The sequence below is a fragment of the Synechococcus sp. N32 genome, from assembly GCF_900473895.1.
Lineage (GTDB): Bacteria > Cyanobacteriota > Cyanobacteriia > PCC-6307 > Cyanobiaceae > Parasynechococcus.
The window spans coordinates 1-53,514 of sequence record NZ_UCND01000011.1 but is presented as its reverse complement, the minus strand read 5'-3'; the positions used below and the strand labels follow the sequence as shown (position 1 = coordinate 53,514).

Annotated in this window: 60 protein-coding genes, 1 tRNA gene and 1 pseudogene (1 of these 62 only partly in view); 31 read left to right on the top strand and 31 right to left on the bottom strand. The window is 64.0% G+C overall.

The genetic code is table 11. From position 1 onward, the window contains the following. Together menC and DXY35_RS03915 are read left to right on the top strand one after the other, a co-directional pair. A protein-coding gene (gene menC / locus DXY35_RS03920; RefSeq protein WP_115081209.1) for an o-succinylbenzoate synthase crosses the window boundary here: on the top strand, nt 1-583 show its 3' portion. 386 nt of this gene lie to the left of the window's left edge; 583 of the gene's 969 nt are visible here — the last part of the coding sequence; its start codon lies beyond the left edge, outside the window; its stop codon occupies nt 581-583. After that, nucleotides 580-1,746, top strand: coding sequence for an AMP-binding protein (locus DXY35_RS03915; protein WP_115081208.1), 1,167 nt, complete (start codon nt 580-582; stop codon nt 1,744-1,746). The genes menC and DXY35_RS03915 overlap by 4 nt, the downstream gene beginning before the upstream one ends. On the opposite strand, the gene DXY35_RS03910 is transcribed toward DXY35_RS03915, so the two are convergent. Next, on the bottom strand, nt 1,717-2,166 hold the full coding sequence (locus DXY35_RS03910; protein ID WP_115081207.1) for a thioesterase family protein: 450 nt from the start codon (nt 2,164-2,166) through the stop codon (nt 1,717-1,719). The two genes, DXY35_RS03915 and DXY35_RS03910, sit on opposite strands and share 30 nt — an antisense overlap. 59 nt (nt 2,167-2,225) lie before the next feature. On the opposite strand from DXY35_RS03910, the gene DXY35_RS03905 reads away from it, so the two are divergent. After that, entirely contained in the window at nt 2,226-2,903 is a 678-nt protein-coding gene (locus tag DXY35_RS03905; RefSeq protein ID WP_115081206.1) for a hypothetical protein, read from the top strand. Between the two features lie 4 nt (nt 2,904-2,907). Here the strand turns inward: DXY35_RS03905 and DXY35_RS03900 are convergent, their stop codons facing one another. Both DXY35_RS03900 and DXY35_RS03895 read right to left on the bottom strand, forming a co-directional pair. Beyond that, complete coding sequence (locus DXY35_RS03900) at nt 2,908-3,270, bottom strand: DUF2752 domain-containing protein (RefSeq protein ID WP_115081205.1); 363 nt, start codon at nt 3,268-3,270, stop codon at nt 2,908-2,910. 24 nt (nt 3,271-3,294) lie between these two features. Further along, complete coding sequence (locus tag DXY35_RS03895; protein ID WP_115081204.1) at nt 3,295-4,479, bottom strand: NAD(P)H-quinone oxidoreductase subunit H; 1,185 nt, start codon at nt 4,477-4,479, stop codon at nt 3,295-3,297. A gap of 54 nt (nt 4,480-4,533) precedes the next feature. On the opposite strand from DXY35_RS03895, the gene rsmH reads away from it, so the two are divergent. Then, a complete protein-coding gene (rsmH, locus tag DXY35_RS03890; RefSeq protein WP_115081203.1) occupies nt 4,534-5,418 on the top strand; it encodes a 16S rRNA (cytosine(1402)-N(4))-methyltransferase RsmH in 885 nt (294 codons plus the stop codon). On the opposite strand, the gene DXY35_RS03885 is transcribed toward rsmH, so the two are convergent. Then, nucleotides 5,415-6,587: a cysteine desulfurase family protein gene (locus DXY35_RS03885; protein WP_115081202.1), complete on the bottom strand. Its 1,173-nt coding sequence runs from the start codon at nt 6,585-6,587 to the stop codon at nt 5,415-5,417. The genes rsmH and DXY35_RS03885 overlap by 4 nt on opposite strands. Nucleotides 6,588-6,613: 26 nt before the next feature. On the opposite strand from DXY35_RS03885, the gene DXY35_RS03880 reads away from it, so the two are divergent. From DXY35_RS03880 to DXY35_RS03870, 3 genes are read left to right on the top strand one after another with little or no spacing between them, the layout of a single operon-like run. Next, on the top strand, nt 6,614-7,126 hold the full coding sequence (locus DXY35_RS03880; protein ID WP_115081201.1) for a hypothetical protein: 513 nt from the start codon (nt 6,614-6,616) through the stop codon (nt 7,124-7,126). Nucleotides 7,127-7,165: 39 nt separating this feature from the next. Next, the gene (locus tag DXY35_RS03875; RefSeq protein ID WP_115081200.1) at nt 7,166-7,903 is read left to right on the top strand and encodes a response regulator transcription factor; all 738 of its coding nucleotides are present in this window, start codon (nt 7,166-7,168) and stop codon (nt 7,901-7,903) included. Then, nucleotides 7,900-8,859, top strand: a complete 960-nt coding sequence (locus tag DXY35_RS03870; RefSeq protein WP_115081199.1) for an RNA pseudouridine synthase — start codon at nt 7,900-7,902, stop codon at nt 8,857-8,859. The genes DXY35_RS03875 and DXY35_RS03870 overlap by 4 nt, the downstream gene beginning before the upstream one ends. On the opposite strand, the gene bchM is transcribed toward DXY35_RS03870, so the two are convergent. After that, nucleotides 8,823-9,536, bottom strand: coding sequence for a magnesium protoporphyrin IX methyltransferase (bchM, locus tag DXY35_RS03865; RefSeq protein ID WP_115081198.1), 714 nt, complete (start codon nt 9,534-9,536; stop codon nt 8,823-8,825). The two genes, DXY35_RS03870 and bchM, sit on opposite strands and share 37 nt — an antisense overlap. A gap of 27 nt (nt 9,537-9,563) precedes the next feature. Beyond that, the gene (locus DXY35_RS03860; protein WP_115081197.1) at nt 9,564-10,751 is read right to left on the bottom strand and encodes an N-acetylglucosamine-6-phosphate deacetylase; all 1,188 of its coding nucleotides are present in this window, start codon (nt 10,749-10,751) and stop codon (nt 9,564-9,566) included. 11 nt (nt 10,752-10,762) lie between these two features. Between DXY35_RS03860 and purE the strand changes: the two genes are divergently transcribed. Genes purE through DXY35_RS03845 form a run of 3 tightly spaced genes read left to right on the top strand, consistent with a single transcriptional unit; the run spans nt 10,763 to nt 13,050 of the window. Then, on the top strand, nt 10,763-11,317 hold the full coding sequence (purE, locus tag DXY35_RS03855) for a 5-(carboxyamino)imidazole ribonucleotide mutase (RefSeq protein ID WP_115081196.1): 555 nt from the start codon (nt 10,763-10,765) through the stop codon (nt 11,315-11,317). Continuing rightward, a complete protein-coding gene (locus tag DXY35_RS03850; protein ID WP_115081195.1) occupies nt 11,314-11,943 on the top strand; it encodes an oxidoreductase in 630 nt (209 codons plus the stop codon). Before purE ends, DXY35_RS03850 begins: the two co-directional genes overlap by 4 nt. Nucleotides 11,944-11,964: 21 nt before the next feature. Next, on the top strand, nt 11,965-13,050 hold the full coding sequence (locus DXY35_RS03845) for an AI-2E family transporter (RefSeq protein WP_115081194.1): 1,086 nt from the start codon (nt 11,965-11,967) through the stop codon (nt 13,048-13,050). On the opposite strand, the gene cysC is transcribed toward DXY35_RS03845, so the two are convergent. Both cysC and DXY35_RS03835 read right to left on the bottom strand, forming a co-directional pair. Continuing rightward, entirely contained in the window at nt 13,010-13,654 is a 645-nt protein-coding gene (gene cysC, locus DXY35_RS03840) for an adenylyl-sulfate kinase (protein WP_115081193.1), read from the bottom strand. The genes DXY35_RS03845 and cysC overlap by 41 nt on opposite strands. A 31-nt stretch (nt 13,655-13,685) precedes the next feature. Then, entirely contained in the window at nt 13,686-14,012 is a 327-nt protein-coding gene (locus tag DXY35_RS03835; RefSeq protein WP_115081594.1) for a translation initiation factor, read from the bottom strand. Nucleotides 14,013-14,111: 99 nt separating this feature from the next. Between DXY35_RS03835 and trpB the strand changes: the two genes are divergently transcribed. After that, the gene (trpB, locus tag DXY35_RS03830; RefSeq protein ID WP_115081192.1) at nt 14,112-15,368 is read left to right on the top strand and encodes a tryptophan synthase subunit beta; all 1,257 of its coding nucleotides are present in this window, start codon (nt 14,112-14,114) and stop codon (nt 15,366-15,368) included. Between the two features lie 10 nt (nt 15,369-15,378). Here the strand turns inward: trpB and DXY35_RS03825 are convergent, their stop codons facing one another. Continuing rightward, nucleotides 15,379-16,353, bottom strand: a complete 975-nt coding sequence (locus tag DXY35_RS03825) for a heat-inducible transcriptional repressor HrcA (protein WP_115081191.1) — start codon at nt 16,351-16,353, stop codon at nt 15,379-15,381. After that, nucleotides 16,353-16,709: a rhodanese-like domain-containing protein gene (locus tag DXY35_RS03820; protein WP_115081190.1), complete on the bottom strand. Its 357-nt coding sequence runs from the start codon at nt 16,707-16,709 to the stop codon at nt 16,353-16,355. The genes DXY35_RS03825 and DXY35_RS03820 overlap by 1 nt, the downstream gene beginning before the upstream one ends. Nucleotides 16,710-16,762: 53 nt before the next feature. Here DXY35_RS03820 and DXY35_RS03815 point away from each other — a divergent pair, with 53 nt between their 5' ends. From DXY35_RS03815 to DXY35_RS03775, 9 genes are read left to right on the top strand one after another with little or no spacing between them, the layout of a single operon-like run. Then, entirely contained in the window at nt 16,763-18,343 is a 1,581-nt protein-coding gene (locus DXY35_RS03815; protein ID WP_244272906.1) for a DUF3352 domain-containing protein, read from the top strand. After that, nucleotides 18,321-18,809 (top strand): phosphohistidine phosphatase SixA, encoded by a 489-nt coding sequence (gene sixA, locus DXY35_RS03810; protein ID WP_115081188.1) that lies wholly within the window; start codon nt 18,321-18,323, stop codon nt 18,807-18,809. The genes DXY35_RS03815 and sixA overlap by 23 nt, the downstream gene beginning before the upstream one ends. A 13-nt stretch (nt 18,810-18,822) precedes the next feature. Continuing rightward, nucleotides 18,823-20,013 carry a citrate synthase gene (locus DXY35_RS03805; protein ID WP_114987754.1) on the top strand — a complete coding sequence of 397 codons (1,191 nt, stop codon included), beginning with the start codon at nt 18,823-18,825 and terminating at the stop codon, nt 20,011-20,013. 27 nt (nt 20,014-20,040) lie between these two features. Further along, on the top strand, nt 20,041-21,159 hold the full coding sequence (nuoH, locus tag DXY35_RS03800; protein ID WP_170950528.1) for an NADH-quinone oxidoreductase subunit NuoH: 1,119 nt from the start codon (nt 20,041-20,043) through the stop codon (nt 21,157-21,159). Nucleotides 21,160-21,218: 59 nt separating this feature from the next. Next, the gene (ndhI, locus tag DXY35_RS03795) at nt 21,219-21,866 is read left to right on the top strand and encodes an NAD(P)H-quinone oxidoreductase subunit I (protein ID WP_115009924.1); all 648 of its coding nucleotides are present in this window, start codon (nt 21,219-21,221) and stop codon (nt 21,864-21,866) included. After that, a complete protein-coding gene (locus tag DXY35_RS03790; protein ID WP_115081187.1) occupies nt 21,863-22,462 on the top strand; it encodes an NADH-quinone oxidoreductase subunit J in 600 nt (199 codons plus the stop codon). The genes ndhI and DXY35_RS03790 overlap by 4 nt, the downstream gene beginning before the upstream one ends. After that, nucleotides 22,462-22,791 carry an NADH-quinone oxidoreductase subunit NuoK gene (gene nuoK / locus DXY35_RS03785; RefSeq protein WP_038552705.1) on the top strand — a complete coding sequence of 110 codons (330 nt, stop codon included), beginning with the start codon at nt 22,462-22,464 and terminating at the stop codon, nt 22,789-22,791. The genes DXY35_RS03790 and nuoK overlap by 1 nt, the downstream gene beginning before the upstream one ends. Nucleotides 22,792-22,809: 18 nt before the next feature. Beyond that, nucleotides 22,810-23,760, top strand: a complete 951-nt coding sequence (locus tag DXY35_RS03780) for an NAD(+) kinase (RefSeq protein WP_115081186.1) — start codon at nt 22,810-22,812, stop codon at nt 23,758-23,760. 3 nt (nt 23,761-23,763) lie between these two features. After that, the gene (locus tag DXY35_RS03775) at nt 23,764-24,270 is read left to right on the top strand and encodes a CYTH domain-containing protein (RefSeq protein WP_115081185.1); all 507 of its coding nucleotides are present in this window, start codon (nt 23,764-23,766) and stop codon (nt 24,268-24,270) included. A gap of 208 nt (nt 24,271-24,478) precedes the next feature. Here the strand turns inward: DXY35_RS03775 and DXY35_RS03765 are convergent, their stop codons facing one another. Continuing rightward, nucleotides 24,479-24,757 (bottom strand): helix-turn-helix transcriptional regulator, encoded by a 279-nt coding sequence (locus DXY35_RS03765; RefSeq protein ID WP_115081183.1) that lies wholly within the window; start codon nt 24,755-24,757, stop codon nt 24,479-24,481. Nucleotides 24,758-24,824: 67 nt separating this feature from the next. Between DXY35_RS03765 and DXY35_RS03760 the strand changes: the two genes are divergently transcribed. Next, the gene (locus tag DXY35_RS03760; protein WP_115081182.1) at nt 24,825-25,730 is read left to right on the top strand and encodes a methylenetetrahydrofolate reductase; all 906 of its coding nucleotides are present in this window, start codon (nt 24,825-24,827) and stop codon (nt 25,728-25,730) included. Here DXY35_RS03760 and DXY35_RS03755 read toward each other — a convergent pair. The 6 genes from DXY35_RS03755 to DXY35_RS03730 form a co-directional block, all read right to left on the bottom strand. Further along, entirely contained in the window at nt 25,711-26,889 is a 1,179-nt protein-coding gene (locus DXY35_RS03755; RefSeq protein ID WP_115009929.1) for an NDP-sugar synthase, read from the bottom strand. The two genes, DXY35_RS03760 and DXY35_RS03755, sit on opposite strands and share 20 nt — an antisense overlap. Before the next feature lie 46 nt (nt 26,890-26,935). After that, the gene (locus DXY35_RS03750) at nt 26,936-27,838 is read right to left on the bottom strand and encodes a segregation/condensation protein A (protein ID WP_115081181.1); all 903 of its coding nucleotides are present in this window, start codon (nt 27,836-27,838) and stop codon (nt 26,936-26,938) included. A 58-nt stretch (nt 27,839-27,896) separates the two neighbouring features. Then, nucleotides 27,897-28,298: a lipopolysaccharide assembly protein LapA domain-containing protein gene (locus DXY35_RS03745; RefSeq protein WP_115009931.1), complete on the bottom strand. Its 402-nt coding sequence runs from the start codon at nt 28,296-28,298 to the stop codon at nt 27,897-27,899. Nucleotides 28,299-28,365: 67 nt separating this feature from the next. Then, nucleotides 28,366-30,003, bottom strand: coding sequence for an NAD(P)H-quinone oxidoreductase subunit 4 (locus tag DXY35_RS03740; protein ID WP_115081180.1), 1,638 nt, complete (start codon nt 30,001-30,003; stop codon nt 28,366-28,368). A gap of 89 nt (nt 30,004-30,092) precedes the next feature. Continuing rightward, a complete protein-coding gene (locus DXY35_RS03735; RefSeq protein WP_115081179.1) occupies nt 30,093-32,102 on the bottom strand; it encodes an NAD(P)H-quinone oxidoreductase subunit 5 in 2,010 nt (669 codons plus the stop codon). A gap of 34 nt (nt 32,103-32,136) precedes the next feature. Beyond that, a complete protein-coding gene (locus DXY35_RS03730; protein ID WP_115081178.1) occupies nt 32,137-32,868 on the bottom strand; it encodes an NnrU family protein in 732 nt (243 codons plus the stop codon). 81 nt (nt 32,869-32,949) lie between these two features. On the opposite strand from DXY35_RS03730, the gene DXY35_RS03725 reads away from it, so the two are divergent. Continuing rightward, the gene (locus DXY35_RS03725; RefSeq protein ID WP_114987555.1) at nt 32,950-33,939 is read left to right on the top strand and encodes a LysR family transcriptional regulator; all 990 of its coding nucleotides are present in this window, start codon (nt 32,950-32,952) and stop codon (nt 33,937-33,939) included. Here DXY35_RS03725 and DXY35_RS03720 read toward each other — a convergent pair. Together DXY35_RS03720 and DXY35_RS03715 are read right to left on the bottom strand one after the other, a co-directional pair. Further along, the gene (locus DXY35_RS03720) at nt 33,930-34,565 is read right to left on the bottom strand and encodes a DUF3172 domain-containing protein (RefSeq protein WP_115081177.1); all 636 of its coding nucleotides are present in this window, start codon (nt 34,563-34,565) and stop codon (nt 33,930-33,932) included. The two genes, DXY35_RS03725 and DXY35_RS03720, sit on opposite strands and share 10 nt — an antisense overlap. After that, nucleotides 34,562-34,909 carry an NAD(P)H-quinone oxidoreductase subunit M gene (locus DXY35_RS03715; protein WP_170950506.1) on the bottom strand — a complete coding sequence of 116 codons (348 nt, stop codon included), beginning with the start codon at nt 34,907-34,909 and terminating at the stop codon, nt 34,562-34,564. Before DXY35_RS03715 ends, DXY35_RS03720 begins: the two co-directional genes overlap by 4 nt. Nucleotides 34,910-34,997: 88 nt before the next feature. On the opposite strand from DXY35_RS03715, the gene pds reads away from it, so the two are divergent. Both pds and DXY35_RS03705 read left to right on the top strand, forming a co-directional pair. Then, entirely contained in the window at nt 34,998-36,416 is a 1,419-nt protein-coding gene (pds, locus tag DXY35_RS03710) for a 15-cis-phytoene desaturase (RefSeq protein ID WP_115081175.1), read from the top strand. 3 nt (nt 36,417-36,419) lie between these two features. Then, nucleotides 36,420-37,328, top strand: a complete 909-nt coding sequence (locus tag DXY35_RS03705) for a phytoene synthase (protein ID WP_115081174.1) — start codon at nt 36,420-36,422, stop codon at nt 37,326-37,328. A gap of 70 nt (nt 37,329-37,398) precedes the next feature. Here the strand turns inward: DXY35_RS03705 and DXY35_RS03700 are convergent. Continuing rightward, nucleotides 37,399-37,829, bottom strand: a pseudogene (locus DXY35_RS03700) (RNA recognition motif domain-containing protein). 61 nt (nt 37,830-37,890) lie between these two features. After that, nucleotides 37,891-39,084: a CCA tRNA nucleotidyltransferase gene (locus DXY35_RS03695; RefSeq protein ID WP_115081173.1), complete on the bottom strand. Its 1,194-nt coding sequence runs from the start codon at nt 39,082-39,084 to the stop codon at nt 37,891-37,893. 32 nt (nt 39,085-39,116) lie between these two features. On the opposite strand from DXY35_RS03695, the gene DXY35_RS03690 reads away from it, so the two are divergent. From DXY35_RS03690 to DXY35_RS03680, 3 genes are read left to right on the top strand one after another with little or no spacing between them, the layout of a single operon-like run. After that, nucleotides 39,117-39,368, top strand: a complete 252-nt coding sequence (locus DXY35_RS03690; protein WP_011365320.1) for a Ycf34 family protein — start codon at nt 39,117-39,119, stop codon at nt 39,366-39,368. Next, a complete protein-coding gene (gene tsaB, locus DXY35_RS03685; RefSeq protein ID WP_115081172.1) occupies nt 39,365-39,988 on the top strand; it encodes a tRNA (adenosine(37)-N6)-threonylcarbamoyltransferase complex dimerization subunit type 1 TsaB in 624 nt (207 codons plus the stop codon). The genes DXY35_RS03690 and tsaB overlap by 4 nt, the downstream gene beginning before the upstream one ends. After that, entirely contained in the window at nt 39,988-40,563 is a 576-nt protein-coding gene (locus DXY35_RS03680) for a YdcF family protein (RefSeq protein ID WP_115081171.1), read from the top strand. Before tsaB ends, DXY35_RS03680 begins: the two co-directional genes overlap by 1 nt. Here the strand turns inward: DXY35_RS03680 and DXY35_RS03675 are convergent. Genes DXY35_RS03675 through rpaB form a run of 5 tightly spaced genes read right to left on the bottom strand, consistent with a single transcriptional unit; the run spans nt 40,526 to nt 45,194 of the window. Then, nucleotides 40,526-41,179, bottom strand: a complete 654-nt coding sequence (locus tag DXY35_RS03675) for a 1-acyl-sn-glycerol-3-phosphate acyltransferase (RefSeq protein WP_115081170.1) — start codon at nt 41,177-41,179, stop codon at nt 40,526-40,528. The two genes, DXY35_RS03680 and DXY35_RS03675, sit on opposite strands and share 38 nt — an antisense overlap. Further along, a complete protein-coding gene (gene fabD / locus DXY35_RS03670; RefSeq protein ID WP_115081169.1) occupies nt 41,176-42,072 on the bottom strand; it encodes an ACP S-malonyltransferase in 897 nt (298 codons plus the stop codon). Before fabD ends, DXY35_RS03675 begins: the two co-directional genes overlap by 4 nt. 28 nt (nt 42,073-42,100) lie before the next feature. Beyond that, entirely contained in the window at nt 42,101-43,090 is a 990-nt protein-coding gene (locus DXY35_RS03665) for a beta-ketoacyl-ACP synthase III (RefSeq protein WP_244272956.1), read from the bottom strand. 57 nt (nt 43,091-43,147) lie between these two features. Further along, on the bottom strand, nt 43,148-44,467 hold the full coding sequence (gene plsX / locus DXY35_RS03660) for a phosphate acyltransferase PlsX (protein WP_115081166.1): 1,320 nt from the start codon (nt 44,465-44,467) through the stop codon (nt 43,148-43,150). Then, complete coding sequence (gene rpaB / locus DXY35_RS03655) at nt 44,448-45,194, bottom strand: response regulator transcription factor RpaB (protein WP_025362545.1); 747 nt, start codon at nt 45,192-45,194, stop codon at nt 44,448-44,450. The genes plsX and rpaB overlap by 20 nt, the downstream gene beginning before the upstream one ends. A gap of 90 nt (nt 45,195-45,284) precedes the next feature. Here rpaB and radA point away from each other — a divergent pair, with 90 nt between their 5' ends. After that, nucleotides 45,285-46,682 carry a DNA repair protein RadA gene (radA, locus tag DXY35_RS03650; RefSeq protein WP_115081164.1) on the top strand — a complete coding sequence of 466 codons (1,398 nt, stop codon included), beginning with the start codon at nt 45,285-45,287 and terminating at the stop codon, nt 46,680-46,682. Between the two features lies 1 nt (nt 46,683). Here the strand turns inward: radA and DXY35_RS03645 are convergent, their stop codons facing one another. Then, the gene (locus tag DXY35_RS03645) at nt 46,684-47,205 is read right to left on the bottom strand and encodes a photosystem I assembly protein Ycf3 (protein WP_006849793.1); all 522 of its coding nucleotides are present in this window, start codon (nt 47,203-47,205) and stop codon (nt 46,684-46,686) included. Between the two features lie 85 nt (nt 47,206-47,290). Here DXY35_RS03645 and DXY35_RS03640 point away from each other — a divergent pair, with 85 nt between their 5' ends. The 3 genes from DXY35_RS03640 to DXY35_RS03630 are packed head-to-tail and all read left to right on the top strand — an operon-like array spanning nt 47,291 to nt 51,185. Continuing rightward, nucleotides 47,291-49,618, top strand: a complete 2,328-nt coding sequence (locus DXY35_RS03640) for a cation-translocating P-type ATPase (protein WP_115081162.1) — start codon at nt 47,291-47,293, stop codon at nt 49,616-49,618. Further along, nucleotides 49,615-50,244, top strand: a complete 630-nt coding sequence (gene tmk / locus DXY35_RS03635) for a dTMP kinase (RefSeq protein WP_115081160.1) — start codon at nt 49,615-49,617, stop codon at nt 50,242-50,244. Before DXY35_RS03640 ends, tmk begins: the two co-directional genes overlap by 4 nt. After that, entirely contained in the window at nt 50,241-51,185 is a 945-nt protein-coding gene (locus tag DXY35_RS03630) for a DNA polymerase III subunit delta' (protein ID WP_115081158.1), read from the top strand. The genes tmk and DXY35_RS03630 overlap by 4 nt, the downstream gene beginning before the upstream one ends. Before the next feature lie 14 nt (nt 51,186-51,199). Here DXY35_RS03630 and DXY35_RS03625 read toward each other — a convergent pair whose 3' ends face one another. The 4 genes from DXY35_RS03625 to DXY35_RS03610 all read right to left on the bottom strand — a co-directional run bounded on the left by DXY35_RS03625 (nt 51,200) and on the right by DXY35_RS03610 (nt 53,302). Next, a complete protein-coding gene (locus DXY35_RS03625) occupies nt 51,200-51,988 on the bottom strand; it encodes a response regulator transcription factor (RefSeq protein ID WP_115081156.1) in 789 nt (262 codons plus the stop codon). Between the two features lie 283 nt (nt 51,989-52,271). Next, nucleotides 52,272-52,343 (bottom strand) — tRNA-Asn (locus DXY35_RS03620). A 16-nt stretch (nt 52,344-52,359) separates the two neighbouring features. After that, nucleotides 52,360-53,097: an ABC transporter ATP-binding protein gene (locus tag DXY35_RS03615; RefSeq protein WP_371681729.1), complete on the bottom strand. Its 738-nt coding sequence runs from the start codon at nt 53,095-53,097 to the stop codon at nt 52,360-52,362. Continuing rightward, entirely contained in the window at nt 53,039-53,302 is a 264-nt protein-coding gene (locus DXY35_RS03610) for a hypothetical protein (RefSeq protein WP_115081151.1), read from the bottom strand. The genes DXY35_RS03615 and DXY35_RS03610 overlap by 59 nt, the downstream gene beginning before the upstream one ends. Between the last annotated feature and the right edge of the window lie 212 nt (nt 53,303-53,514).

Here is a 53,514-nt window from a genome sequence, read left to right as displayed (position 1 = left end):
GGCTGCTGCGGCATCGATGGGTGGCCTGGAGAGCTGCACCTTCAAGTGGAAGGTGGCAACGGCGCCGGATGGCCTGGAGCGTCAGTTGCTCGAGCAGCTGCTCCAGCGGTTGCCACCCACGGCCCGGCTGCGTCTGGATGCCAACGGCGGCTGGGATCGCAGCACGGCTGAGGCCTGGATGCAGCGGTTGCGCGATGACCCGCGCCTGGACTGGTTGGAGCAGCCGCTAGCGGTGGAGGATCAAGCCGGCCTGGAGCAGTTGGCGGCGCTGGGGCCGGTGGCCCTCGATGAATCGCTTCACCAGCACCCGGAGCTGCGTCGCAGCTGGAGCGGCTGGCAGGTGAGGCGGCCTGCGCTGGAGGGCGATCCCCTCCTGCTGTTGCAGGAGCTCCAGGCGGGGCTGCCCCAACGGATGCTGAGCACGGCGTTTGAAACCGGCATCGGTCGGCGCTGGCTGGAGCATCTCGCCGGGCTTCAGGCCCAGGGGCCCACGCCGGCGGCACCGGGCCTGGCCCCCGGCTGGACGCCAGCGGGGCTGATGTTCTCCAACGATCCGGAGCAGGTCTGGGCTGCGGCGGCATGAGCAAGCTTGAGCGGCTGGAGCAGGGGCTGGCGGCGGGGCAGTGGGTGCCCCTCTCGCCTGAGGCGGAAGCGGCCCCCATCGCTCAATTGCCGCCGGGGCCAGGGGTGGTGGTGCGCAGTGGTGGCAGCAGTGGCGGCAGCCGTTGCTGCGCCCAGCCGTCGCTGCATCTGGACCGTTCGGCCGCCGCCACCGCCCATTGGTTGACGGGCATCGGCGTTGACCCCGCCTCCACCCTGCTGCTCAATCCTCTGCCGCTAGCCCATGTGAGTGGTCTGATGCCCTGGTGGCGCAGCCGCTGCTGGGGCGCGGGGCACCAGCCACTGGTGCCGGGGTTGATGAAAACCCCCAGCGAATTGCTCGTGTTCTGTCAGGGCCTGCCCGCTTGGGGCAAGAACCCTGCCGTGCTGTCGTTGGTGCCCACGCAGCTGGCGCGCCTGCTGGCCCATCCCGATGGGGTGGCCTTTCTTCAGCAGCTGCAGTTGATCTGGATCGGTGGCGCTGCTCTCCCGACTGTGTTGGCGGAGCAGGCGCGGGCCTTGCAGCTGCCGCTGGCGCCCTGTTACGGGTCGACGGAGACGGCGGCGATGGTGGCGGCGCTGCCTCCGGACCGCTTTTTGGCCGGCGAGCCCGGGTGTGGGGACCCGCTGGTGGATGTGGAGCTTCAGCTGGCCGTTGATGGGGCGCTTCAGGTGCGCGCCGATCGCTTGGCGCTGGGTTGTTGGCGGGCGGATCAGCCGGATCGGTGGGAACCGCTCAGGGATGGCGATGGCTGGTGGCGCTCCGGGGATCAGGCCGTCTTGACCCCAGGCCTTCAGATTGCGGGGCGCATCGATGGTGCAATCCACTCCGGTGGGGAAACCGTGTTCCCTGAACAGCTTGAGCAGCGCTTGATGGCGGCGCTGCAGGCGGCATCGCTCCCGGTGAACGCCGTGCTGCTTCTTGCTGTGGACGATTCGGAGTGGGGGCAGCGGCTGGTGGCGCTGGTGGGCAGTTCTGACGCTGCCGTGCTGCAGCGGCTTGAGGCCCTCACTCGGCCCTGGCCTGTGGCGGAGACGCCACGGCGTTGGGTGTTGTGCCCTGACCTGGTCCCCTCCGCGCTGGGGAAATGGCAGCGCCAGCGCTGGCGGGAGTGGTTAAAGCGGTTGGATGCGGCCGAGGCTTGATGCTTCCAGCCAACGGTCCACGCCATCGGGCAGGGCACAGCGGCGCCGGGTTTGCACGTCGATGGCCACATGACGCAGGCAGCCTTTGGCCACCAGCTGCTCCTCCAGCAGCACCTGGCTGTTCACCGCAAAACTGCTCGGATCGAGCCGTTCCGGCTCCAGGCGAATTAGCAGTTGGTCGCCCAGCTGCACCGGGGCGCGGAAATCGGCATGGCAGTGCACGATCGGCAAGGCCACGCTCGGTTGCTCTCCGCGGCCGCCAGGGAAGACTGAACCCGCCGGCAGGCCAAAGCGTTCCAGGCTTTCCTCCCAGGCCTGGTGGCACCAGCCCAGCAGCTGCTGAAAGTGCATCACGCCGGCGGCGTCGGTGTCGCTGAAGCGCACGGTTCGGCTCAGCTCCAGCCAGGGGGCAGAGGTCATGGCGATGTGTTGTTCAAGCCGGTGCCGACTGTCACCCTGACAGAAATCCCGCCTGAACCATGGCCGCGCCGATTGCCTTCGAGTCTCCGTCCATTCAGAAGGCCTGGCAGGCCTTTCTGCAGCACATCCCTGTGGTGCTGGTGAGCTGGGTGGGCTCGATCGTGCTGTCGCTGCTGGCTGTTCTGGCCTATGGCCTGATAATCGTTGCTGTGTCGTCAATCATCGGCAGCAGCGATGCGGCATTGGGGCTCGGAGCGGTGCTCGCCCAATTGGTTCAGTTGCCTTTCTCCATCCTCGCCAGCCTGTTGTCGGTGCTGTTGGTGGCCGTTCCTGCCCTCTATTACGAGCGCGGTGAGGTGGTGACGATTTCAACGGCCGCTCAGCTGCTCACCGGCCGTTGGTGGCGTTATGTGCTGGCGGGGCTGTTCTTTTCGCTGGTCACCACCATCGGCTTTCTGCTTTGCATCCTTCCCGGGATTGCCGTGGCGTTGGTGACGCCGGTGTTCGTGAATCGCATCTTCGTCACCGACATGGGCATCGGTGAAGCCTTCTCCCAGTCGTTTCAGGTGGTGTATCGCTCGGAAAACGGCTTGAGCTTCGTTGGGCTTGAGGTGTTGACGGGCATCGTTGTGGGGCTGCTGGCCCTGGCGACCTGCGGTCTGGGGGGCTTTGTGGTGATTCCCATGGCCAGCTTCTTCCTTCAGAACGTCGCCTATCAGCGCGGACTGTTGCGCTGATCGCTCAGCCGCTGGGCCAGCTGTTGGTGCTCAGGCGCAGCAGCCAGTAGCTGATCAACCCTCCAGCCACCAACGGCAGGGGCCAGAGGGGAAGACCTCTGGGGATGAGACGCCGTTGCTGGAGCGCCAGCACACTCCAGAACACCAGCCCCAGGGCGGCAACTGGGCCAAACAGATGCCATTGAAGTGATCCGCCCAGATCACCGGTGAGTGCTGCGCTTGTTGCTCGGGTCAGAAAGCAGGTGGGGCAGGGCACGCCGGTGAGGGCGCGAAGTGGGCAGCCTAGGCCGGGAAGGCCTGGATGCAGCCCCTTGAGCCATAACGCACTAGTGAGGGTGGCGGGCAGCAGGTAGCCCGCGCGTTGCAACCGCCGCAGAAACCGGTTCAGAGATCAGCGATCCACCGATCCCATGATCACGTCGATGGAACCGAGGATGGCCATGATGTCGGCCACCTTGTGTCCCTTGAGGATGTGGGGAAGGATCTGCAAGTTGTTGCTGTCGGCAGCGCGGATCTTGAAGCGCCAGGGGGTGACGTCGTTGTTGCCCTGGATGAACACGCCGATCTCGCCCTTGCCTGACTCCAGCCGGGTGTAGAGCTCGCCGTTGGGGATCTTGAAGGTGGGTGCCACCTTCTTGGCCACGTACTGGAAGTCGAAACTAGCGGCGTCGCTGCCCTTGCCTTCGTTGAGGCGCTTGGCCTCGAGGTTTTCGGTGGGGCCGCCCGGGATCATGTCGCAGGCCTGGCGAAGGATCTTGAGCGACTGGCGCATTTCTTCAATGCGCACGCGATAGCGGGCGTAGCAGTCGCCTTCCTTCTCCCAGGCCACCTGCCAGTCGAAGTCGTCGTAGCACTCGTAGTGATCCACCTTGCGGAGATCCCAGGGCACGCCGGAAGCGCGCAGCATCGGGCCGGAGAGGCTCCAGTTGATGGCGTCTTCCTTCTCGATTGTTCCCAACCCTTCTATCCGGCGCCGGAAAATCGGGTTGTTGGTGATCAGCTTTTCGTACTCATCGATCTTGGGGCCGAACCAGTCGCAGAAATCACGGCATTTCTCCAGCCAGCCCCAGGGCAGGTCTGCGGCAACGCCGCCGATGCGGAAATAGTTGTTGTTGATCAGCCGCTGGCCGGTGGCGGCTTCCCACAGGTCGTAGATCATCTCCCGCTCTCGGAAGATGTAGAAGAACGGCGTCTGAGCTCCCACGTCCGCCAGGAAGGGTCCAAGCCAAAGCAGGTGGTTGGCGATGCGGTTGAGTTCCAGCATCAGCACCCGGATGTAGCTCGCCCGCTTGGGCACCGGGATGTTCGCCAGTTTTTCCGGGGCGTTCACCACGATCGCCTCGTAGAACATCCCCGCCGCATAGTCCATGCGGCTCACGTAGGGCACGAACATCACGTTCGTGCGGTTCTCGGCGATCTTCTCCATGCCGCGATGGAGGTAACCGATCACCGGTTCGCAGTCGACCACATCCTCACCATCAAGGGTGACCACGAGCCGCAGCACCCCGTGCATGGAGGGGTGGTGGGGCCCGAAGTTCACCACCATGGGCTCCGTGCGCGTTTCCAGCTGCGTCATGGGAGCGGTGGTCCGATCGATGAGTAGATCTTAAGGAGTCTTCGCCTGTGGCTTGTGCCCCCCTTCAGCCATGTGCCCGTGCTGGCCGATGCGGTGCTGGATGCGGCCCGGCAGATCCCCCGTCCGGATGGCCTGTTGATCGACGCCACCCTTGGGGGCGGCGGCCACAGCGCCCTGTTGCTGGAACAGCATCCCGGCCTGCGCCTGATCGGACTGGACCAGGACGCCACGGCCCGGGCCGCGGCGGCGGAGCGTCTGGCCGCCTTTGGTGATCGCGTCTCGATCGTGGCCACCAACTTTGCCGACTATGTGCCGCCCGAGCCCGCCGTGATGGTGCTGGCGGATCTGGGGGTGAGCAGCCCGCAGCTGGATGTGGCGGAGCGGGGCTTCAGTTTTCGCCTGGATGGTCCCCTGGACATGCGGATGGATGCCGGCGGCGAGGGGGAGACCGCGGCTGAGCTGATTGATCGCCTGGAGGAGAACGAGCTTGCGGATCTGATCTATGGCTATGGGGAGGAGCGGCTCTCCCGTCGTATCGCCCGGCGCATCAAAGCGGACCTCAAGGACAAGGGCTCCTATGAGGGCACCGCGGCTTTGGCCTACGCCGTGGCCGGTTGTTATCCCCCCAAGGCGCGGCGGGGACGGATTCATCCCGCCACCCGCACCTTCCAGGCCCTGCGGATTGCGGTCAACGATGAGCTGGGGGTGCTCGATCGCCTGCTGCAGCAAGCTCCCGACTGGCTCGAGCCCGAGGGGCTTGTGGGAATCATCAGCTTCCATTCTCTGGAAGACCGCCGCGTCAAGACCGCCTTCCTGCGCGATGAGCGCTTGCAACGGATCACCCGCAAGCCTGTGGTGGCCACCGAGCAGGAGGAGGAGGCCAACCCCCGCAGCCGCAGTGCCAAATGGCGTGTGGCCCAGCGTGTGGCCCCTGTTTAGCGACCGCTGAGGAACCCGGTGGCAGTTGCGGCGTCGGTGATCGCTGTGATGGCTTGATCCACGTCGCCGGCTGTGGTCTCACGCCCCAGGCTGAGCCGAAGGGAGGCTTCGGCTTCAGCCCGCGAGCGACCGATCGCCTTGAGCACGTGGGACGGGGCACCGTTGCTGCAGGCGGAGCCACTGCTGCAGGCCAGGTGCGGGCGCAGGGCCCGGTGCAGGCGGCTGCCGTTCACCCCGGGAAGGCTGATGTTGAGGTTGTGGGGCAGGCGCTGCTGCAGGGCCCCATTGAGCAGCACGCCTGGGAGGCGCTGCTGCAGGCCCTCCCATAGCTGATCGCGCAGGTGCTGAAGATGGCTGTTGCGCTGCTCCTGCTCCTGCAGCGCAAGGCGGGCGGCGGCGGCAAAGCCCACGATCAAGGCGGTGGGCAGGGTGCCGGCCCGGAGCCCCGCCTCCTGGCCGCCTCCCCATTGCAGCGGTTCGATGGCGATGCCCTCCCGGAGCACCAGGGCGCCGATGCCCTTGGGTCCGTAGAGCTTGTGGGCACTGAGGCTGAGCAGATCAACCCCCAGGGCATCAGGCTTCAGCGGCAGCGTTCCGAAGGCCTGGGCTCCATCGCTGTGCAGGGTGATGCGATGGCGGCGACAAACTGCTCCCAGTTGCTCGAGCGGCTGGAGCACGCCGATTTCGTTGTTGGCTGCCATCACGCTCACCAGTCGCGTTTCGGGGGTGATTGCTTCCTCCAACTGCTCGGGGCTGATCAGTCCGTCGGGGCCTGGGGTCAGCAGGGTGACGCTGAAGCCTTCCCGTTGCAGTTGGTTGAGCGGATCGAGCACGGCGTGGTGTTCAGTGGCCACGCTGATCAGATGCGCCTTGCCCAGTGCGCGGGCATGGCCCAGCAGGGCCAGGTTGTTGGCTTCGGTGGCGCCACTGGTGAACACCAGTCGTTCCGGCTTCACCCCCATCGCCTCAGCCAGCCTCTGCCGCGCCACGTTCACCGCGGCAGAGGCGCTGAGTCCGAGCCGATGCTGGCGGCTGGAGGGATTGCCCCAGTCCGCACTCCAGAAGGGCGCCATCGCCTCCACCACCTCGGCCGCACAGGGGGTGGTGGCCTGGAAATCAAAGGCGAGAGCTGAGCCGCTCAGGACGATGCAGGCAGATGTTGCGATCATGGTGCTGCATTGCGAACAGCACAGGCATGGGTCTGCGATTGCCGATGACTCTGCTGGGCCTGGGCGGGCTGGTGTGCCTGCAACCCGCCAGTGGCTTCGACCGTGAGCAGGTGCTGGAGCAGATGCGGCGATCGCGGCCAGCCGATCTCAAGGTGCTGATCGAACGCCCGGCCCCCGTCGGCACCCTGTCGATCGGGATCTACGCAGTGAAACCAGCCTCGTCCAATCCCGACACCCGCAGCTACAGCCTCTGGGAGGAGTCGGCATCAGATCTGAACGTCTACGTCGAGAGCGTTAATTGCTCCATCGAGACGCCCTTGCGGGTGAAACGCACGCCGTCGATGGTCTACGTGCGCACCCTCAATCCCGGCGGTCCGATCACTGACGTGAACCGCGAAGATCACCTGGTGTGGTGGGCGGCCTGTGTGCCGGAGGTGGCGGGAACCGACCCAGCCACGTTGCGTCAGAAGGCCCTGGATCTGGGCTTTTCCACCCTGATTCCCGAACAGCAGGAGCAGTTACCCGCACTGGCCCGTTGAGCTCGCTCTCCATACATTGCGGCCAGAGCGATTCCAGCCATGAGCGACGCGCCCACCCCCACCGCTGAATCCGAAGAGGCCGCGGCGCCAGCCCCGCGCCTGTTGCTGGTGGACGACGAGCCCGGTCTGCGAACGGCGGTGCAGGCCTACTTGGAAGACGAAGGCTTTGAGGTGACCACCGCGGTGGACGGGGAGGAAGGCTTTGCCAAGGCCCAGCAGATGCTGCCGGATGTGGTGATCAGCGACGTGATGATGCCGCGGCTGGATGGCTATGGCCTGCTGCAGAAGCTGCGCGCTGATGAACGGCTCGGCGGCACCCCGGTGATTTTCCTCACCGCCAAGGGCATGACGGCGGACCGCACCCAGGGCTATCTGGCCGGGGTGGATGACTACATCCCCAAGCCGTTCGATCCCGATGAGCTGGTGGCACGGGTGCGCAACGTGGCCCAGCGCCAGCAACGGCTGCTGCAGGAGGCGGCGCGCTTTGCGGATACCGATATGGGCCAGATGGCCAAGCAGATCACCGAGATTCGTTCGTTGCTGGCCCAGGCCGAAGCGTTGCCCTCCACCGAGCCGGTGGTGCACAGCTTCACGCCTCGGGAGGCGAGTGTGCTGCAGCTGGTGGCGGAAGGATTGATGAACAAGGAGATTGCGCGGCAGCTGGAGACGTCGATCCGCAATGTGGAGAAGTACGTGAGCCGGTTGTTCAACAAGACGGGCACCTCCAGCCGCACGGAACTGGTGCGCTATGCCCTGGAGCACCGTCTGGTGACTTGAAGGCTGGCTGGCGCGAGGCGGCGTTCAACAACGGTTGGACCTACCGCGACCGAGTGCCGCGGGCCGCTGCCGGCCTGCTGGTGAGCGATTGGCTGGCGGCTTGCTACCGCCACTCTGATCCTGCGTTGTGGCAGCAGCGGATCGCCGCCGGTGAGCTGGATTGGAACGGAGCGCTGCTGACTGGTGATCGAGCCTTGCAGGGCGGTGAGACCCTCTGTTGGCGGCGTCCGCCCTGGTTGGAGCAGGCGATCCCTGATCAATGGGAGACGATCCACGACGACGGCGACTTGTTGGTGATCAACAAGCCCTCGGGCTTGCCGGTGATGCCCGGTGGCGGCTTCCTGCGCCACACGCTCACGGCCTTGCTTGAACCCACCGGTGCCCGTCCGGTGCACCGCCTGGGGCGCTTCACCTCCGGTTTGCAGGTGTGTGCCCGCCAATCGCAGACCCGTGCCCTTTGGTCGAAGCAGTTCCGGCCCGACGGCGGTTGCCGCAAGGTGTATCAGGCCTGGAGTGAGCGGGTGCCCGGGTTGGAGTTGGGGCAGCGTTTGACGGTGAGCAGTGACGTGGTGGAACGACCGCATCCACTCTTGGGCTGGATCTGGGGGCCGGAACCGCTGAACGATGCGCCGATCCGCAAACGGCTCTCAGCCCACTCCGAGCTGGAGCTGTTGGAGCGCACGGCCGAGGGCGATCGCTTGCAGGTGACGATCACCACAGGCCGGCCGCATCAGATCCGCATTCATCTGGCGCAGATGGGCAGTCCGCTGCTGGGGGATCCGCTTTATCTGATGAATCGCGAGATTTCAGCCACCTCAACGCCCGGTGATGGGGGCTATCGGTTGCATGCTTGGCGGCTTTCGGGTCTCCCTCACTTGAGGGAGATCAACCTCCAGGTGGATCCCCCAAGTGAGGGAGATCAGGCCTTGCGGAACTCGATCAACCGTGAGAAGTAGAAGGGGGCCTTGTTGAGGCTGCGGCGCACCAGCTTGAAGCCGCAGGCTTCCGCTGCTTTGACAATGCCGTCTTCCTTGAGGGTGTATGCCCGAGTGGTTTTGCTGGGGCCGGGGAACAGCTGCCCGATGCTCTTCAACAGTGCCAGCAGTGGTGTGTAGGGCGCAAAGCTCACGATCAGCCGCTCTTCAGTGAGGCTGCAGAGGTGTTTCACCATCTCCTCAGCCGGTTGCTGGGGGTAGTGAATGAATACATCCAGGCAGCACACCGTGTGGAAGGAGCCACTCAGGCTTTCCAGGTCGCTGGCGAAGAAGTTCAGCTTGGCCATGTCGAGGCCGGCCTCGCGGGCCCGGCGCTCCGCCTCCTGGGCCATGGCTTCGGAAATGTCGCTGGCGCTGATCGAACCGGCTCCCATCGCCGCCAGTGGCAGGCTCAGGCTGCCCACCCCGCAACCCGCGTCGCAGAAGCTCGTCTGGCTGAGTTCACCGCTTTCCTTGATCCAGGCCAGCACCTCATCCACAGTCTTCTGGTGACCGATGCGGATGTTGCGCTGCACCTTGTTCACGTCGTCGCTGTCGCTGTAAATGCGGTTCCAGCGGTCGAAACCCGTGGTTTCGAAGTAGCCCTTCACCTCCTTTTTCTCGGCCTGTTTCTGCTCCAGCAGCTGATCGGGGGCCATGGCGGAAGGGTTTGCGTGGGCGGGATCCTAAGCAGCGCAGGCCCAGTGCAGAACACCCTCCTTCTGGTGCCAGCGCAGCAGCTGCGTCAGTGGCCGTCCCACCAGGGCGTCCATGCACCCCGTTGCATCGCCGATCACCCGCCGCGGTGCCACCGTGGCGCTCCAGATCGCAGCACTGGGGGCGTGACTCCAGCGGGCCAGCCGTTTGACCCCCTCCAGTTGCGGCAGGGTCACCCCCGCCAGGGTGCCGTCCTCGAGGCGGCAGGTGCCGTTCTCCACCAGCAGCACCCGCTCGTCCCAGCGGTGCTCTCCGTCGGCCAGGCCGTAGGGGGCCAGTGCATCGCTCACTAGCACCGTTTGCTCCGGCGCCAGCCGTTGCAACAGCACCGCCATCGTGGGGTGAACGTGCACGCCATCGGCGATCAGCCCCAGGGCAATCCCCCCGCGCCGGCAGGCTTCACCGAGAGGGCCCGGGGCCCGGTGGTGCAAGCCCGGCATGGCATTGAGGGCATGGGTGAGCATGGCCACCCCCTGATCGAAACCGGCGCTTGCCTGTTCGGCAGTGGCGGTGCTGTGGCCCAGGGCCACGCTGATGCCCAGCTCCTGCAGGCGCCCGATCACCGCAGCGGCCCCCTCCAGTTCGGGAGCCAGGGTGACCAGGGCAACCTCCGTCTCGAATCCCCCGATACGTTCGTCCAGCGTTTCCAGGCTGGGGCGCGCCAGGTGTTCCCGGGGATGGGCACCGCGGCGGGCCTCCGCCAGAAAGGGGCCCTCCAGATGGGCGCCCAGCAGCCGGCAACGACCGGGGCGGTGCAGTTCCCGCGCCTGCCGCAGCACGGCCAGGGCCTGGCGTAGCGGCGCGATGCCGCAGGTCACCAGGGTCGGGGCGATCGCCTCGACCCCATCGCGCCACAACAGCTCGAGGAGCTCCTCCAACCGGGGCAGATCCCTTTCGCTCAGCTCCGGGAAGGCCAGTCCCAGCCCGCCGTTGATCTGCAGGTCAACACCCCGGGGGCTGAGCCAGTCGCCGTTCCAGTCCGCATCAGTTTGTTGCGCCTCTTGTTGCGCTTCGGTGCCCATCGCCTCGATGCGGCAGATCAGCCCCTGCTCGTCCAGGTTGATGGCATAGCGCTGGTCTCCGTCCCCAGGCAGGGGACCCGGCAGTCGAATGTTGGTGATCCTGTGCATCAACGCAACACTGGCTTCTGCAGCCATGGGGGGAGACGATGGCAGTCTTGCCCCTCTGCGTTGTGCCGCCAGTGCTTCCCCGTGTTGCCGTTGTGATGGGCAGTGACTCTGACCTGCCCACCATGGAACCCGCCGCCGCCATCCTCCGCGAGTTGGGGGTGGAGGTGGAGGTTCGGGTGCTCTCGGCCCATCGCACCCCCTTGGAGATGGTGAACTTCGCTCAAGCGGCCCGGGGTCAGGGGTTTGGGGTGATCGTCGCCGGCGCCGGCGGGGCGGCCCATCTGCCCGGCATGGTGGCTGCCCTCACCACGCTGCCTGTGATCGGCGTTCCGGTGAAAAGCCGGGCCCTGTCCGGGGTTGATTCCCTCCACTCGATCGTGCAGATGCCGGGGGGGATTCCTGTGGCCACCGTCGCCATCGGTGGGGGCCTCAATGCCGGCTTGCTGGCGGCGCAGATCCTTTCGGTGGCCGATGCTGGCTTGGCCCAGAAACTTGAGGATTACCGCAGCAGCCTTCACGATGCTGTGGTCGCCAAGGATGCGCGCCTGGTTGATCTAGGCAGCACGGATTACCTCTCCCAGATGACTTCATGAGTGTTCCCGTTCGTTCCACCCTGCGATCCACGCTGCTTTGGGCGGTGGTGCCGGCGGCCATCGTCTATGCGGTTGCCCTGGTCTGGAGTGGCGCCGAGGGCATCAGCGCCAAGCTGGTGCTGAGGGACTTGGCCCAGTCCTGCAAGGCGCCTCTGGGAGAAGGTTTCCTCTCCAGCGTGGGCTACCTGCTCTGGATGGCGGCAGCGGCCATTGCCTTGTTTGCGGCGTCCACCCGGCAGATCCAGGGCTCCGTTCTGAACCGTCAATTCGCCTTCTGTGGGGGTGGTTTCTCGCTCTGGCTCTGCCTCGACGACATGTTCCTGGTGCATGACCGCTACCTCGGTGAGGCGTTCCTCTACATCACCTACGCCTTCTTCACCGGGTTGCTGTTGTTCCGCTTTCGTGGCCCCCTGCGGCGCTTCGGGGGCGACACCTTTCTGGTCTCCGTGGTGTTGTTGGGCTTGTCGGTTCTGACTGATGCCCTCCAGGGGCTGTGGCCGAATTCCTACGAGACGGTGCAGATCTTTGAGGAGGGATTCAAGTTCCTTGGGATTGCCGCCTGGCTCAGTTTCTGGTGCCATTACGTCAGTTCCGCCTCCAATCCGGCCGCCCTTGAGCAGCACTGATCGATTCGCGTCATCGCCACGATGACGCCCTGGCCGGCCTGGTTGCGGCTTGGCCTTCTGCTGCCTGTTCTGGGCTTGAACGCCTTTGTGCTGAAGCGTTTGCTGGTGCAGTTCGCCCCATTCCCCGGGCTGTTCCTCACCGCGGCCTTGATCGCCTTTTTGTTGGACCTGCCCTGCCGCTGGCTCTCGCAACGGGGTCTTCCCCGCGCCTGGGCCATCGTCAGCGTGGTCCTGGTGACCATGGGGCTTCTGGTCTGGGCGGCTGTGGCCCTGGTGCCGCTGCTGATCGAACAGCTCAGCCAATTGCTCAGTGCCTCGCCGTCTCTGCTTACGGCGGCGGAGCAGTGGATCGATCGGGGTCAGCTCTGGGCGCTGGGCCATGGCCTGCCTGCTGATTTCGCTGACCTCAGCAGTGATCTGGTGGCCCAGTTCAGCCGTCTGGCGACGCAGTTGAGTCAACGCCTGTTGGGCCTGCTGGGGGCCACGGTGGGCACCACGATCAATGTGGTGATCGTGCTGGTGCTTGCGGTCTTCCTGCTGTTTGGGGCGGATCCGATCGTCGACGGTCTGGCCCGCTGGCTGCCCGACCGTTGGCGGGATCTGGTGCAGACGACCCTCGAGCGCACCTTTCGGGGCTATTTCGCCGGCCAGGTGGTGTTGGCGCTGATCCTCAGTGGTGGTCAGCTTCTGGTGTTCACCGCCCTGAACATTCCCTACGGCGTCTTGTTCGCTGTGCTGATCGGCTTCACCACCCTGGTGCCCTATGCCAGTGCCGTGTCGATCGTCTCGGTGAGTGCGGTGCTGGCGGTTCAGGACCCCCGCACAGGCCTTGAGTTGCTTGCCGCGGCGATTGTTGTCGGTCAGATCGTGGATCAGGTGATCCAACCGCGGCTGATGGGCAGCATCGTGGGGTTGCAACCGGCCTGGCTGCTGATTGCCTTGCCCATTGGAGCCCGGGTGGGCGCCCTCTATGGCGTGGGCGATCTTCTGGGCCTGCTGTTGGCTGTGCCGGTGGCCAGTTGCATCAAAACCCTGGCGGATGCCGCCAGGGCTGGTGACGGCGACCTCAGGCGGCCGGAATCACCCCACGCTCCTGGAGCGCTTTGATCACCAGCTCCACGGAGTCAGCCAGATCCTGCTTGCCGGTGTCGATCTTCAGTTCGGGTGTTTCCGGTGCTTCGTAGGGGCTGGAGATGCCGGTGAATTCCTTGATCTGCCCCGCCCGTGCCTTGGCGTAGAGGCCTTTGGGGTCGCGGGATTCGCAGACCTCGAGGTCTGCGGCGCAGAACACCTCGAGGAAGTCACCGTCCTCCACCAGGTCACGGGCCTTGTCCCGGTCTGCACGGAAGGGCGACACAAAGGCGGTCAGCACGATCACGCCCGCATCCAGGAACAGCTTGGCTACTTCACCGATGCGGCGGATGTTTTCCTCACGGTCGGCATCGGAGAAGCCCAGGTCTTTGCAGAGGCCATGGCGGATGTTGTCGCCATCCAGCACATAGGTGGCGAGTCCCCGCTCGAACAGGGCTGCGTTGACAGCATTGGCCAGGGTGCTCTTGCCGGAGCCGGAGAGCCCGGTGAACCAAAGAATGGCGCTGCGGTGACCGCGCTGCTTCGAGCGCTCGTCGCGGCCCACGGAGGCCTCATGCCAGGCGATGTTGGTGGACGCACCCTTGTTGGTGAGCTCTCCGTAGGTGGGGCTGTCGGTCATGGCCACGGCATGAAGTGGCAGCCATTCTCCCCTAGCCCCCAGCCCGTTTCGGCCGGTATCCCTCCTTGCTGAGCAGCTCGAGTGCCAGATCCACCTGATCTCCCTGCAGTTCGATCACGCCGTCCTTGGCGGTCCCGCCACTGCCGATGCGTGTTTTGAGCTTCTTCAGCAGCGCCTTGAAGCCCGCAGCATCCAGCTCCAGGCCCCGGATCACCGTCACGGTTTTGCCACCTTTGCCACCACGGGTGGGCTGCACCCGCACCATTTGCTGCGCCTTGGCTGTGGGCTCCGCCGCAGGGCCGCTCGGTCGCTGCAGGCTCTCGGCACTGCTGAATTCCTGCCAGCCTCCCTTCGGCATCCACCCGTCGCAACCGGCTTGCATTGTCGATGAGCGCCGATGCGGCGCCCCATGGCGTGACCGCCTGCTTACGCTGAGCCGACGCTCCGCCGTGGATCCGTGACCAGCACCCTGCCCAACGCCAGCACTCCGGATCCCTCCAGCCTGCAGCCAGCGGTGCGCCCCGGTGCCCATGGCCGCTTTGGACGATTCGGTGGCCAGTACGTGCCCGAGACCCTGATGCCGGCCTTGGCGGAACTGGAGCAAGCAGCGGCCCAGGCCTGGAACGATCCCGCCTTCACCGCCGAGCTCAACCGCCTGCTCAAGAACTACGTCGGGCGGGCGACACCGTTGTATGAGGCCGAGCGTCTCACCGCCCACTACCGCCGCGCCGACGGTGGCCCCCGCATCTGGCTCAAGCGGGAAGACCTGAACCACACCGGTGCCCACAAGATCAACAACGCCCTGGGGCAGGCCCTGCTGGCCCTGCGCATGGGCAAGAAACGGATCATTGCCGAGACCGGTGCGGGGCAGCACGGCGTCGCCACGGCCACGGTTTGTGCCCGCTTCGGCCTGGAGTGCGTGATTTACATGGGTGCGGAAGACATGCGCCGTCAGGCCCTCAACGTCTTCCGCATGCGCCTGCTGGGCGCCAAGGTGCAACCGGTGACGGCCGGCACCGCCACCCTCAAGGACGCCACCAGTGAGGCGATCCGCGACTGGGTGACCAACGTCGAGACCACCCACTACATCCTTGGATCCGTCGCTGGTCCGCACCCCTATCCGATGTTGGTGCGGGATTTCCATGCCGTGATCGGTGAGGAGTCGAAGCAGCAGTGTCAGGACGCCTTCGGCCGGCTGCCCGACGTGCTGATGGCCTGCGTTGGCGGTGGCTCCAATGCCATGGGCTTGTTCCATCCCTTTGTGCAGGACACGTCTGTGCGGCTGATCGGTGTTGAGGCCGCCGGTGATGGTGTGGCCACCGGTCGCCACGCCGCGACGATCACCGAGGGTCGTGCCGGTGTGCTGCACGGCGCCATGAGCCTGCTGCTGCAGGACGGCGACGGTCAGGTGATGGAGGCTCACTCCATCAGTGCAGGTCTCGATTACCCCGGAGTGGGGCCGGAGCACAGCTATCTCCGGGAGATCGGACGTGCCGAGTACGCCGCAGTCACCGACCAACAAGCCCTCGATGCCCTGCGCTTGGTGAGTGAGCTTGAGGGCATCATTCCGGCCCTTGAAACCGCCCATGCCTTCGCCTGGCTTGAGCAGCTTTGCCCCACCCTGGCCGATGGCACCGAAGTGGTGATCAACTGCTCCGGCCGCGGCGACAAGGACGTCAACACCGTGGCGGAGAAGCTGGGGGATCAGCTCTAGGGAGCTGACCTCAGGCCAGCAGCAATTCCAGGTGGCGGGCCACCCGCTGCACGGCAGCCCGTGCCGTGGCATAGGCCATCCGCATCGGCCCCACCAGGGCCACATGGCCGAGCCCCTCGTTGCAGCGGTAGGGCGCCTGAACCACGGCACAGGCTTCCAGGGCTGGCTGCGGATGTTCCTCGCCGATCCACACCCGTGCGGATTCACCGCGGCTGATCAAGGTGGCGGGTTGGTCATCGATCAGTTCCAGCAGCGGCCGAAGGCTGGAGGTGCTTTCAAATTCCGGTTCGCTCACCAGCCTGGAAAGGCCATGCACCACCACCTGTGTGGAGTTGGCGGGGGTGGGCTGCTCAAGGGCGTTGCGCAGCACAGCACCGCTGCGTTGCAGCTGCCTGGGCAGTGCGTCCCAGTTCAGGTCGCCCTGCTCGAGCTGGGCCGACGCCCAGCGTTCCATCGCGGTGAGTTCAGCTTCAGCTCCGTGGGGCAGACGCAGGTTGAGGTGGCTGGCGCGGCCATTGGCTTCCACCAGCATCACCAGCAGTCGATCACCGCTGGGCACCAGACGGATCGTCTCCAGTTGCTGGTTCTCCTGCTGCGGTTGGGTGATCAGGCTCATCAGACCGGTGAAATCCGTCAGCCGACGAGCCAGATGCATCATCAGGTCGTCCAAACCGGCCCAACGAAGACTGAGGCCGGTGAGCTCCCGTTCCAGGTATTGAACAGCGATGCCGGGTTCCGGCAGCAACGCGTCCACATAGTGCCGGTATCCCATCGGACTGGGAACGCGTCCGGCGGAGGTGTGCGGTTGATGCAGCAGTCCTCGGCGCTCAAGCGCCCCCATGGCGGAGCGAACGGTGGCGGAGCTGGCGGGAATGCCGAAGCGTTGCACCAGGGTGCGGCTGCCCACCGGCTCCATCGTGTCGACGTAGTGGTGCACCGTCGCCTGAAGCACCTGTTCTTGCCGAAGGGACAGGGGCTTGCTCATCAGTAGCGGGGAACGCTGGGATCCACCTGAAGGCTCCAGGCATCAATGCCTCCCTCAAGGTTCCACACCTCAAGGCCCCAGGGTTGGTCCAGCAGCCACAGGCCGAAGTGGTAGCTGCGCACGCCGGCATGGCAGACCACCACGACGGGTTGATCGGGGTTGAGGTCGGCCTGCAGTGTTCTAAGCCATGCATTGGATTGGCTCAGGGGCCGGTGCAGCACCGCACCTGGAAAGGCAGCGATCGCGAGCTCAGCCTCCTCGCGCACATCCACCAGTTGCGGTGAAGGTCCCTCGCTTTGCAGCCATTGCTGCAGTTCAGAGGCTTGGATTGGTTGTGGTTGTTGGGATTGGCCCATGGCGCCATTCTGCGGTGATGGACAAAGATGAGGCGACCCGAGACCGCCGGCCCATGAAGGCCCGCCCCTTCCTCAGCGCTGCCGGCGCTGTGCTGTTGTCGCTGATTTTGCTGGCCGCTGGCCTGCTCTGGACCATGAACCGCCAGAGCCCCCTGCAGTTGGCAGAGCAGCCGTTGCATCTGCCTCGGGCGGCCCGGTTTGTGCCCCGGGATGCTGACTTGTCCCTCCATTGGTTGGCCGATCCAGGACGGTTGCCGGCCTATGCCCAGGCCGTTGCCCCTGCCTCCCAACGCCGCGATGCCCGTGATGGCGCCCGGCAGTGGCGCGAAGGCGTCTTCGCCTTGGCGGGCCTCCAGTTCGGTTTTGAGCTGGAGGCCTGGCTTGGCGAGGAGGTCAGTCTCACCCTCACCGATGGGGATTCCAACGCCGGTTGGGTGTTGGCTTTGACCAGTCGGGATGACGACGGCGCCCGGCGCTTTCTGCAACGGTTCTGGCAGACCCGCAGCCTGGCGGGCACCGACCTGCAGATCAGCAGTTACCGCGGCATCGGTGTGATCAGCGGCCAGGGGGCGTTGGTGGGGCATGACCCCCAACCCCTGGCCACGGCCTTGATTGACGACGATCTGCTGCTGGTGGCCTCAGGCCGGGGTGTGCTGGAGCAGGCCCTCGATGTCTCCCAGCTTCCGGATCAGCATCAGCTGGGCGATCAACGCCTGCAACGTCAGGTGGCTGAGCTCGGCGAAGGCGTGGCTCTGCTCACGGCATCTCCCCATGCCCTTGAGCATTGGCTGCAGCTTCCGCAGCTGGTGGCCCAACGGGACGATCTGAGCGGACTCGTGGCATCACTGCGTCCGGAGGGTTCAACCCTGGCGGTGGATGGGCGCCTCGGGTTCCGGCAAGCCCTTGGCACCGACCCCTGGCCTGGGCTCACGGATCTGACGGCGTCGGCGGGCGGCCATGCCCGCTGGCTGGCTCAGCTCCAGAGTCCGGCCCGTTTGTTGGATCCCAGCGAAAGCCATCCCCTGGCCCAATGGTTCGCTCCGTTGCTGAAGCAGCGTCTGGCGGACCAGCCGGCGGCCGATGCTGTTGTGGGGGCTGATGCTGGCCCTCTTCTCTGGCAGGAGCAACCCGAGGGCTGGCTGCTGGCCACCCGCCCGCAAAGCCCCGCCAGGGATGCGGTGGATGCACGTCTGCAGGAGCAGGGCCTGACCCGTTCTGAACTGGAGGGCGATGGCGAGGTGTTGAGCGTGTGGACGCGGCTGGTGCGCCAGCGGGGACGCCAGCCTGGGGTGGATGCCCAATTGGCCGTGGCTCAGGTTCGCTCGTCTGCGCTGAACTGGTGGGGCGAGTCCTTGATGGCCCTGGCGCAGCGCCAGAACGGACGTGCCCTCCAGCCCCGCTTGAACCAATGGCAGGAACTCACAGCCTCCGCCCAACCGGCGCAGGCCCTCCTGCTGGCGGATGAGCCGGCCCGTGCGCTCTTGGGGCAATGGCGGCCCTGGGCCCTGCTGCAGGTGATGGCGGGGCGGCCGCTTCAGGATCAGGTCCGCGGCCTTGCGGTGGCCGTCGACGTTGATCGTCAGGAGCAAGGCAGTACCGAGATTCCGTTGCATGCCCGGCTCGAACTCGGCTGACCTGGTTCTGTTGCGGCATGGCATCGCCGAGCCCCGCCAGGCGGGCCAGGACCATCCGGATCGACCCCTGACCGCCGCTGGCCGTCAGCGAACCCAGCGGGTGATGGCGGCCCTGGTGCAACGGGGGCTGCGCTTGGATCGATTGCTGTCCAGCCCCTATCGCCGGGCTTTGCAAACGGCGGAACTGGCGTTGGAGGCGGGGCTCGCTTCTGAACTCGCGGTGGATGAACGGCTCCAGCCGGGAGGGGCCCTCAACATGCTGGTTACCGCCTTTGATCAACGGCTTGGCTTGGTCGGCCATGAGCCGGATCTAGGAGATCTGGCCTGCGGTCTTCTGGGGTGTGCCCCGGGATCCCTGGTGCTGAAGAAAGCCGGCGTGATTCAGCTGCGTCGTTCCACGGGCCAGTGGCAGTTGAAGGCCTTGCTTCGGCCAGCACTGTTGATTGACGATTTAGGTTGCTGTTAGAGGCAATCAGGTGGTGGCCCAGCAGCAGACAGGCGACCTGCGCCATGCGCGGACCGGGATCGAACTGCGTCCAGGTCTGGATGGCGTGCCGGCCACCCAGTCGGCGATCTGCGACATCGATGGTGAGAAGGGGCTGCTCACCTATCGCGGCTACCCGATGCAGGATCTGGCGGCCAACAGCAGTTTTCTGGAAACGGCCTACCTGCTGATCTGGGGAGAGCTGCCCAGCCGCGACCAGTTGGCGGAGTTTGAGCACGCGGTGCAGATGCACCGGCGGGTCAGCTTCCGTGTGCGGGACATGATGAAGTGCTTCCCGGCCAGCGGCCATCCCATGGACGCGCTGCAGTCCAGCGCCGCTTCCCTGGGGCTGTTTTATTCGCGCCGGGCGATCGACGACCCGCAGTACATCTATGACGCGGTGGTGCGGTTGATCGCCAAGATCCCCACGATGGTGGCGGCCTTTCAGCTGATCCGCAAAGGCCAGGACCCAATCCAGCCCCGGGATGATCTGGCCTACTCCGCCAATTTCCTCTACATGCTCACCGAACGTGAGCCGGATCCCCTAGCAGCGCGGATCTTTGATCGCTGCCTGATGCTCCATGCCGAGCACAGCCTTAACGCCAGCACCTTCAGTGCTCGGGTCACCGCCAGTACCCTCACCGACCCCTACGCCGTGGTGGCTTCAGCCGTCGGCACCCTGGCGGGCCCACTCCACGGCGGCGCCAATGAAGATGTCCTCGCCATGCTCGAGCAGGTGGGCAGTCCCGAGAACGCTGGCGCTTTCTTGGATGAAGCCATCGCGGCCAAACGCAAAATCATGGGCTTCGGCCACCGGGAATACAAGGTGAAGGATCCCCGTGCCGTGATCCTGCAGGCCCTGGTGGAGGAGATGTTCGCCAGTTTTGGCCATGACGACCTCTACGACGTGGCCCGGGCGATCGAAGCGGAAGCAGCGTCCCGCCTCGGCCCCAAAGGCATCTATCCCAACGTCGATTTTTATTCGGGCCTTGTGTACCGCAAGCTCGGCATTCCCAGGGATTTGTTCACGCCGGTCTTCGCCATTGCCAGGGTTGCCGGCTGGCTGGCCCATTGGCGGGAGCAGCTGGGGGCGAACCGGATTTTCCGGCCTTCGCAGATCTACTCCGGATCCCAGCCACGCTCCTGGATGCCCATTGAGGAGCGCGTCTCGGCTCCGGCCGCCTAAGTTGCACCCACTTCCGTCGACACCATGGTGAGTCCGGGACTGGACCTGGAATTGAGCTTTAGCCAGGCCCTGCAAGGGTTTGGCTTCTCCCCGGAGGTGGCGAGGCTGCTTTGGCTGCCGCTGCCGATGCTGCTGGTTCTGGTGGCTGCAGTGGTGGGTGTGCTGGTTTCGGTGTGGCTGGAACGCAAGATTTCCGCCGCCGTCCAGCAGCGGATTGGTCCGGAGTATGCCGGTGCCCTGGGCGTGCTTCAGCCCCTGGCTGACGGCCTCAAGCTGCTCGTTAAGGAAGACATCATCCCGGCGCGGGCCGACAGCCTGCTGTTCACCCTCGGCCCGGTGCTGGTGGTTGTGCCGGTGATCATTTCTTGGCTGATCATTCCTTTCGGCCAGAACCTGCTGATCAGCAATGTGGGCGTGGGGATCTTCCTCTGGATCGCCTTCAGCAGCATCCAGCCGATCGGCTTGCTGATGAGCGGCTATGCCTCCAACAACAAGTACTCGCTGCTCGGTGGGCTGCGGGCCGCGGCTCAATCGATCAGCTACGAGATTCCCCTGGCTCTAGCGGTGCTGGCCATCGTGATGATGACCAACTCGCTGAGCACGGTCGACATTGTGGGTCAGCAGACCGGTGCCGGCATCTTGAGCTGGAACATATGGCGCCAGCCGGTGGGCTTCCTGATTTTCTGGATTTGTGCCCTGGCCGAGTGTGAGCGGCTGCCCTTCGACCTTCCCGAAGCTGAGGAAGAGCTGGTCGCCGGCTATCAGACCGAGTACGCGGGCATGAAGTTCGCCCTCTTCTACCTGGCGGGTTACATCAACCTGGTGCTCTCGGCCGTTCTGGTCAGCGTTCTGTATCTCGGTGGTTGGGGCTTCCCGATTCCTGTGGAGTGGCTGGCCGGCTGGTTGAACCAGCCCATCGATGCCCCCGTGGTGCAGGTGATCACGGGCACCGTTGGCATCGTGATGACGGTGCTCAAGGCCTATCTGCTGGTGTTCGTGGCGATCCTGCTGCGCTGGACCACCCCCCGCGTGCGCATTGACCAGCTGCTCGATCTCGGCTGGAAGTTCCTGCTGCCTCTGTCCCTGGTGAACCTTCTGGTGACAGCAGCCCTCAAGCTCGCATTCCCCGTTGCATTCGGCGGCTAGGTTTTCCTACCTAGGATTTCTTCGCTCCCGGCTCCGCTTCGTTCTCTCCCCTTCAGACCATGTTCGGCTTCCTCAAACAGGTCGGTGATTACACCCGGGATGCAGTCGATGCAGCCCGGAATCTGGCCCAAGGCTTTTCGGTCACCTTCGACCACATGCAGCGCCGTCCGGTCACGGTGCAGTACCCCTACGAGAAGCTCATTCCTTCCGAGCGTTATCGGGGCCGGATTCACTACGAGTTCGACAAGTGCATCGCCTGTGAGGTGTGCGTTCGGGTCTGCCCGATCAATCTTCCGGTGGTCGATTGGGTGATGAACAAGGCCACGAAGAAGAAGGAGCTGCGCAACTACTCCATCGACTTCGGCGTTTGCATTTTCTGCGGCAACTGCGTCGAGTACTGCCCCACCAACTGCCTCTCGATGACGGAGGAGTACGAGCTGGCGGCTTTTGATCGCCACAGCCTCAACTACGACAACGTGGCCCTCGGACGCCTTCCCACCAGCGTCACCACCGACCCCTCCGTTGTTCCCCTCAGGGAACTCGCCTATCTGCCGGCGGGCGAGATGGATCCCCACGGTGTTGCCGCCGATCGTCCCCGGGCTGGTCAGCTGCCGTCTCAGGTGTTGGAGACCCTCACCCCTCCTGCCAAGTCCTCTGCCAAGAATGAGGGACAATCCTCCAGTGAGGCCAAGGAGGGCGACGCATGACCATCGCGACAACCACCGAGCTGATCTGTTTTCTGGTGCTGTCCGCCGTTGTTGTGATCGGCGCCGTTGGTGTGGTGCTGCTCAGCAACATCGTCTATTCCGCCTTCCTGCTGGGCGGGGTGTTCACCGCCGTTGCAGGGCTCTACCTGCTGCTGAACGCCAGTTTCGTGGCCATGGCCCAGATCCTGGTCTACGTGGGCGCGATCAACGTGCTGATCCTGTTCGCGATCATGCTCGTCAACAAGCGGGAAGACCTCAAGGCCATCGCCAACCTCACCACGCGCCGTTTGGTGTCCGCCGGCGTCTGCGTCGGTCTGCTGGCGTTGCTGGTTCGTGTTGTGGTCACCACCCCCTGGTCGCTGCCCGGTCCTGCCGCTGTCGGTGAAGAGGCCACGGCCCGCATCGGTGAACACCTGTTCACCGATTACCTCTTGCCCTTCGAGGTGGCATCGGTGCTGTTGCTGATGGCCATGATCGGCGCCATCGTCTTGGCCCGTCGTGATGTGCTGGCCACCGATGTGGTCACCGGTGAGGTGGCCGATCAAGGCCTGATTGAGAAGGCCCGTACTCCCCTGCTGATGAATCGAGCGGACTGATGAGCGATTTCCTTGCCACGCTTCCCTCCCTGCAGGCCTACCTCCTGGTGGCCGCGATGCTCTTCTGCATCGGCGTCTGGGGTCTGATAAACAGCCGCAATGCGGTGCGGGTGCTGATGAGCATTGAGCTGATGCTCAATGCCGTGAACATCAACCTGATGGCCTTCTCCTCCTTTGTGGATGGTGATCTGATTCGCGGCCAGGTCTTCGCTGTGTTCGTGATCACGGTGGCCGCCGCTGAGGCCGCTGTTGGTCTGGCGATCCTGCTGTCGCTTTATCGCAATCGCGTTACCGTCGACATGGAGCAGTTCAACCTGCTGCGCTGGTAACCCCCGCACACCTGGGTCATGCGTCTCGATCGGGTCTGGGTGATCTATCGGGCCGACAGCCAGCCTGCCCAGCGTGAAGCCCGGCAATGTGCCAAGGAGCTGAAAGCCCTCGGCTCCCATGTGGTCACCGCGATGTCGGGGCCCCGGGTCAATCCTTTTCCCGGCCTTCTGGCCGTTGAGGAGTCGTTGCCCGACCTGGCGCTGGTGCTGGGGGGGGATGGCACGGTCCTGGGGGCTGCCCGCCACCTGGCGGTGCATGACATCCCGATCCTCAGCATCAATGTGGGAGGCCATCTGGGCTTTCTCACCCATGACCGGCGTGTGTTGCGCGGCGATCAGATCTGGCAACGCCTTCAGGACGATCAGTTCGCGATCGAACGGCGCATGATGCTTCAGGCGATGGTGGATCGACGCTCCGCGGAAGATCGAGCGGCATCGCCGGGTCCGTTGCAGCAGCCGGATCTCGAAGACGATGAAGAGCACCACTGGGCCTTCAACGACTTCTACCTGCGGGCCTACCGCGATGAGATTTCGCCCACCTGCACCCTGGAGCTCGAGATCGATGGGGAAGTGATCGACCAGGTGCGTGGTGATGGCCTGATCCTCTCCACCCCGACGGGGTCTACCGGGTACGCCCTGGCGGCAGGGGGACCGATTCTTCACCCCGGCATCGATGCCATCATCGTTGCCCCGATCTGCCCGATGAGCCTCTCCAGCCGAACGCTGGTGGTGCCGCCCCGGGCCAGGTTGGTGATCTGGCCCCTCGGAGCTGGGGATCACCGCATCAAGCTGTGGAAGGACGGTGTGGGCTGCACGGTGCTGGAGCCTGGGGAGTGCTGTGTTGTTCAGCAGGCGCGCCACCATGCCCTGATGGTGTTGCTCAATCAAAGCCCGTCGTATTACCGAACCCTCTCCCACAAGCTGCATTGGGCGGGAAGCCTGCACGCGTCTCAGCCCTCGCAGAATTGAGCCATGGCCCTCGAGATTGAACGGCGCTTTCTGGTGCTCTCGGACGCCTGGCGCAGCAGTGCCGGCCCCGCACAGCCGCTGCGTCAGGGCTATCTGGCCGCCAGTGCCGACGGTGTGACGGTGCGGATGCGTCTGCGCGGATCGGATCAGGCCTGGCTCACCCTGAAGGCGGCGGCTGATGCCGTTGGTCTGGTGCGCTACGAGTTCGAATATCCGATTCCCGTGGCGGACGCCGAAGCCCTCTGGGATCTGGCGCCGCATCGCCTGGACAAAGTCCGCTACGCCCTGGATTGCCCTGGTGGTGACTGGGTGGTGGATTGTTTCCAGGGCGAGAACGCCCCCTTGGTGCTGGCGGAGGTGGAGCTGGCATCGGCCCAGGCGGATCTGCTGATTCCGCCCTGGTGTGGCGAGGAGATCACCGGGGAGTCCCGCTGGAGCAATGCGGTGCTGGCCCAGCATCCGGTTCAGTCCTGGCCCGAGGCGCAGCGTCGACGTTTTGGCTGGCCCTAAGACCGGACTGGATTTGTCTTCAGATTTCCTTTAGTTTTGAGGAGTTCTGATTGGTGGCTCCTTCCAGTGGTGGGTCTGTACGACACAACTGGAATGCTTCGCTTCGTGGGATCCAGCGTGGAGGCCTGCCTGGAATACGCCACGTTGTTTCAGATCCCTGTGGGCCCCACCTCCCTGCAAAGCCTGCCGGAGCCTGTCAGCTCCACGATCAGGCTGAGGGGGGATCGTGTTCTGGAAGGACGCAACAGTTGAAGCCGTCCCGGCAGATCTTGCCGTTGTCCATGGCCCAATTGAGCAGTGCCACCCGGTTCTTCGAACCGGATTTGGTGAACACGTTGCTCACATGGTTGTCCACCGTTCGTTTGCTGATGGTGAGACGGTCAGCAATTTCCTGATTGGTCAGTCCTTCGGCCACGAGCTCGATGATCTCGATCTCCCTGGCAGAGAGGGAGATCTCCAGAGGATCGGTACCGTCGAGAGAGGACATGGGCGACCACCGTTGGGATCATGCTAGTCCGGACGACCGGTCTGATCCTGCATAGTGGGCCGGTGAAATGGAACGAGATTTGAGCACGGCGCTGCAGCGCGCAATTGAGGCCGGGGATCAGGTGCTCACGGCCGAGGTGATGCCTCCCCGCGGAGCCGACTCCTCCCACATGCTGGCCATGGCCGCATCGCTGCAAGGCCGTGTCCATGCGGTGAATGTGACCGATGGCAGTCGGGCCGTGATGCGGATGAGCAGCCTGGCCTCCTGCAAGTTGCTGCTTGAGGCCGGTCTGGAGCCGGTGTTGCAGATGGCCTGCCGGGACCGCAATCGCATCGCCCTTCAGGCCGATCTGCTCGGTGCGCATGCCTTGGGGATCCGCAACCTGTTGTGTCTCACAGGTGATCCGGTGCGGGCGGGCGATCAGGCGGATGCTCGGCCGGTGAATGAGTTCGAGTCGGTGAAGCTCCTGCAGCAGGTGGACGCCCTCAATCGGGGCGTGGATCCCGTGCAGGGCACCCTGCCCGATGGGGCGACCACGCTGTTTGCCGGGTGTGCCGCCGACCCACAATCGAGGAGCTGGAGCGGTCTCCAGCGCCGGTTGCAGCGCAAGCAGGCGGCAGGAGCCCGCTTCGTTCAAACCCAGATGGTGATGGACCCTGAAGCGCTCGAGCGCTTTCAGCACGAACTGGCTGGCCCCTTGGGTCTGCCCGTGCTCGCTGGCGTGTTTCTGCTGAAGTCAGCCAAGAATGCCCGTTTTATCAACCGCGTTGTTCCGGGAGCCTGCATCCCTGATGCGTTGATCCATCGGCTGGAGTGCGCCGAGAATCCCGCCATGGAGGGTGTGGCCATCGCTGCTGAACAGGTGAAGCGCTATCTCGGCATCGTTCGTGGCGTTCACCTGATGGCAATCAAGGCGGAGGAGCGCATCCCGTTGATCCTGGATCGCGCCGGACTCAGCTCGCTGCCTGGGTGAGGTCTGTGCCGAGCAGCTCCGCCATGGCTTTCTGCTGTGGGGAAGGCTCCACCAGGTCCTGACGACGGGCATCGGTGATCAGCCAGTCGAGCGAGGCCTCCTGCAGATCGAAGTGATCACCGTCCTTGCCCACGCAGTAGCGGCCGAACACCAGCTTCTCGAGCAGCTGCACACCGGGGCCGATGCGTGAGTAGTCGAAGATGATCGAGTTGTCGACCGTGGCGCCCTCACAGATGTGGCAGCTGGGGCCGATCATGGTGGGCCCAACGATGGTTGCGCCATCTTCGATCTTGGTCATGCCGCCCACGTAGACGGGGCCGGTGACGTTGATCTTGTCCCAGTTGGCGGCCACATTCAGACCGGTGTAAACCCCGGGGCGCACCTCCTTGCCAGGGATGCCCACCTGACGGACGTCACCCATCAACACGCTGCGGATGGCTTGCCAGTAGTCGGGAACCTTGCCGATATCCACCCATTCGAAATCCATCGGGATGGCATAGAACGGTGCGCCGAGCTCAGCCAGTTTCGGGAACAGATCCGAGCCGATGTCGAAGGACTGACCGGAAGGGATGTGTTCAAAGATCTCCGGCTCGAAGATGTAGATGCCGGTGTTGATCGTGTCGCTGAGGGCTTCGTCGACGCTGGGCTTTTCCTGGAAGCTTGAAATTCTGTTCTGGTCATCGGTGACCACAACGCCATAGCTGCTCACCTGATCCTTGGGGACCCGTTTGGTGACGAGGCTGGCGATCGCACCCTTCTCTTTGTGCAGGCGTACCGCTTCGCTGAGATCAAGGTCGATCAGCGCATCGCCGCAGAGCACCACGAAGGTGTCGTCGAAGAAGTGCTGGAAATCCTGGATTTTTTTGAGCCCGCCAGCAGACCCCAGCGCACTGCCGATCAGTTCGCCGTCTTCAATCCGTCCTTCAAAGCTGTAGGCAATTTCAACCCCGAAACGCTGGCCATCCCGGAAGTAGTTTTCAATCTCTTCGGCCAGGTGGGAGACGTTCACCATCACTTCGGTGAAACCGTGCTCCTTGAGCAGTTCCAGCAGAAATTCCATTACCGGCTTCTGCAGGATCGGAATCATTGGCTTGGGGATCACATGGGTGATCGGTTGGACCCGCGTCCCCTTACCAGCCGCCAGAATCATCGCCTTCATTGGCGTTTGGTCGGGTCAATACAAGGTAGTGACCATAGACCCGGTCTTAGGCCGCCACGACCGTCCGGGTCGGCGACGGATCTGGCACCTGAAGGCTGCGGATCGGCAGTTGCGTTGCAGTGCCACTCGCGGGGATGAATTTCAGTCGCAGCGCTCCGTGGAGCCAGCCCTCCTGCTCCAGCTCAACCCGGCCCTGGGAGGAGAGAAACAGCAGGGCCCAGAACACCCCGACCCGGTCACGGTCCAAGTCCGCGGCGGCGGCCACCTCCCACTGATCCACCAGTTGATCGAAGCCCACCCAGTCCAGGGCGGTCTCCCAGCCGTTCAGAAACACCCCCAGTGCTGCGGTTGTTTCCGGCAGCTTTTCGCGGTGGGCCAGTCCGGCCACCTGGGCGATGGCTTCACGGTTGCTGTAGCGCTTCTGCCGTTTGCGGCGGCGTGCCTCGAGTTCGTCTGATTCCAGCTGCTCGGCAATTGTTTCCAGCTGTTCGATCAGCTCCCCGAGGGTGACGGGCCGACGCAATGGCGGGGGTGCCACGGGTCGCCGCTGCAGATGACGTTCCGGCCGTCGGGGCAGATCAAAGGCCGGATCCAGCCAGCCTTGCTCATCGAAGTCGGCATCGAAGTGATCTTCGACTTCAGGCGGCGGCGGCAACATGCTGGTTTCAAGCATCTCCGCCTTGAGTCCCACCAGCACGGAGGCGGCCAGGAAGGCTTCGCTGCTATCAGCCAGGTCCCGTTCGTAGCTGCCGCCCCGTCCGGCCAGGGCGGCCGCCACCTGCCCGGGAACTTCGATGCGTTGCCGGAGTTGATCCAGAAAGCCGTCGATGACGGCAATCACATCCACATCCCAGGGATCGAGATCGCCCCGCTCCGCTGCGTCCTGCAGCAGTCGAATCGCAAGGCGGGCTCCAGCATCAGCGCCGTCGTTGGGAGCCACCTGGAGCAAGTCAATTCACCCTTTCCCGGCAAGGTATCGGTCCTCAACCGGTGTTGCCAGTGCTGCCTCAGGCCGCGCTGCTGGCATCGCTGACCTCCGCCTGGTCGTTGTCGTCGCTCTCGGCACTGGTCGCGCTGACGGTGGTTGCGGGGAGGAGGCCCAGCTGGGTTTCAACGGTGGAGCGGTAGCGGCTGAGGTCGGTCTCCAGTTCCTGGATCCGCACCTGCTGTGCTTCGTATTCGTTCGCCTTGCTGAACTGTTCAACGTTGTTGAGCATCCCGGTCCAGGCTGCGAAGAACCAGGCCGACACGGCTCCCAACCCCGCTGCAAGCAGCAGCAGACCCGCCAAAGGCAGGGTGTACTCCACACCGGGCAACACGTGAACCGTCGTGGGGCTGGTGTTCGCCAGGGTGAAGAACACCGTGATCAGGCCGAAGCTGAAGATCAGGCCGAAGTTGATCTGACGCATGGCAGGGGAGCGTTCCCCTGGAACTTACGGACGGTTGGCTGGGAATGAATCGGAATCGATACGTGATTTATGACGCGCCCACGGCGGGGGCCTGGATGACTGCTGGAACGGGCGCCTGACCTCGAATCAAGGGGGCCGTTGGTGAGATCACCTGTTCCATCGCACCCAGGTTTCGGTTCACCAGGGCTTCGATCGAGCTGCGGTAGCTGTCGGTCATCAGCTTGGGGTACAGCCCGATTCCGATGATCGGCACCAGCAGGCAGCCGATGATGTAAACCTCGCGTGGCTCCGCATCCACCAGGTTGGTGTGGGACACCAGCTCCTCTTTCTCCTTGCCGAAGAAGATTTCGCGAAGCATTGAGAGCAGATAGATCGGTGTGAGGATCACGCCGACGGCGGCCAGCCCGCAGATCACCACGCGGAAGGGCAGGGTGTAGGCCTCATCCGTGGCGAAACCAGCGAACACCATCAGTTCGCTCACGAATCCGCTCATGCCAGGCAGGGCCAGGGAGGCGAGGGCACACACCGTCCAGAGCGCGAACATGATGCGCATCTTCTGGCCGATGCCTCCCATCTCATCCAGCTGAAGCGTGTGGGTGCGGTCGTAGGTGGCACCCACGAGGAAGAACAGGCTGGCGCCAATCAAGCCGTGGCTGATCATCTGCAGCATGGCGCCACTGGTGCCCAGGGCACTGAAGCTGCCCACGCCGATCAGCACGAAGCCCATGTGGCTGATCGAGCTGTAGGCGATCTTTCGCTTGAGGTTGCGCTGGGCGAAGGAGGTGAGTGCGGCGTAAATGATGTTCACCACCCCCAGCACGATCAGCAGTGGGGCGAACTGAGAGTGGGCCGCTGGCAGCAGTTCACAGTTGAAGCGCAGCAGGGCATAGCCGCCCATCTTCAGCAGGATGCCGGCCAACAACATGTGCACCGGTGCCGTTGCTTCGCCATGGGCATCTGGCAGCCAGGTGTGCAACGGCACGATCGGAAGCTTCACGCCGAAGGCGATCAGCAGCCCGGCATAGCAGAGCAGTTGAAAGCCCGTGCCGAAGTCTTTGGCTGCAAGAGCGGTGTACTCAAAACTGGGGGTGCCGCCGCCGAAGAAGCCCATGGCTAGGGCGGCCAACAGGATGAACAGGGAGCTGCCGGCGGTGTAGAGGATGAATTTGGTTGCGGCGTATTGGCGTTTCTTGCCGCCCCAGATGGCCAGCAGCAGATACACAGGAATTAGTTCCAGCTCCCAGGCCAGGAAGAACAGCAGCATGTCCTGCACGGCGAACACAGCGATCTGGCCGCCGTCCATGGCCAGCAGCAGGAAATAAAACAGCCGCGGTTTGAAACTCACCGGCCATGCCGCCAGGCAGGCCAGGCTGGTGATGAAGCTGGTGAGCAGGATCAACGGCATCGAGAGCCCGTCGGCTCCCACCGCCCAGGTGAGGCCAAGATCCGGCAGCCAGCTCACCCGTTCGGACAGCTGCAGACCACTCAGGCTGGGGTCATAGCCGGTGAGGTAGGCCGCAACGGTGATCAGGAAGGTGATCAGCGTCACGATCAGGGCGTACCAACGCACCTGTTTGCCCTCGCCTTTGTCTGGAACCAGCGGAACCAGCAGGGCACCCACAATCGGCACCAGGATCGACAGGCTCAGCCATGGAACGGTTGCCTGCACCGGATCGCTGAGTCCGGCGACTGCGAATTCGAACACGCTGATCCGATCCTCACTGGATGGATCGTAGAAATCATGGCCGCTGTGTCATCACCTCGATAGGCGATGACACACATGGACGATGGGCCTTAAGCGATTGGTCCGCCGATCACGCCAAACAGCACCACCAGGCCGATCACACCGGCAAACACAATCAGGGCATAGAACTGGGCCCGTCCGGTCTCGAGATATTTGAGACCTTCGCCGCTGCCGAGGGTGAGCAGTCCGGTGAGGTTCACCACGCCATCCACCACTTTGGCGTCCACCTCGAGCACCTCCCGCGCCAGTTTGCGGCTGCCGCGAACGAACAGCTTTTCGTTCAACACATCGAGATACCACTTGTTGGCAAGGAAGGCATTCACCGCCGGGAAGCGGCCGGCCACCAGCTGCCCAAGATCAATCCGACGCAGGGCATAGGCCAGAACAGCCAGGCTGATGCCGGCAACGGAGATGGCCACGGAGGCGCCCGCCAGGGGGAGAAACTCGCCCCAGCTGAACTGTTCGGCCATCTCGAGGGCTTCTTCCGGATTGAGAAGGCCCGCAAAACGGCTGTTCCATGGGGTGCCCAAGAGGCCAATCAGGACGGAAGGCACCGCCAGCACCGCCAAGGGGGCAGCCATCGGCCAGGCCGATTCGTGCACGCTGCCGCCATGGGCGTGGTGCTCGGAAGGATCCTTGCCAGCGGCGGTCAGCAGCTGGGCCTGCATGGCGGTGTCATTGCCGCGGAATTCCCCTTCAAAGGTGAGGAAGTAGAGCCGGAACATGTAGAAGGCCGTCATCCCCGCCGTCAGGAAGCCCACTACCCAGAGCAGTGGGTAGCTGTTGAAGGCTTGACCAAGAATTTCGTCCTTGCTCCAGAACCCGGCCAGGGGCGGAATGCCACTGATGGCGATGCAGCCGATGAAGAAGGTGATCGAGGTGACGGGCATCTTTTTGCGCAGGCCGCCCATCAGGCGCATGTCCTGGGCAAGAACGGGCTCGTGGCCCACCACCTCCTCCATGGCGTGGATGACGGAGCCTGATCCCAGGAACAACATCGCCTTGAAGAAGGCATGGGTCACCAGGTGGAAGATGCCGGCGACCGGTGCACCGCAACCCATCGCCAGCATCATGTAGCCGAGCTGGGAGACGGTGCTGTAGGCCAGACCCTTCTTGAGGTCCATCTGGGTGAGGGCGATGGAAGCCCCCAGGAAGCAGGTGATCGTGCCAACGACGGCGATCACGGTTTGAACGATGGGGAACTGGGCATAGAGGGGATCAAGGCGGGCCACCAGGAACACCCCTGCGGCCACCATCGTTGCGGCGTGAATCAGCGCTGAAATCGGCGTCGGGCCCTCCATGGCATCGGGCAGCCAAACGTGGAGGGGGAACTGGGCCGACTTGGCCATCGGACCCATGAACACCAGAAGGCAGAGCAGCAGCGCTGCCCATGGGGCCACCGTTCCGGCGGTCAGGCCGTTCTGCAGACCATCGGCGATTCCCTGGAAATCGAAGCTTCCGGTGGCCCAGAACAGGCCAAGGATGCCCAACAGCAGGCCGAAGTCACCAACCCGGTTCACCACAAAAGCCTTCTGAGCGGCGTGGGCGGCACCGTCGCGGTCGTACCAGAAGCCAACCAGCAGGTAGGAGCACATGCCCACCAGCTCCCAGAAGACGTAGATCTCCAGAAGATTGGGGCTGATGATCAGACCCAGCATGGAGCTGCTGAACAGCGCCAGGTAGGTGAAAAAGCGCACATAGCCCTTGTCATGGGCCATGTAGCCGTGGGAATACACCAGCACCAGCAGGGCGATGGTGGTGACCAGCGCCAGCATCACCGCCCCGAGTGGATCCACCACGTAGCCCATCGGCAGAACGAAGTTGCCGGCACTGGCCCATACGAACAGATGCTCAACGGGTGGGGCGCCATTGAGCTGGTTAAACAGGATGCTGTAGCTGAGGGCCGCAGCTGCGCCAACGCAGGAGATCAACAGCAGCGCAACAGGTTTGCGCAACCGATTGATCGTGCGGTTGAAGCTGATCAATCCCAACCCGGTCAGCACTGCACCGAACAGGGGCAGAACCGGAATGAGCCAGGCGAGTTCCTCGGCCGAGGGCATTCGCATAAAGGAGGTTGAAGCGAGTGTAGGCAGCTCAGCCCAGCAGGTTCTGGAGTGCTGAATTGCGCATCAACTCGGCAGCCGTCGGAATGAAGCGATGGGCCCACCAGAACACGCCGACGGCTATGGCGATGCCCAGTTGCGCTGGTCGAACGAATTCCTGCCACTGCAACTGCTGGCGTCCATCCAGCACCGCTGCGAAAGGCACGATCGAGGTGCTGGCCTTGAGCTCGTCAAAGGCTTCTCCGAAGCGGGCCTTCAGGCGCTGGTCGCCATGCCAGACGGCGAAGAGGTGATGGCCGATCAGGCCCACGCAGGTCACCAGCATGAAGCTGCTGCCGATCCAGAGGGCGTGGGTGAGGCACCAGAGGATTTGCCCGATGGCCTGGGGATGGCGGCTGATGCGGATAATCCCCGTGGCGTAAAGACGCACCTGCGGTTTCAGCACCGCCGGGATCTCCAGCAGGTTGTAGGTGGCTGGATAGAGGAAGAGAAAACTGATGGCGGTTCCGATCCACACGAGTGGAATCACCCCAGGCACGCCCTGGAGATTCCACAGCCGCACCCCGTCGTAACGATGAGCCAGGAACCATCCGATCACCACCACGGCCGAGGGAATGCTGGCTGCCGCGAAGATCAGGCGCCAGGCCCGTGCTCCGATCACGGCCTCAGCCCGGCTGCGCAGTGCAGCCCCACCGCTGTGAATCACTGCAAACAGGATCAGCAGCACCAGCATCACGACGCTGCTGTGGTGGGAGGAGGCCATGGCGGCTGCGTTGGAAGTGCGTGATTCTGGCTGTCGGACGTGGCGGTCCTAAATTTCCGGTGTTCCTCCGGGTGTTCCGCGGTGGCCGATCTGCCGTTCACCCTCGACCAGCTGCGGATCCTTCGCGCGATTGTCAGTGAGGGCAGCTTCAAGAAAGCCGCCGACAGTCTCTATGTCACCCAGCCCGCCGTCAGCCTTCAGATCCAGAACCTGGAGAAGCAGCTGGAGGTGTCGCTGTTTGATCGCGGCGGGCGCAAGGCGCAGCTCACTGAAGCTGGCCATCTGCTGCTGAGTTACTGCGACCGGATCCTGAGCCAGTGCCACGAAGCCTGTCGGGCTCTGGATGATCTCCACAACCTCAAAGGTGGATCCCTGATCGTGGGAGCAAGTCAGACCACCGGTACCTATTTGATGCCCCGGATGATCGGTCTGTTCCGCCAGAAATATCCGGACGTGTCCGTGCAGCTCCAGGTCCACAGCACCAGACGCACGGGCTGGAGTGTGGCCAACGGTCAGATCGACCTGGCGATCATCGGTGGTGAATTGCCGGCGGAACTCAATGAACTGCTCCAGGTGGTGCCCTACGCCAGTGATGAGTTGGCGCTGGTGCTGCCGGTGAAGCACCCCTTGGCCCGACTGGCTGAACTCACCAAGGAAGACCTCTATCGCCTGGGCTTCGTCTGCCTCGATGCGCAATCCACCACCCGGAAGATGGTCGACCAGCTTCTGGCGCGCTCCGGCCTGGATGTGCAGCGCCTGCGCATCGACATGGAGCTGAATTCGCTGGAAGCCATCAAGAATGCCGTTCAGGCGGGCCTGGGAGCCGCCTTTGTCCCTGTTGTGTCGATCGAGCGGGAGTTATCGGCGGGAACGATTCACCGGCCCCAGGTGGCTGATCTGCAGGTGAGACGCCAGCTCAAGTTGATCACCCATCCCGCCCGCTACTGCTCACGCGCCTCGGTGGCCTTCCGCAATGACGTTCTGCCCGTCTTTGCCAGCGCTGACAGCCCGATTCGTCAGGCAGCGAAGGTCGTGCCTGAAGCGATCGGGGAGCAACTGGTTCAGAACTGATCGGCCTCGGGTGTTACGCCCACAGCGTCATCTGCCACGCCTCGGGTGAGGAATTTGTTCTCACTGATATCGGTTTGGTAGACGCAGCGCACCACGGGCTTGTCCCGAACGGAGCCGATGTAGGCAAAAGTGTTCATCCGCTGTTTGCACTCACGCTCCTGCTCGGCGGTGATGGCCCCCTCCTTGCGCAGCACCGACCAGTTCTCCCGACGGATCACACAACCCGGTTGCAGGGTTGGCTGGGTCACAAAGCTGCTGGAGGGGTTGAGCGTCGTGTACATCTCGATGTCCATGACGAAGGCGCTCGCCCCCCACTGGCGGCAGAACTCCGGGTCGGGAACGGCCATGTCCAGTTGCTGGGAGCTGGCGATGTTTCCCTGGTCTCCCGTGGTGGTGCTGGTGACAGCGCTGCCGATGCCGATTCCCACCACGAGAACTCCTGCCAAGACGGCCACAGTGAGGGTGCTGAATTGAAAGCCGCCCTGGCCGCCTCCACCACCTGGTGGCGGGCCGGGAGGACGGCCGTATCCGCCCCGGGGTGGAGCGTCGTAACGATCCCGCTCACCGCGGTCGTAGCGGCCATCACGCGGTCGGCGGCCGCCGCGGTCGTAGCGTGAGCCGGTCACAACAGTTCTGGGGTGCGGGGCAGGCCCATGGAGAAGTTCTGCACGCGGCCATCCGGGTTGTAGCTGAGTTCTCCGGCCTGGAGCAGTTGCCGGATGAATCCCTCCAGGTCTGTACCAATGCGGCGCAGGGTGTAGTCACTCAGTTCGCCACCGGCTGCGGCATCCACCAGTTCCTTGAAGCGTCCCTGCACCTTGGCGAGGCTGGCGGCATCCCAGGGAAATTCGTTGTCGGGATCCAGATCCAAGGTCAGTTGGTCATCCGAAGGAACCAGATCCTCCTCTTGAAGTGCTGCTGTGAACAGGCGCACGTGGCGGGTGGTGCACTTGAGAAGGGTGTCAGCCAAGACGCGCCCACGGGAAAGCTGACACGACTTTAAGAAGCGAACGGGGGTCAAGCCCTTTTAAGGTTGGTTTCACTTTCGAGACGGCCGCATGCGCGTCGCTATTGCCGGAGCTGGTCTTGCTGGACTCTCCTGTGCCAAATACCTGGCGGATGCCGGCCACACCCCCATCGTTGTGGAAGCCAGGGATGTTCTCGGCGGCAAGGTGGCGGCCTGGAAAGACGAGGACGGCGATTGGTACGAAACCGGCCTGCACATCTTCTTCGGGGCCTACCCGAACATGTTGCAGTTGTTCAAAGAGCTGAACATCGAAGACCGGCTGCAGTGGAAGAGCCATTCGATGATCTTCAACCAGCAGGACGAACCAGGCACCTACAGCCGCTTTGATTTCCCCGACCTGCCGGCACCGGTGAACGGTGTTGCGGCGATTCTGGGCAACAACGACATGCTCACCTGGCCGGAGAAGATCAGCTTCGGCCTGGGACTGGTCCCCGCCATGCTCCGGGGTCAGGGGTATGTCGAGGAGTGCGACAAATACTCCTGGACCGAGTGGCTGCGGGTCCACAACATTCCCGAACGGGTGAACGATGAAGTGTTCTTGGCGATGAGCAAGGCGCTGAATTTCATCGATCCCGATGAGATCTCCGCCACCGTGGTGCTCACGGCCCTGAACCGCTTCCTGCAGGAGAAGAACGGCTCCAAGATGGCGTTCCTGGATGGCGCACCGCCGGAGCGCCTCTGTCAGCCGGTGGTCGAGCACATCGAATCACTGGGCGGTGAAGTGCACCTCGACAGCCCCCTGCGTGAGATCAAGCTCAATGCCGATGGTTCGGTGGCGGCCTTCCACATCGGTGGCGTGAAGGGAAAGGAGAGCTTCGATCTCACCGCTGATGCCTACGTCAGTGCCTTGCCGGTGGATCCCTTCAAGCTGCTGCTGCCCGAGCCCTGGAAGCAGATGGAGGTGTTCCAGAAGTTGGATGGCCTTCGTGGTGTCCCTGTGATCAACCTGCACCTCTGGTTCGATCGCAAGCTCACCGACATCGACCATCTGTTGTTCAGCCGCTCCCCCCTGCTCAGCGTGTATGCCGATATGAGCATCACCTGCAAGGAGTACGAAGACCCCGACAAGTCGATGCTTGAGCTGGTTTTTGCTCCTGCCAAAGACTGGATCGGCCGCCCCGATGAGGAGATCATCGAGGCCACCATGGGCGAGCTCAAGAAGCTGTTCCCGATGCACTTCAGTGGCGACAACCCCGCCACCCTGCGCAAATACAAGGTCGTGAAGACGCCCTTGTCCGTCTACAAGACGACCCCCGGTTGCCAGGAGCTGCGTCCGGATCAAACCACCCCGATCAAGAACTTCTTCCTCGCGGGCGACTACACGATGCAGCGCTATCTCGCCTCGATGGAGGGTGCTGTTCTCAGCGGCAAGCTCTGCGCCGGCGCAGTGGACCGCAAGACAGGTCAGCTGGCATCATCGACCTCTTCCAGTGAGCCTGTGACGGCCTGAGCCATGCCCCTCGCCTCCCCGGATCTCGACGCAGCCTTTGAGGCCTGCCGTCGGGAGACCGCCGAGTGGGCCAAGACGTTCTATATCGGCACCTTGCTTCTCCCTCCGGAGAAGCGGCGTGCCATTTGGGCGATCTATGTGTGGTGCCGGCGCACGGATGAGTTGATGGACAGCCCGGAGGCCCAGGCGCGTCCGGTGGAGGAGCTTGCAGAGCGGCTCGACCGTTGGGAAGAGAAGACCCGTTCTCTTTTTGAGGGTCGGGTGGAGGACGACCTGGATGCGGTGATGGTCGACACCCTGGAGCGCTTCCCCCAGGGCATTCAGCCTTACCTCGACATGATCGAGGGCCAGCGGATGGACCTCACCTGGACCCGCTACCCCCGCTTTGAAGACCTCAAGCTCTACTGCTATCGCGTAGCAGGCACTGTTGGTCTGATGACCCAGGGGGTGATGGGCGTCGACCAGGCCTACACCTCAGCTCCCTGGAGCGACTGTCCCGACACCTCCGATGCCGCCGTCGCCCTGGGGATCGCCAACCAACTCACCAACATCCTTCGGGATGTGGGGGAAGACCGTGGCCGTGGCCGTATCTATCTGCCCCAGGAAGATCTCGAGCGGTTCGGTTATTCCGAGGAGGAGCTGATGGCTGGAACCCTCAACAACGCCTGGCGTTCGTTGATGCGCTTCCAGCTGGAGCGGGCTCGCGATTGGTTTGCTCGCTCCGAAGCCGGAGTTCGATGGTTGTCCGCCGATGCGCGCTGGCCAGTGTGGACGTCGTTGCGGTTGTATCGCGGCATCCTGGATGAAATTGAACGGGTCGATTACGACGTGTTCACTCACCGTGCCTATGTGGCCAAGGTCAACAAGCTGCTTGATCTGCCCCGTTCATTCCTGTTGGCTCAGTCACGTTAAAAACCCCTGCCGGGATGACCGGCAGGAGTGGAGTTGATCTTCTTTTTCCCTTAATCAGATCAGCTACGGATCAAACCGCCGTCTTCTGGTTGGCCAGCAGATCCTTGAGCTTGGACAGTTCGCCGGCCCAGCGAGGGTCAGGAGCGCCTTCGCTCTTCGCATCGCTGTGGACCACCTTGTTCACAGCCTTGCGGGCCACTTGAGGTTGGCCGGCTGCATTGGGGCTCCACGACGGTTGCCGCCAGCGTTGTTGTCGCGACGCTCGGAGCGCTCGACCCGCAGGGCACTGCCACCGAACTCCTTGCCGTTCAGCGCTTCGATCACGGCGTCAGCCAGTTTCGGATCGTCCACGTTGGCGAAGCCGAAACCGCGGCATGCACCGGTTTCGCGGTCGAGAACCGACTTGAACCGAATCCCTTCTCCCACCGACTTGAGCAGAGCCACCAGCTCCTGTTCTTCAAAGGTCTGCGGCAGGTTGCCGATGTACAGGCGGATGCTCATGAAGGAAAGGAAATGCGATCTGTCGGTGTCTGACCGTCATCATTGACACCAGCAAAGTTAATCACAGAGCCTCGCTTTCACGGGTCAAGAAATGTTGGGCCTCCTTCAGTGCCTCGCTTGGGGTCTGGATGCGTCCAAAGGCATGTTCAAGCTTCAGATGAAGCAGCAGGCGTCCGAGACGGGGGCCGGGTTCGATCTCCAGGGCCGTGAGCAGGCCATTGCCGTCGACCGGGGTTCTGGGGTGGAACAGAGGGTCCTCGGCGTTGCGCCATCGACGCAGCCAGATTTCTTTTTCGGGCATGGGCAGTTGCAGGGCCAGGGCGGGGAGATCCCCCTCCAGCTCCTCATGCAATTGCAGTCGATCGCTCTCGGGTAGCGCGTCCGGTGCCTGGCCGGTGCGTTGCTGCCAGCTCCGCAGCCGTTTGCAGCGCTGGCGCAGGGCGCGACTGGCGCGGAGTTGGCCGAGCCCCTCATCGCTGACCAGGGCCGTCAGTCGCGCCAAGGGCACTGCTGCTGCGGCTTCCTCGCTGGTCAGGCCATCGATGTTGCCTGGCTTGGGAGGTTGCCCTCCGGCCGCCCAGGGATGCAGCAACGGCAGGCTTGTGAGGGCTGCCATCGCGGCGTCAGCGTGTTCGCCCCGCACCAGGCGCTGCAGCTCCGCCAGGATTCGCTCCGGTGCCGCTTCTGGAAGCCGTGCGGCGTGGCGCTCAATCCACGCCATGGTCTGGCTGGAGATGGTGAGAGGGATTTCCGCCATCAGCCGCAATCCCCGCAGCAACCGCAGAGGGTCGTCGATGAGGTTGGCTTCCGAGACGGCGGTCAGGCAGCCCTGCTGGAGGTCGCTCAGTCCTCCTGTGGGGTCCCACAGCTCTCCCCAGGGCTGGAGAGACACGGCGATGGCATTGAGCCGGTAGTCGCGCCGCCAGAGGTCGTCTTCGATGCGGTCTCCGTCCTGTCGGGCGATGTCGACCGTCCAGCCCCCAAGCACCAGCCGAGCAATGCTCCGTTCCGCGTCGAGCACCACACACGTGCCATGGAGCTCCTGGGCCAGGGCCTTGGTCAGGGCGATGGCATCGGATGGGACCACCAGGTCAAGATCCGGCTGCTCCTGGAGACGGTCCAGCAAGCCATCCCGCACGGCGCCACCCACCAGCGCCGTGCCCTCCGGAAGCCGTGCCAGGGGGAGAGGCCACTGGTCTGGCGCCAGTCGCTCTCGCAGCTGGTCAAGCAATGCGTCGCCGGGGCCTTGGGCCATCAGAATGGGGGGAGTGAACGGTCTCGGGAGGCATGTGCATCTGCGTGGATTGCAGCTGGGTTGACCGTTGTCAGGCCTATCACGCAGTTGAGCGTCAGCATGGTGTTCCGCATCTAGCCCAGACACCGGATTTTGAGCCAGACGCGCCCCGCATCCACGTGTCGGTGATGGATCTCCCCGATGGCCAGGCCGGGATTGAGTGGGATGTGCGTTCCTGCTCCAGCTTCAAGGCGGATCCAGGCCGGTGGCAGCGTTGCCGTCCTGGACAGGAGCTGCCCCGATGACGGCTCCACCGCTGCTGCTTGCCCTGCACAGCTGTTCCGACTGCTTTGGCATGGCGCTGCTGGATCCTCAGCAGCCTGGGGCAGAGCCCCTGGTGCAGGCTCATCCGGATGGCCGGGGCCTCTCCAACAGCTTGATTTCGCGGGTTCAGGCGCTCCTCCCTCCTGAGCGTTGGCCCCAGTTGCAGGGCCTTGCCGTCGCGACGGGACCTGGCGGCTTCACCGGCACCCGCCTCACGGTGGTGATGGCCCGCACCCTGGCGCAACAGCTGGATTGCCCCCTGCTGGGGGTGAGCAGCTATGCCCTGATGGCCCCACGCCTGGAGCTGCAACTGCTCCAATCCATGCAGGGGGAACCGTTCTGGATCACCCAAGAGTTGCCGCGCCGGGGGGTGGTGGGTGGTCAGTACCGGATCACGGCCGGGCAGGTTCATGAACTCAGCCTGCCGACCTTGCTGCCTCAGGGGGCATCACCCCAGCCCGCTGTTGAGGTGCAGCTGGATGTGGAAGCGGATGTGGCGCGGCTCCTGCAGCTGTTGCAGCGCAGCCATGCCGCCGGGGCTGCGATGCCCTGGGCTGAGGTGCTGCCGATCTACCCCACCTCACCTGTTGGACAGGTCTAATGGCGGGCGTGCGTACAGGGCTACTGCTGGGAGCTGGTTTGATGGCCTGGCTGTTGGGGCCCGGCCCGCTGTCGCCCTATCGACGGGCTCTGTTGGATCGCAGCCCGCCCCAGCTGGTGCTGGTGCTCGGGGGAGATGTGGATCGGGAACGAATGGGTGCCCGGTTGGCACGTCAGCTCGACCTACCCCTGCTGGTGAGCGGCGGCAGCAACCGTGAGTACGCCGAATGGATGCTCAGTGAGGAGCGCTTCAATCCCGACCGCGTCACCCTGGATTACCGGGCCCGTGACACCCTCAGCAATTTCACGTCTGTGGTGGATGAGCTGCAGGCGGATGGTGTTCGCCACGTGCTGCTGGTGACCAGCGAAGACCACCTGCCCCGCTCCATGGCGGTGGGCCAGGTGGTGGCCGGCAGCCGCGGAATTCAGCTCACCGGCGTTCCCGTGGCCTGCCGCGAAGACTGCACCCAGGAGGGACGCCTCAAGCAATGGAGTGATTGGCTTCGTGCGGTGGCGTGGGTGATGACCGGTCGCGACCTCAGGGATGCTGCGGACCCTGATCCAGCAGAGCGTTGATGCGTTCCTGCAGCAGAGCGGTGGTGGCATCCAGATCAGGCCTGCGGCGACTGGCCGGGGCTGGGATGGGGTCGCCGATGCGCAGCTGAATCGGCACAAGGCGCGGCCAGCTGCGCCCGCTGCCCAAGGCGCGGTGGCTGTTGCAGATGGCCACCGGCAGCAGCGGGGCTCCCGTGCGAGCCGCGAGCAGGGCCGCTCCGGGGAGTGGGTTGTTGATCCGGCCGTCGTTCTGTCGGGTGCCGTCCAGAAACACCCCCGTTGCCCAGCCTTCTTCGAGTCGAGCTGTGGCGGTGCGGATCGCTTCGCGATCGCTGGCACCCCGCCGCACGGGGTAAGCACCACAGGCCCGGATCAAGCGCCCCAGCAGTGGAATGCTGAACAGTTCCGCCTTGGCCATGAAGGCCACGGGGCGCCCCAGGGCATGGCCCAGCAAGGGCGGGTCCAGGTGCGAACCATGGTTGGCTACCACCACAAGGGGCCCTTGCATGGGCACTCGGTTGTTGCCGGAGGTTGATCCGCGGAACAGCAAGCGGAAGACCGGGAACACCAGCAAGCTGCTGACCAGCCGGTAGGTGAGGCTGGGCTTGGGGGTGCGGACGAGGCTGGACTGACTCACTGTCCGAGGTCTCCAGCTCCTGAGATCTGGGCGGTGGTGACCCCGCTCATGCTGCGTTTGGCCAGGCCGCTGAGCACGTTGCCCGGACCGATCTCCACCAGGGTGTCCACACCGCTGTCGGTCATCGCCGCCATGGTTTCGCGCCAGCGCACACCGGTGGTCATCTGCTGCTTCAGGCGCTGTTTGAGCTCGTCCGCACTGGTGCTGGCACTGGCGGCGCTGTTGCTGAGCACCGGAACACTCGCATCCAGAAAGGGCACGTTGTCCAGCTCGGCGGCGAAGCGCTCAGCAGCCTCCGCCATGAACGGAGAGTGGAAGGCTCCGGAGACGGCCAGGGGGATGGCGCGCTTGCATTTCAGGGCTTCACTCACGCTTTCCACGGCCTCTGGAGAGCCAGAGATCACCACCTGCGCATCGCTGTTGTCGTTGGCGATGCTGACGCCGTCCGTGGCGGCCACCAGATCGTCCAGCTGAGCGCGATCGAAGCCGATCACGGCCGTCATGGCGCCGCCACCGGCGTTCGCCATCAGTTCTGAGCGGGTTTTCATCAGCTGCAGACCGGTCTCCAGCCCAAACACCCCTGCGCTGTACAGAGCAACCAGCTCGCCCAGGCTGTGGCCGGCCACCAGCGCAGGCTGGCGGCCTTGCTGCTGGAGGTTGTCGGCCAACACCGATTCGATCACGAACAGGGCGGGCTGGGTGTTGCGGGTGTCGTTGAGGTCATCCAGGCCATCACCACCGCCGCTTTCCCCCTGGCAGATCGCCAGCAGATCGCGCCCCAGCAGCTCTGAGGCCATGGCGAAACGCTCGCGGCTGCCTTCGATGCTGAGCAGCGCTTCTGCCATGCCCACCTTTTGAGAGCCCTGACCGGGAAAGACCCAGGCGATCGCCATTGCTGTGTTCTGCAGACCGTGCCGGAGATTAGGCGGGCCCGCTCCAGCGGAAGAGGGCTGCACCCCAGCTCAATCCCGCTCCGAATCCACTGCTGGCGATGCGGTGGCCGGGTTGGATGCGTCCATCGCGCACGGCTTCATCCAGCATCAGGGGAATGGTGGCTGCCGAGGTGTTGCCGTAGTGGGCCAGGTTGCTGAGCACTTTTTCGGAGGGCACCGAGAAGCGATCCGCCACGGCATCAAGGATGCGCTGGTTGGCTTGATGCAGCAGCAGCCAATCCAGGCAATCTGCGGCGACACCACCCTGTGCAAGCAGCTTTTCGAGAATCGCCGGCACCTCGCGCACCGCGAATTTGTAGACCTCCTGCCCGTTCATCTGGATGGGGTCGAAGCCGCCGCACTGATGGCTGGCATCCCCCACCAGGGGCTGGCGCTGGTTCACCTGGGGCAGCTGGAGCACCTCGCCGCGGCTGCCATCGGAGCGCAACAGAAATCCATGGAGATCGTCCTGGCCGTTCTCCGAGGCCTCCAGCACCACGGCACCGGCCGCGTCACCGAAGAGAACGCAGGAGCGTCGATCGTCCCAGTTCACCCAGCGGCTGAGTTGATCGGCTCCCACCACGAGGATGCGGCGCATCGCCCCGCTGCGCAGATATTGGGCGGCGGTCACAACGGCGAAGAGAAAGCCGCTGCAGGCAGCGGTGAGATCAAAGGCCGCGGCATGGGTGGCGCCGAGGCGCGCCTGCAGCCGTGGAGCCGAACCGAACAGGTCGTCTGGGGTGGAGGTGGCCAACAGGATGAGATCGAGGCTGTCGGCCGACCAACCGGCCATCTCCAAGGCGCGTTCCGCCGCCAACCCGCTCAGTTCCGCCAGGGATTCGTCGCTGTTGACAACCCGTCGCGCGGCAATGCCTGTGCGACTGCGGATCCATTCGTCACTCGTCTCAACCCGCTGGCCCAGCTCTGCGTTGCTGATCGAGCGGCTGGGCGTCGCGCTGCCAGACCCTCGGAACAACACCCCCCTGGTTGTGCTGAGCGGCTCGACCAAGACGGAGGTTGATTGACGTCGCGTCAGTCAATCACAACCCTGTTGCAGCGTGGCGAGATCTTCCATCACCCCATGGCTGGCTGCGGAGTGGGCAATGCGCAGGGCACTGACCACCGAGAGGGCCTTGCTGCTGCCGTGGCCGATCACGGAAATGCCATTCACGCCCAGAAGCAGGGCACCACCATGTTCGGCATGGTCGAGCCGCTTCTTGATGCGCTTCAGGTTGCTGCGCAGAAATGCTGATCCCACCTTGCCGCGACGCCCTCGGGGCAACTCCGCCCGCAGCACCCCCAGCAGAACACTGCCGACGGACTCCAGGAACTTCAGCAGCACATTGCCGGTGAATCCATCGCAGACCACCACATCGAAGTCGCCCGAAAGCACATCCCGGCCTTCGCAGTTGCCGGCGAAGTGGAGCCTGGATTCGTCCCGCAACAATTCGTGGGTCTTCAAGGAGAGATCGTTCCCCTTGCACTCCTCCTCGCCAATGTTCAGCAGGCCGATGCGTGGCCGTTTCACCTGCAGCACATCCCGGCTGTAGATGTTCCCCAGCAGGGCGAACTGGTGCAAGTAGGTGGGCTTGCAGTCCATGTTGGCGCCCACATCAAGCACCAACACCGGCTTGCCTGGATCCTTGGTGGGGAATAGGGCGCCGATGGCGGGGCGGTCGATGCCCTTCAGCCGTCCCAGCCGAAAAATCGCCGAGGCCATCACCGCCCCGGAATTGCCGGCGGAGTACACCGCCTCGGCCTCGCCTTTCTTCACGAGGTCCATGGCCACATTGATGCTGGCGTCCCGTTTGCGCCGCACCGCCGTGGCTTCGTCATCCATGCCTATGGAGGGCCCACTGGCCACCAGGTCCAGATGTCCTGCCGCACGCGCACTCTCCAAGGCTTCGCGTAGGCCGAGGCTGTTGGCGGCAGCCATCACCCGGTCGATCTCCCCCACGAAGCGGATCTTCAGCGGCAGCCGGTCAATGGCGTCCAGGCATCCCTCCAGGATCGGCCCCGGCGCATGGTCACCGCCCATGCCATCCACGGCCACCCAGAGGCGCTCCGCATCGTTGATCTCATCGGTATCGCTGCCCCCTTGCAGCCAGCGCAGGGGATCAAACCCCAGCGGTTGGAGCACGCTGCTGGCCACCGTGCCTGCTCCGGAGACAACAGTTTCCGCCACGTTGCCGGCCATCGAACCCGCTGCCGTTGCTGAGCTGGCAGCGCCATCAACGATGCTTGTGACGGCGGCATTGCGCCGATACCAAATCACTAGGCGACGGATCGCCCGAGGACGGTTTGTTTTGTGCCGCGGCTGAGGGGCCGGGGTGGGATCAGGGTCCTTCGGAGGCAACGGAATCGACGATGCGCTGGAACAGGTAGCCGGTGCCCCGAGCTGTGAGGATCAACTCGGGATTGGCAGGATCATCCTCCAATTTGGAGCGCAGGCGGGAGATGTGAACATCCACCACCCGGGTGTCCACATGGCGCTCCGGGGTGTAACCCCACACCTCTTTGAGGATCTCGCCGCGGTTGAACGGTTCGCCGGAACGGCTCACCAGCAGCTCCAACAGGCTGAATTCCATCCCCGTTAGGCGGATGCGTTCATCGCCGCGGAACACCTGGCGTTTGTTGGTGTCGATGCGCAGGTCGCTGACCTGGATCACGCCGGAGTTGGGAATGCCCGCCACCTGCTCCTTCTCGACCCGGCGCAGCACGCAGCGGATGCGGGCTTCCAGCTCCTTCGGGCTGAAGGGCTTCACCACATAGTCATCGGCACCGAGCTCAAGCCCGGTGATGCGGTCAGCCACGTCGCCGAGGGCCGTCAGCATCACGATGGGAACGTCGGATTCCTTGCGCAGCTCCTGGCAGACGCCATAGCCGTCCAGCTTTGGCATCATCACGTCCAGCACCACCAGGTCGGGGGTGCAGGTGGGGAACAATTCCAGGGCTTCGGTGCCGTCGCAGGCGGTTACGACGTTGTATCCGATCATGGATAGACGGGTTTCCAGGATCCGTCGGATTGATGCCTCGTCGTCGACCACGAGGATCGTTTCCTTGGTGGGAGCCGTGGCCGTCATGGGCACCGAGGCGTTAGTCAGTTCTCGCCACAAATAAAAGGGCAGCCCCCCGGTCTGTTCATTCAACGGCAACTTTCTTCACAGTTCGCAGTGCCCAAATCCACCGCTGTCTTCATCTGTCAGGTCTGTGGAGCCCGTGCCCGACAGTTTTTCGGCCGTTGCCCGGAGTGCGGCAGCTGGAATTCGCTGGTGGAGCAATCCCAGCCCGCCGACGATGGTCGTCGCCGCCGCAGTGCTCCGGATCCGGAGCAGGCCGCTGCTCCGCGACGGTCCACGGCCATGGCCTCGCTGGAGGATCAGCCGCTGCAGCGGCTGGCGACCGGGTCGGCGGAATTTGACCGCGTTCTGGGTGGTGGCCTGGTTCCCGGTTCGCTGGTGCTGGTGGGAGGTGACCCGGGCATCGGCAAGAGCACATTGTTGCTGCAGAGCGCCTCAGCAATGGCGGCCGGTGCATCAGTGCTCTACGTAAGTGCTGAGGAATCAGCGCAGCAGGTGAAGCTGCGCTGGCAGCGGCTTGCCGGGGGGGCATCGGAGCTGCAGTTGCTGGCCGAAACTGATCTGGAACTGGTGCTGGAGGAGCTGGAGGCCCTGCGCCCCGCTGTGGCGATCATCGACAGCATTCAGGCGTTGCATGACGCCAACCTCACCAGTGCGCCGGGGTCCGTCGGTCAGGTGCGTGAATGTGCGGCTGCCCTGCAACGGCTGGCGAAACGCCAGAACATCTCGTTGTTGTTGGTAGGTCACGTCACCAAAGAAGGCATGCTGGCCGGCCCGAAGGTGTTGGAACACCTCGTGGATGCGGTGCTCACCTTCGAGGGAGACCGCTTCGCCAGTCATCGCCTGCTGCGGGCCGTCAAGAACCGCTTCGGTGCCACCCATGAGTTGGGTTTGTTTGAGATGCAAAGCGGTGGCCTGGCCGAGGTGGGCAACCCCAGTGAGCTGTTCCTCAGCGATGCCCGCGCCTCCGGTGTCGCCACGATCGTGGCCTGTGAGGGCACCCGCTCGTTGGTGGTGGATCTGCAGGCCTTGGTGAACGTCACCAGCTATGCCAGTCCGCGACGCACGGCGACTGGGATCGGCACCAACCGTCTGCACCAGATCCTCGCGGTGCTGGAGAAGCACATGGGACTGCCGCTCTCCCGCTTCGACTGCTATCTGGCCGTGGCCGGTGGCCTGGAGGTGGAGGAGCCGGCGGCGGATCTGGGGGTCGCTGCAGCGGTGATGGCCAGCTTCAGAGATCTCACCCTGCCTGCGGGCACGGTCTTGATCGGCGAGCTTGGTTTGGGGGGTCAGTTGCGCCCTGTGGGTCAGCTGGAGCTTCGGCTCCAGGAAGCGGCCCGGCTGGGCTTCCAGCGGGCCGTCGTCCCCCGGGGCAGTGGCCTGGGCGATCTGGCTTCGGGTTTGGATCTCGCTCTGCTGGAGGCCGACAGCGTCACCGAGGCCCTGGTGCTGGCGCTCGGTGATGCCGTGCAGCCCGACCAGACCTGATTCAGAAGTAAACGTCCACGTTGCTGCGGCCCGTGGACTTCAGCCAGTTCTCGATGTCCAGATAACCGCCGGGATTGAGGCGCACCGCCTGGGTCCAGACGTCAGCGGCCTGGTCAAACCAGCGATCCGCTGCGTCCTGCTCGCCGCCTTCCTCCGCGATGCGGCCCCACTTCTCGTAGATCAGCCCCATGTTCTTCAGGCAGGAGGGCTGGTTCGGGTTTTCTTCAAGTGCCTTGCGGTAGGTCTCGATCGCCCGCTCCTCCTCGCCGTTGGACATGTAGATGATGGCCATGTTCTTGAGGGTTTCGCTCCGGTCGGTGGAGTTCTCCTCAAGCTTCAGGGCCTCCTCGTAGTTCTCCAGCGCTTCGGCGTAGTCCCCATCGTTCTGGGCGGAGAGGCCATCCCGGTAATAGACGTAGGCCTCCTTGGAGCGGGCATTGATCGGCAACAGCTTGACGATCAGGTCCGCCATCACCGTGAAGCTCTTGTCAATGAAGTTGTCGTTGCGGTTGCTGCGGGGCACGGCGCTCCGGCGGACGGACCCCCATCCTGACGGGACCGGAGCCCGACCTAGCCTGCTCGTAAAGATCCCTGTTGCGTAAACACCTGTGAGCCCTTCGGTTCAGACCGTCGTCCTGGATGTGGAAGGCATGAAATGCGGCGGTTGCGTCCGCGCTGTGGAAACCACCCTGCTGAATCAGCCCGGTGTTCAGCGCGCTGATGTGAATTTGGTCAGCCGCTCGGCCTGGCTCGATCTCACTGCCGGTGAGATTGATGTGGATGGTGTCTTAAGAGCCCTGGCAGACAGAGGCTTTCCGGCCAAGGAGCGTTCCCTGGATGCCCCGATCGGAGCGGTGGCTGCCGGGCAGGCGCTGCCGGGCTGGTGGCAGCAATGGCGACAGCTGATGGTGGCCCTGGTGCTGCTGTTGCTGTCGGTGCTGGGGCATCTCAGCGAGGCCGGTCACCTGTCGCTTCCCTTGATCGGCAGCCTGCCTTTTCACGCCACGCTTGCAACGGTGGCTCTGCTGGGGCCGGGCCGTCCGATCCTGGTGGGCGGTGTTGCGGCCGCTCGCGCAGGGGCCCCCAGCATGGATTCCCTCGTGGGCCTGGGGGTGAGCAGTGCCTATGTGGCCAGCCTGGTGGCCTTGGTTTGGCCCCAGGTGGGTTGGCCCTGCTTTTTCAATGAACCGGTGATGTTGCTTGGGTTCGTCCTGCTGGGACGTTTCCTGGAGGAACGGGCCCGCTTTCGGACCGGTCAGGCCCTGCAGCAGCTAGCTGAGCTCCAGCCGGACACGGCGCGCCTGCTGTTGAGCGATGGGGCGATTCGTGAGGTGCGCGTTGGCGCTCTCAGGCCCGGTGAAACCGTGCAGCTGCTGGCCGGTGACCGCATTCCGGTGGATGGAGTGGTGCTTGAGGGGGCCTCGGCCGTTGATGTGTCCAGCCTCACGGGTGAGCCCCTGCCGCTGCAGGCGGAGCCCGGCACGGAGTTGTCCTCCGGCAGCCTCAATCTGGAGTCAACCCTGGTGCTGAAGGTCACCCGTGTCGGTGCCGAAACCGCCCTGGCCCGGATCATTCGTCTGGTGGAGCAGGCCCAGGCCCGTCGGGCTCCCATCCAGGGCCTGGCCGATCGTGTGGCAGGCCGTTTCTGTTACGGCGTGATCGGCTTGGCCCTCGCCACGTTTCTGTTCTGGTGGTTGTTCGGTGCCCAGCACTGGCCTGAGGTTCTGCAGGCGTCAGCCCCTGGGATGCCCATGACCCATGCGATGTCCCTCGGGATGGACCATGGCCATGGGATGCATCACGGCGGCTTGGGCAGTGGAGCCAGCACCCCGATGGGTCTGGCCCTGCAACTGTCAATCGCCGTGCTGGTGGTCGCCTGCCCCTGTGCCCTCGGTCTGGCGACCCCCACTGTGATCACGGTGGCCACCGGCTTGGCAGCACGGCGCGGCTGGCTGTTCCGCGGTGGTGATGTGATCGAAACCGCCGCCGGTTTGGAGCATGTGGTTTTCGACAAGACCGGCACCCTCACCTTGGGTCGTCCCCTCGTGACCGATGTGTACGGGGATGAACCGGACTCTTTGTTGCAGCTCGCGGCCAGCCTGGAGCAAAGCAGCCGCCATCCCTTGGCCTACGCCCTGCTGCAGGAGGCCCAGCGCCGGGAGCTCGCACTACTGAACTGTGAGGACGTTCGCACTGTCTCCGGCCTGGGCCTCAAGGGTCATGTGGACGGTGCATCGGCTCAGGTGCTTGTTGGCAAGCCCGATTGGTTGGAGGAGCAGGGTGTTGCCATCGCACCCGCCGCCCAGGAGTGGCTCTCTGCCGCTGAAGGCTCGGTGGTGGCTGTGGCTGTGGGAGCTGTCCTGGTGGGCCTGGTGCAGATTGAGGATCAGCTACGCCCGGATGTTGCCCCGGCATTGCAACGCCTGCGCTCTCACGGTCTGGCGCTTTCGGTGTTCAGTGGTGATCGGCAGGCGGCTGTGCAGCGCCTTGGTCAGCAGCTGGGCTTTGCCGCCAAGGATCTGGGCTGGCAGATGCTGCCGGAGCAGAAGCTGCACCGCCTCGAGCAGCTGCGTCAGGCGGAGCGGGTGGCCATGGTGGGCGACGGCATCAACGATGCGCCGGCCCTGGCCGCGGCTGATCTTGGGATTGCCATTGGCACTGGAACCCAGATCGCGCAGGACTCCGCTGGCTTGGTGTTGCTCGGCGATCGGCTCGACAATCTCCCCGAAGCCCTCAGCCTGGCGCGCCGCACCCTCGTGAAGGTGCGGCAGAACCTGTTCTGGGCCTTCGGTTACAACCTCATTGTTCTTCCGGTGGCCGCCGGTGCCTTGCTCCCCAGCCATGGGGTGCTGCTGTCGCCACCGTTGGCGGCGCTGTTGATGGCCCTGAGTTCGATCACTGTGGTGCTCAACGCCCTGGCTCTTCGCTTGCCATGAACGGTCGCTTCATTGTTCTGGAGGGCATCGATGGCTGCGGCAAGACCACGCAGATCCAGCATCTGGTCGAGTGGTTGCCCAACAGCGGTCTGATGCCGAAGGGTGCTGCTGTGGTCTGCACCCGTGAGCCGGGAGGCACTCCTCTGGGGCGTTCGATCCGGGAACTCCTGCTGCACACGGCAGACCAGGAGGCACCAGCTCCCACTGCGGAACTGCTGCTTTACGCCGCCGATCGGGCGCAGCATGTTGAAACGTTGATCCGTCCTGCTCTGGAGCGCGGTGATTGGGTGATCAGCGATCGTTTCGCGGGATCGACCCTCGCCTATCAGGGCTATGGACGCGGTCTGGATCGGGACTTGATTCAGCGGCTCGAAGGGATCGCCACCACGGGGCTTCAGCCCGATCTCACCCTCTGGCTGCGCCTTTCCGTGCAAGAGAGCCTGCGGCGCCGTCTCGGGGATAAAGAGGATCGCATCGAAGCCGAGGGCGCCGCATTTCTGGAGCGGGTCGCACAGGGTTTTGCCGAGTTGGCCCAGCAGCGCTCCTGGTGCGCCGTCGCTGCAGATCAGTCAGCCAGAGCCGTTCGTGCTGCTCTGGAACGTCAGCTTCAGGAGCATCTGGCTTGAGCGCGCTGTTTGGCGATCTGATCGGCCAGCCCCTCGCCGTTGATCTGCTTTCGGCGGCCCTGGCCCAGGGCCGTGTGGCCCCGGCCTATCTCTTTGCTGGCCCTGAAGGGGTGGGACGTCAGTTGGCGGCGGTGCGTTTTCTGGAGGGACTGCTGGCCGATGGTCAGCCCTCGGCCCGGGAACGCCGACGCCTGCTGGAACGCAATCACCCCGACCTGCTCTGGGTGGAACCCACCTATCAGCATCAGGGCCGTTTGCTGACCCGCGCCGAAGCCGAGGAGGCGGGGCTCAGTCGCCGCACTCCGCCCCAGTTGCGCTTAGAGCAGATCCGCGACATCGGACGCTGTCTGGCCCGGCAGCCGGTGGAGGCGAAGCGTGGGATGGTTGTGATTGAGGCTGCTGAGGCGATGGCGGAAGCTGCGGCCAATGCCCTGTTGAAAACGCTGGAGGAACCCGGCCATGGGGTGCTGATTCTGTTGACCTCAGCCCCCGAGCGGTTGCTCAGCACAATTCGCTCCCGCTGTCAGTTGATCCGTTTCCTTCGGCTCAACCCCGAGGCCATGGCTCAGGTGCTCGAGCGCACCCGTGCAACCTCTCAAGATGCTCCGGAACTTCTGGCCTTGGCTGCCGGGTCTCCAGGCGCCCTGATCGACCATCGGCGCAGCCTGGCTGGTTTGCCCGAGGAGTTGGTTCAGCGCCTCGATTCGCTTCCCGCCACTCCCATGGAGGCACTTGCGTTGGCACGCGATCTCTGCGAAGCCCTCGATGGCGAGCAGCAGCTGTGGTTGATTGGCTGGTGGCAACACCGGCTTTGGCGCTCCGGCAGTTCCGCCTCAAGCCTCAAGCGCTTGGACACGCTGCGCGGTCAGCTGCTTTCGTTTGTTCAGCCGCGATTGGCCTGGGAGGTGGCGCTGCTCGATCTCACACCATCCGTCTCTTAAGTGCACGTAGGCGATCAAGCCGAGGCTCGATCACCTTGCTGTTTGCGCTCTTCGCGTGCCATGGCCACCACGTCCTCCAGGCCATCCATCTGGGTGCTGGTGGGCAGTTCCAGGCAATAGCCCGCTCCGTACACCGTTTTGATGAAGCGTGGTTTGCGGGGATCGGGTTCCAGCTTGGTGCGCAGGTGTCTGACGTGCACGCGAATGATCTCGATGTCGTCATCGGGCTCGTAGCCCCACACTTCCTTGAGGATCAACGAGGGGGCCACGGTCTGCCCGTGACGCTGCAGCAGGCAATGAAGCAGTTCGAATTCCAGGTGCGTGAGCCGCACGGGCTGATCAAACCAGATCGCTTCAAAGCGCTCGGGCACCAGGGTAAGAGGCCCGTAGCTGAGGATCTCGTTGTGGTTGCTTGTTCCAACCGGAGCTCGGTCACTGCGACGCAGCAGGGCTTTGACCCTCACCTGAAGTTCTTCGAGATCGAAGGGTTTGGTCAGGTAATCGTCGGCTCCGGAATTGAAACCGCTCACCTTGTCTTTGGTGCCGCCGAGAGCCGTGAGCATCAGGATCGGAATCCCAGCGGTGCGGTCGTCGCGCCGTAGGCGCTGACACAGGGTGAGGCCATCCACTTTGGGCAGCATCAGATCCAGCAGGATCAGATCCGGGGTGTATTGCAGCGCGAGGGCTTGGCCTTTGATGCCATCGTCGGCGCGCTGAACATCGAAGCCGCTGTGCTCCAAATGGCCGCTGACCAGGTCGCGCATGTCCTGGTCATCTTCGATTAGCAGGATGCAGGGCTTCATCGGTTCGGCGGCAATTCGGCTGGAGAAATAACGAGCGCTTGTCTGTAGGGATTAACGCTGAACGGATTCTCTCAAGCTTTTCAAGTGTCTGCAGATTTTCAGCAAAGAGACCCCTAGTGGCTTGGTTGTCGCAGATCGCTTGCAGGGTCAGCGATCTGGAGTTTTTTTTTGCTTGTCTTCCGCTCCTGTCTGTTTAGGAAGTCTTCCGCTTCGGGCAATCACCCGTCACGAAAATCCTCTGTTCGTCAATAAAAAAGCCACAGCGTGAGCTGTGGCCTTAAAGCTCCCCGGGCGGGATTCGAACCTGCGACCAATCGATTAACAGTCGACCGCTCTACCGCTGAGCTACCGAGGAATGAGACCCGAAGAACTTACCCCTCGAATGTGCCCCCCTGCAAGCGCCATTGCAGTTCTGTTCCTCGGGTCCATGGTCCAATCCGACCGTCTTGCATGCGAGCGGCACCATCGGCGAAGGCCAATTCCCCAAGCCTGTGGGTGATCCACAGCGCCGTGATCGGCTTCACGGGGTCTTTGCAAAGCCGTTGCACGGTGGTCAGCACGGTTGCTTGGCTGCTGGGATCGAGCAGGGCGGTCGGTTCATCGAGCAGCAGGAGACCGGCGTCACTGGCCAGGGCTCCGGCAATGGCCAGGCGTTGTTTCTGGCCGCCGCTGAGGCTGTGGATTGGCCGCTTCTCCAGTTGGGCGAGGCCAAGCTGGCTCAGCAGGCTGCGCACGGTGCTTAGGCGGTGCTGCTGGGGCCCTTCAGGGTCCATGCCCAGCATCAGATCGCTGCCGCAACTGGGGAGCAGCAGCTGATGGTCTGGGTTCTGAAACACCAGGGCCGTTTTGCTGCGGCAGGCGATGCGTCCGCTCTGGGGTTCGAGCAGTCCTGAAATCAGGCGGAACAGGGTGCTTTTGCCGCTGCCGTTGCTGCCCACCAGCATCCAGAGGCCTGGGCCAGGAATGACCAGGTTGCAACGGTTGAGGGCCTGCTGGCCGTTCGGCCAGCGGTGGCTGACGGCCTCAACGCTCAGTTCGGCGGTTGAGGTGTCAGGAATCAAAGGAAAAGCCGGGACGCTTGCTGCCACCCGCTGCCGCAGCTTTCTCATAAAGCTGAACGGCGAGAACCTCACTGACCAGCAGCGTTACTTTCTTGCCTTCTACTTTCTCGCAGGTGAGCTCCAGCAGCCGCGGTTGGCCGTTCTCGAGTGCCTGGCGGATCTGCTGATACAGCGCATCGGCGTCTGCATGCTCCTTGCGCTGAACAGACACCGGGACAGGACTCATGCGCAGGGCCAGTTCGATGACGTACACAGCGTTGGAAAGAAGCGATGCGTCATCTTCGCGGAGGGACCGGCATCCCGTCGGTCCAAAAATGCGCATTTCTACTTATCCCCTCGAAAAGACTGCGTGGAGCCGCCCCATTTCGGTGATCACCCCCTAGGCTCGGCCGTGTAACGGATCATGAAGTACCTCTCATGACGATCGCTGTAGGACGCGCGCCACAGCGGGGATGGTTTGACGTC

What these genes read in the sequence shown, in the direction of transcription:
- DXY35_RS03735 (WP_115081179.1), bottom strand. Translation starts at nt 32,102, where the DNA reads ATGCCCTCGGCCGAGGAACTCGCCTGGCTCATTCCGGTTCTGCCCCTG.
- DXY35_RS03615 (WP_371681729.1), bottom strand. Translation starts at nt 53,097, where the DNA reads ATGAGAAAGCTGCGGCAGCGGGTGGCAGCAAGCGTCCCGGCTTTTCCT.
- fabD (WP_115081169.1), bottom strand. Translation starts at nt 42,072, where the DNA reads ATGGCGATCGCCTGGGTCTTTCCCGGTCAGGGCTCTCAAAAGGTGGGC.
- DXY35_RS03760 (WP_115081182.1), top strand. Translation starts at nt 24,825, where the DNA reads ATGGAACGAGATTTGAGCACGGCGCTGCAGCGCGCAATTGAGGCCGGG.
- pds (WP_115081175.1), top strand. Translation starts at nt 34,998, where the DNA reads ATGCGCGTCGCTATTGCCGGAGCTGGTCTTGCTGGACTCTCCTGTGCC.
- DXY35_RS03880 (WP_115081201.1), top strand. Translation starts at nt 6,614, where the DNA reads ATGGGTCTGCGATTGCCGATGACTCTGCTGGGCCTGGGCGGGCTGGTG.
- DXY35_RS03825 (WP_115081191.1), bottom strand. Translation starts at nt 16,353, where the DNA reads ATGAGCAAGCCCCTGTCCCTTCGGCAAGAACAGGTGCTTCAGGCGACG.
- rpaB (WP_025362545.1), bottom strand. Translation starts at nt 45,194, where the DNA reads ATGACGGCCACGGCTCCCACCAAGGAAACGATCCTCGTGGTCGACGAC.
- nuoK (WP_038552705.1), top strand. Translation starts at nt 22,462, where the DNA reads ATGAGCGATTTCCTTGCCACGCTTCCCTCCCTGCAGGCCTACCTCCTG.
- DXY35_RS03775 (WP_115081185.1), top strand. Translation starts at nt 23,764, where the DNA reads ATGGCCCTCGAGATTGAACGGCGCTTTCTGGTGCTCTCGGACGCCTGG.
- DXY35_RS03765 (WP_115081183.1), bottom strand. Translation starts at nt 24,757, where the DNA reads ATGTCCTCTCTCGACGGTACCGATCCTCTGGAGATCTCCCTCTCTGCC.
- DXY35_RS03705 (WP_115081174.1), top strand. Translation starts at nt 36,420, where the DNA reads ATGCCCCTCGCCTCCCCGGATCTCGACGCAGCCTTTGAGGCCTGCCGT.
- bchM (WP_115081198.1), bottom strand. Translation starts at nt 9,536, where the DNA reads ATGGCCCCCGATCAGCTGCTGGAGCAGAAACAGGCCGAGAAAAAGGAG.
- DXY35_RS03730 (WP_115081178.1), bottom strand. Translation starts at nt 32,868, where the DNA reads ATGGCCTCCTCCCACCACAGCAGCGTCGTGATGCTGGTGCTGCTGATC.
- DXY35_RS03860 (WP_115081197.1), bottom strand. Translation starts at nt 10,751, where the DNA reads ATGGCTGCAGAAGCCAGTGTTGCGTTGATGCACAGGATCACCAACATT.
- sixA (WP_115081188.1), top strand. Translation starts at nt 18,321, where the DNA reads ATGCCCGGCTCGAACTCGGCTGACCTGGTTCTGTTGCGGCATGGCATC.
- DXY35_RS03755 (WP_115009929.1), bottom strand. Translation starts at nt 26,889, where the DNA reads ATGAAGGCGATGATTCTGGCGGCTGGTAAGGGGACGCGGGTCCAACCG.
- DXY35_RS03915 (WP_115081208.1), top strand. Translation starts at nt 580, where the DNA reads ATGAGCAAGCTTGAGCGGCTGGAGCAGGGGCTGGCGGCGGGGCAGTGG.
- DXY35_RS03850 (WP_115081195.1), top strand. Translation starts at nt 11,314, where the DNA reads ATGAGTGTTCCCGTTCGTTCCACCCTGCGATCCACGCTGCTTTGGGCG.
- purE (WP_115081196.1), top strand. Translation starts at nt 10,763, where the DNA reads ATGGCAGTCTTGCCCCTCTGCGTTGTGCCGCCAGTGCTTCCCCGTGTT.
- DXY35_RS03885 (WP_115081202.1), bottom strand. Translation starts at nt 6,587, where the DNA reads ATGATCGCAACATCTGCCTGCATCGTCCTGAGCGGCTCAGCTCTCGCC.
- DXY35_RS03845 (WP_115081194.1), top strand. Translation starts at nt 11,965, where the DNA reads ATGACGCCCTGGCCGGCCTGGTTGCGGCTTGGCCTTCTGCTGCCTGTT.
- DXY35_RS03815 (WP_244272906.1), top strand. Translation starts at nt 16,763, where the DNA reads ATGAAGGCCCGCCCCTTCCTCAGCGCTGCCGGCGCTGTGCTGTTGTCG.
- DXY35_RS03910 (WP_115081207.1), bottom strand. Translation starts at nt 2,166, where the DNA reads ATGACCTCTGCCCCCTGGCTGGAGCTGAGCCGAACCGTGCGCTTCAGC.
- DXY35_RS03905 (WP_115081206.1), top strand. Translation starts at nt 2,226, where the DNA reads ATGGCCGCGCCGATTGCCTTCGAGTCTCCGTCCATTCAGAAGGCCTGG.
- DXY35_RS03680 (WP_115081171.1), top strand. Translation starts at nt 39,988, where the DNA reads ATGGCGGGCGTGCGTACAGGGCTACTGCTGGGAGCTGGTTTGATGGCC.
- DXY35_RS03790 (WP_115081187.1), top strand. Translation starts at nt 21,863, where the DNA reads ATGACCATCGCGACAACCACCGAGCTGATCTGTTTTCTGGTGCTGTCC.
- DXY35_RS03745 (WP_115009931.1), bottom strand. Translation starts at nt 28,298, where the DNA reads ATGCGTCAGATCAACTTCGGCCTGATCTTCAGCTTCGGCCTGATCACG.
- DXY35_RS03625 (WP_115081156.1), bottom strand. Translation starts at nt 51,988, where the DNA reads ATGAAGCCCTGCATCCTGCTAATCGAAGATGACCAGGACATGCGCGAC.
- ndhI (WP_115009924.1), top strand. Translation starts at nt 21,219, where the DNA reads ATGTTCGGCTTCCTCAAACAGGTCGGTGATTACACCCGGGATGCAGTC.
- DXY35_RS03895 (WP_115081204.1), bottom strand. Translation starts at nt 4,479, where the DNA reads ATGACGCAGCTGGAAACGCGCACGGAGCCCATGGTGGTGAACTTCGGG.
- tsaB (WP_115081172.1), top strand. Translation starts at nt 39,365, where the DNA reads ATGACGGCTCCACCGCTGCTGCTTGCCCTGCACAGCTGTTCCGACTGC.
- DXY35_RS03875 (WP_115081200.1), top strand. Translation starts at nt 7,166, where the DNA reads ATGAGCGACGCGCCCACCCCCACCGCTGAATCCGAAGAGGCCGCGGCG.
- cysC (WP_115081193.1), bottom strand. Translation starts at nt 13,654, where the DNA reads ATGACCGACAGCCCCACCTACGGAGAGCTCACCAACAAGGGTGCGTCC.
- DXY35_RS03820 (WP_115081190.1), bottom strand. Translation starts at nt 16,709, where the DNA reads ATGGGCCAATCCCAACAACCACAACCAATCCAAGCCTCTGAACTGCAG.
- DXY35_RS03780 (WP_115081186.1), top strand. Translation starts at nt 22,810, where the DNA reads ATGCGTCTCGATCGGGTCTGGGTGATCTATCGGGCCGACAGCCAGCCT.
- DXY35_RS03695 (WP_115081173.1), bottom strand. Translation starts at nt 39,084, where the DNA reads ATGGCCCAAGGCCCCGGCGACGCATTGCTTGACCAGCTGCGAGAGCGA.
- tmk (WP_115081160.1), top strand. Translation starts at nt 49,615, where the DNA reads ATGAACGGTCGCTTCATTGTTCTGGAGGGCATCGATGGCTGCGGCAAG.
- DXY35_RS03835 (WP_115081594.1), bottom strand. Translation starts at nt 14,012, where the DNA reads ATGCCGAAGGGAGGCTGGCAGGAATTCAGCAGTGCCGAGAGCCTGCAG.
- DXY35_RS03690 (WP_011365320.1), top strand. Translation starts at nt 39,117, where the DNA reads ATGTGCATCTGCGTGGATTGCAGCTGGGTTGACCGTTGTCAGGCCTAT.